At 64.1% G+C, this 55,459-nt stretch carries 57 protein-coding genes and 1 tRNA gene (2 of these 58 cut by a window edge); 35 read left to right on the forward strand and 23 right to left on the reverse strand.

The window, feature by feature from the left end; all coding sequences use genetic code 11:
• The 4 genes from ACXAF5_RS14665 to ACXAF5_RS14680 all read right to left on the reverse strand — a co-directional run.
• On the reverse strand, positions 1–333 hold the 5' portion of the coding sequence (locus tag ACXAF5_RS14665; protein WP_474947153.1) for a hypothetical protein. It extends 252 nt beyond the left edge of the window; 333 of the gene's 585 nt are visible here — the first part of the coding sequence; it begins with the start codon at positions 331–333; its stop codon lies beyond the left edge, outside the window.
• A gap of 171 nt (positions 334–504) precedes the next feature.
• Positions 505–1,152: a hypothetical protein gene (locus tag ACXAF5_RS14670; RefSeq protein WP_474947154.1), complete on the reverse strand. Its 648-nt coding sequence runs from the start codon at positions 1,150–1,152 to the stop codon at positions 505–507.
• The gene (locus tag ACXAF5_RS14675) at positions 1,152–1,415 is read right to left on the reverse strand and encodes a hypothetical protein (protein ID WP_474947155.1); all 264 of its coding nucleotides are present in this window, start codon (positions 1,413–1,415) and stop codon (positions 1,152–1,154) included. Before ACXAF5_RS14675 ends, ACXAF5_RS14670 begins: the two co-directional genes overlap by 1 nt.
• Positions 1,415–1,738 (reverse strand): hypothetical protein, encoded by a 324-nt coding sequence (locus ACXAF5_RS14680; RefSeq protein WP_474946823.1) that lies wholly within the window; start codon positions 1,736–1,738, stop codon positions 1,415–1,417. Before ACXAF5_RS14680 ends, ACXAF5_RS14675 begins: the two co-directional genes overlap by 1 nt.
• A 304-nt stretch (positions 1,739–2,042) precedes the next feature.
• On the opposite strand from ACXAF5_RS14680, the gene ACXAF5_RS14685 reads away from it, so the two are divergent.
• From ACXAF5_RS14685 to ACXAF5_RS14705, 5 genes are all read left to right on the forward strand, one after another.
• A complete protein-coding gene (locus ACXAF5_RS14685; RefSeq protein ID WP_065332141.1) occupies positions 2,043–2,306 on the forward strand; it encodes a helix-turn-helix domain-containing protein in 264 nt (87 codons plus the stop codon).
• A gap of 311 nt (positions 2,307–2,617) precedes the next feature.
• Complete coding sequence (locus tag ACXAF5_RS14690; protein WP_474947156.1) at positions 2,618–2,899, forward strand: hypothetical protein; 282 nt, start codon at positions 2,618–2,620, stop codon at positions 2,897–2,899.
• Between the two features lie 50 nt (positions 2,900–2,949).
• Positions 2,950–3,423, forward strand: coding sequence for a hypothetical protein (locus ACXAF5_RS14695; protein ID WP_474947157.1), 474 nt, complete (start codon positions 2,950–2,952; stop codon positions 3,421–3,423).
• A 383-nt stretch (positions 3,424–3,806) separates the two neighbouring features.
• Entirely contained in the window at positions 3,807–4,304 is a 498-nt protein-coding gene (locus tag ACXAF5_RS14700; protein ID WP_474947158.1) for a hypothetical protein, read from the forward strand.
• A gap of 88 nt (positions 4,305–4,392) precedes the next feature.
• Positions 4,393–4,806 carry a tyrosine-type recombinase/integrase gene (locus ACXAF5_RS14705; protein ID WP_474947159.1) on the forward strand — a complete coding sequence of 138 codons (414 nt, stop codon included), beginning with the start codon at positions 4,393–4,395 and terminating at the stop codon, positions 4,804–4,806.
• A gap of 80 nt (positions 4,807–4,886) precedes the next feature.
• Here ACXAF5_RS14705 and ACXAF5_RS14710 read toward each other — a convergent pair.
• Positions 4,887–4,976 (reverse strand) — tRNA-Ser (locus ACXAF5_RS14710).
• 297 nt (positions 4,977–5,273) lie between these two features.
• Here ACXAF5_RS14710 and ACXAF5_RS14715 point away from each other — a divergent pair.
• The 8 genes from ACXAF5_RS14715 to ACXAF5_RS14750 all read left to right on the forward strand — a co-directional run bounded on the left by ACXAF5_RS14715 (position 5,274) and on the right by ACXAF5_RS14750 (position 12,538).
• Entirely contained in the window at positions 5,274–6,182 is a 909-nt protein-coding gene (locus ACXAF5_RS14715) for an SPOR domain-containing protein (RefSeq protein ID WP_474947160.1), read from the forward strand.
• Positions 6,183–6,240: 58 nt separating this feature from the next.
• Complete coding sequence (locus ACXAF5_RS14720) at positions 6,241–7,422, forward strand: D-alanyl-D-alanine carboxypeptidase family protein (RefSeq protein ID WP_239322870.1); 1,182 nt, start codon at positions 6,241–6,243, stop codon at positions 7,420–7,422.
• The gene (gene tmk / locus ACXAF5_RS14725; protein ID WP_474947161.1) at positions 7,419–8,063 is read left to right on the forward strand and encodes a dTMP kinase; all 645 of its coding nucleotides are present in this window, start codon (positions 7,419–7,421) and stop codon (positions 8,061–8,063) included. The genes ACXAF5_RS14720 and tmk overlap by 4 nt, the downstream gene beginning before the upstream one ends.
• Complete coding sequence (locus ACXAF5_RS14730) at positions 8,060–9,181, forward strand: DNA polymerase III subunit delta' (protein ID WP_474947162.1); 1,122 nt, start codon at positions 8,060–8,062, stop codon at positions 9,179–9,181. The genes tmk and ACXAF5_RS14730 overlap by 4 nt, the downstream gene beginning before the upstream one ends.
• A gap of 65 nt (positions 9,182–9,246) precedes the next feature.
• Entirely contained in the window at positions 9,247–10,050 is an 804-nt protein-coding gene (locus tag ACXAF5_RS14735; RefSeq protein ID WP_474947163.1) for a TatD family hydrolase, read from the forward strand.
• A complete protein-coding gene (locus ACXAF5_RS14740) occupies positions 10,050–10,847 on the forward strand; it encodes an MBL fold metallo-hydrolase (protein WP_239367190.1) in 798 nt (265 codons plus the stop codon). The genes ACXAF5_RS14735 and ACXAF5_RS14740 overlap by 1 nt, the downstream gene beginning before the upstream one ends.
• A gap of 38 nt (positions 10,848–10,885) precedes the next feature.
• Complete coding sequence (locus tag ACXAF5_RS14745; RefSeq protein ID WP_474947164.1) at positions 10,886–11,818, forward strand: AEC family transporter; 933 nt, start codon at positions 10,886–10,888, stop codon at positions 11,816–11,818.
• 174 nt (positions 11,819–11,992) lie between these two features.
• Positions 11,993–12,538, forward strand: coding sequence for a peroxiredoxin (locus ACXAF5_RS14750; RefSeq protein WP_239322864.1), 546 nt, complete (start codon positions 11,993–11,995; stop codon positions 12,536–12,538).
• A gap of 116 nt (positions 12,539–12,654) precedes the next feature.
• Here ACXAF5_RS14750 and ACXAF5_RS14755 read toward each other — a convergent pair whose 3' ends face one another.
• Positions 12,655–13,263 carry a CDP-alcohol phosphatidyltransferase family protein gene (locus tag ACXAF5_RS14755; protein WP_474947838.1) on the reverse strand — a complete coding sequence of 203 codons (609 nt, stop codon included), beginning with the start codon at positions 13,261–13,263 and terminating at the stop codon, positions 12,655–12,657.
• 132 nt (positions 13,264–13,395) lie between these two features.
• Here ACXAF5_RS14755 and ACXAF5_RS14760 point away from each other — a divergent pair, with 132 nt between their 5' ends.
• The 4 genes from ACXAF5_RS14760 (at position 13,396) to ACXAF5_RS14775 (ending at position 16,644) form a co-directional block, all read left to right on the forward strand.
• Positions 13,396–14,343: an aldo/keto reductase gene (locus ACXAF5_RS14760; protein ID WP_474947165.1), complete on the forward strand. Its 948-nt coding sequence runs from the start codon at positions 13,396–13,398 to the stop codon at positions 14,341–14,343.
• Positions 14,340–15,425 carry an NAD(P)/FAD-dependent oxidoreductase gene (locus tag ACXAF5_RS14765; RefSeq protein WP_474947166.1) on the forward strand — a complete coding sequence of 362 codons (1,086 nt, stop codon included), beginning with the start codon at positions 14,340–14,342 and terminating at the stop codon, positions 15,423–15,425. The genes ACXAF5_RS14760 and ACXAF5_RS14765 overlap by 4 nt, the downstream gene beginning before the upstream one ends.
• Positions 15,425–16,078 (forward strand): DUF938 domain-containing protein, encoded by a 654-nt coding sequence (locus ACXAF5_RS14770; RefSeq protein WP_474947167.1) that lies wholly within the window; start codon positions 15,425–15,427, stop codon positions 16,076–16,078. Before ACXAF5_RS14765 ends, ACXAF5_RS14770 begins: the two co-directional genes overlap by 1 nt.
• A gap of 98 nt (positions 16,079–16,176) precedes the next feature.
• Positions 16,177–16,644, forward strand: a complete 468-nt coding sequence (locus ACXAF5_RS14775; protein WP_474947168.1) for an EF-hand domain-containing protein — start codon at positions 16,177–16,179, stop codon at positions 16,642–16,644.
• A 46-nt stretch (positions 16,645–16,690) separates the two neighbouring features.
• Here ACXAF5_RS14775 and ACXAF5_RS14780 read toward each other — a convergent pair whose 3' ends face one another.
• The 6 genes from ACXAF5_RS14780 to ACXAF5_RS14805 form a co-directional block, all read right to left on the reverse strand.
• Positions 16,691–17,653, reverse strand: a complete 963-nt coding sequence (locus tag ACXAF5_RS14780) for a GGDEF domain-containing protein (protein WP_474947169.1) — start codon at positions 17,651–17,653, stop codon at positions 16,691–16,693.
• A gap of 175 nt (positions 17,654–17,828) precedes the next feature.
• Positions 17,829–20,336 carry a GcvT family protein gene (locus ACXAF5_RS14785; RefSeq protein WP_239322858.1) on the reverse strand — a complete coding sequence of 836 codons (2,508 nt, stop codon included), beginning with the start codon at positions 20,334–20,336 and terminating at the stop codon, positions 17,829–17,831.
• Positions 20,337–20,521: 185 nt separating this feature from the next.
• Entirely contained in the window at positions 20,522–20,965 is a 444-nt protein-coding gene (locus ACXAF5_RS14790; protein ID WP_474947170.1) for a hypothetical protein, read from the reverse strand.
• 90 nt (positions 20,966–21,055) lie between these two features.
• Entirely contained in the window at positions 21,056–22,459 is a 1,404-nt protein-coding gene (locus ACXAF5_RS14795) for an FAD-binding oxidoreductase (protein ID WP_474947171.1), read from the reverse strand.
• A gap of 155 nt (positions 22,460–22,614) precedes the next feature.
• Positions 22,615–24,411, reverse strand: a complete 1,797-nt coding sequence (gene ggt, locus ACXAF5_RS14800) for a gamma-glutamyltransferase (protein WP_474947172.1) — start codon at positions 24,409–24,411, stop codon at positions 22,615–22,617.
• A gap of 46 nt (positions 24,412–24,457) precedes the next feature.
• A complete protein-coding gene (locus ACXAF5_RS14805; RefSeq protein ID WP_474947173.1) occupies positions 24,458–25,444 on the reverse strand; it encodes a 2-hydroxyacid dehydrogenase in 987 nt (328 codons plus the stop codon).
• Positions 25,445–25,724: 280 nt separating this feature from the next.
• On the opposite strand from ACXAF5_RS14805, the gene ACXAF5_RS14810 reads away from it, so the two are divergent.
• Positions 25,725–26,210, forward strand: coding sequence for an SH3 domain-containing protein (locus tag ACXAF5_RS14810; protein WP_474947839.1), 486 nt, complete (start codon positions 25,725–25,727; stop codon positions 26,208–26,210).
• A gap of 46 nt (positions 26,211–26,256) precedes the next feature.
• Here the strand turns inward: ACXAF5_RS14810 and ACXAF5_RS14815 are convergent, their stop codons facing one another.
• Entirely contained in the window at positions 26,257–27,516 is a 1,260-nt protein-coding gene (locus ACXAF5_RS14815) for a glycosyltransferase (RefSeq protein ID WP_474947174.1), read from the reverse strand.
• Between the two features lie 495 nt (positions 27,517–28,011).
• Between ACXAF5_RS14815 and ACXAF5_RS14820 the strand changes: the two genes are divergently transcribed.
• The 3 genes from ACXAF5_RS14820 to ACXAF5_RS14830 all read left to right on the forward strand — a co-directional run bounded on the left by ACXAF5_RS14820 (position 28,012) and on the right by ACXAF5_RS14830 (position 33,404).
• Positions 28,012–30,225 carry an NADP-dependent isocitrate dehydrogenase gene (locus tag ACXAF5_RS14820; RefSeq protein WP_474947175.1) on the forward strand — a complete coding sequence of 738 codons (2,214 nt, stop codon included), beginning with the start codon at positions 28,012–28,014 and terminating at the stop codon, positions 30,223–30,225.
• Positions 30,226–30,542: 317 nt separating this feature from the next.
• Complete coding sequence (locus ACXAF5_RS14825; protein ID WP_474947176.1) at positions 30,543–32,267, forward strand: methyl-accepting chemotaxis protein; 1,725 nt, start codon at positions 30,543–30,545, stop codon at positions 32,265–32,267.
• Between the two features lie 309 nt (positions 32,268–32,576).
• Complete coding sequence (locus tag ACXAF5_RS14830; protein WP_474947177.1) at positions 32,577–33,404, forward strand: DeoR/GlpR family DNA-binding transcription regulator; 828 nt, start codon at positions 32,577–32,579, stop codon at positions 33,402–33,404.
• Between the two features lie 13 nt (positions 33,405–33,417).
• Here ACXAF5_RS14830 and ACXAF5_RS14835 read toward each other — a convergent pair whose 3' ends face one another.
• Both ACXAF5_RS14835 and ACXAF5_RS14840 read right to left on the reverse strand, forming a co-directional pair.
• Positions 33,418–34,365, reverse strand: a complete 948-nt coding sequence (locus tag ACXAF5_RS14835; protein WP_474947178.1) for an aminotransferase class IV — start codon at positions 34,363–34,365, stop codon at positions 33,418–33,420.
• A gap of 73 nt (positions 34,366–34,438) precedes the next feature.
• A complete protein-coding gene (locus ACXAF5_RS14840; protein WP_474947179.1) occupies positions 34,439–35,368 on the reverse strand; it encodes a LysR family transcriptional regulator in 930 nt (309 codons plus the stop codon).
• A gap of 128 nt (positions 35,369–35,496) precedes the next feature.
• Here ACXAF5_RS14840 and ACXAF5_RS14845 point away from each other — a divergent pair, with 128 nt between their 5' ends.
• Together ACXAF5_RS14845 and ACXAF5_RS14850 are read left to right on the forward strand one after the other, a co-directional pair.
• The gene (locus ACXAF5_RS14845; RefSeq protein ID WP_474947180.1) at positions 35,497–37,035 is read left to right on the forward strand and encodes a trimethylamine methyltransferase family protein; all 1,539 of its coding nucleotides are present in this window, start codon (positions 35,497–35,499) and stop codon (positions 37,033–37,035) included.
• Positions 37,036–37,103: 68 nt separating this feature from the next.
• On the forward strand, positions 37,104–38,117 hold the full coding sequence (locus ACXAF5_RS14850; protein ID WP_474947181.1) for a GlxA family transcriptional regulator: 1,014 nt from the start codon (positions 37,104–37,106) through the stop codon (positions 38,115–38,117).
• Here the strand turns inward: ACXAF5_RS14850 and ACXAF5_RS14855 are convergent.
• Together ACXAF5_RS14855 and ACXAF5_RS14860 are read right to left on the reverse strand one after the other, a co-directional pair.
• On the reverse strand, positions 38,114–38,509 hold the full coding sequence (locus ACXAF5_RS14855) for a VOC family protein (protein ID WP_474947182.1): 396 nt from the start codon (positions 38,507–38,509) through the stop codon (positions 38,114–38,116). The two genes, ACXAF5_RS14850 and ACXAF5_RS14855, sit on opposite strands and share 4 nt — an antisense overlap.
• A 151-nt stretch (positions 38,510–38,660) precedes the next feature.
• Positions 38,661–40,103 (reverse strand): NCS1 family nucleobase:cation symporter-1, encoded by a 1,443-nt coding sequence (locus tag ACXAF5_RS14860; RefSeq protein WP_474947183.1) that lies wholly within the window; start codon positions 40,101–40,103, stop codon positions 38,661–38,663.
• 169 nt (positions 40,104–40,272) lie between these two features.
• Between ACXAF5_RS14860 and ACXAF5_RS14865 the strand changes: the two genes are divergently transcribed.
• The 6 genes from ACXAF5_RS14865 to ACXAF5_RS14890 all read left to right on the forward strand — a co-directional run bounded on the left by ACXAF5_RS14865 (position 40,273) and on the right by ACXAF5_RS14890 (position 43,449).
• Entirely contained in the window at positions 40,273–40,929 is a 657-nt protein-coding gene (locus ACXAF5_RS14865) for a GntR family transcriptional regulator (protein ID WP_474947184.1), read from the forward strand.
• A gap of 159 nt (positions 40,930–41,088) precedes the next feature.
• Positions 41,089–41,478 (forward strand): hypothetical protein, encoded by a 390-nt coding sequence (locus ACXAF5_RS14870; RefSeq protein ID WP_474947185.1) that lies wholly within the window; start codon positions 41,089–41,091, stop codon positions 41,476–41,478.
• A gap of 58 nt (positions 41,479–41,536) precedes the next feature.
• A complete protein-coding gene (locus ACXAF5_RS14875; protein ID WP_474947186.1) occupies positions 41,537–42,136 on the forward strand; it encodes a hypothetical protein in 600 nt (199 codons plus the stop codon).
• Between the two features lie 101 nt (positions 42,137–42,237).
• The gene (locus ACXAF5_RS14880) at positions 42,238–42,849 is read left to right on the forward strand and encodes a hypothetical protein (protein ID WP_474947187.1); all 612 of its coding nucleotides are present in this window, start codon (positions 42,238–42,240) and stop codon (positions 42,847–42,849) included.
• Positions 42,850–42,865: 16 nt separating this feature from the next.
• A complete protein-coding gene (locus ACXAF5_RS14885; RefSeq protein ID WP_474947188.1) occupies positions 42,866–43,018 on the forward strand; it encodes a hypothetical protein in 153 nt (50 codons plus the stop codon).
• Positions 43,019–43,155: 137 nt separating this feature from the next.
• Entirely contained in the window at positions 43,156–43,449 is a 294-nt protein-coding gene (locus ACXAF5_RS14890; RefSeq protein WP_474947189.1) for a hypothetical protein, read from the forward strand.
• 33 nt (positions 43,450–43,482) lie between these two features.
• On the opposite strand, the gene ACXAF5_RS14895 is transcribed toward ACXAF5_RS14890, so the two are convergent.
• Positions 43,483–43,812 (reverse strand): antibiotic biosynthesis monooxygenase family protein, encoded by a 330-nt coding sequence (locus ACXAF5_RS14895; RefSeq protein ID WP_239322838.1) that lies wholly within the window; start codon positions 43,810–43,812, stop codon positions 43,483–43,485.
• A 107-nt stretch (positions 43,813–43,919) separates the two neighbouring features.
• On the opposite strand from ACXAF5_RS14895, the gene ACXAF5_RS14900 reads away from it, so the two are divergent.
• Positions 43,920–44,588: a hypothetical protein gene (locus ACXAF5_RS14900; RefSeq protein WP_474947190.1), complete on the forward strand. Its 669-nt coding sequence runs from the start codon at positions 43,920–43,922 to the stop codon at positions 44,586–44,588.
• 55 nt (positions 44,589–44,643) lie between these two features.
• Entirely contained in the window at positions 44,644–45,144 is a 501-nt protein-coding gene (locus ACXAF5_RS14905) for a HugZ family pyridoxamine 5'-phosphate oxidase (RefSeq protein WP_474947191.1), read from the forward strand.
• Here the strand turns inward: ACXAF5_RS14905 and ACXAF5_RS14910 are convergent.
• The 5 genes from ACXAF5_RS14910 to ACXAF5_RS14930 form a co-directional block, all read right to left on the reverse strand.
• Entirely contained in the window at positions 45,141–47,426 is a 2,286-nt protein-coding gene (locus ACXAF5_RS14910; protein ID WP_474947192.1) for a right-handed parallel beta-helix repeat-containing protein, read from the reverse strand. The genes ACXAF5_RS14905 and ACXAF5_RS14910 overlap by 4 nt on opposite strands.
• 120 nt (positions 47,427–47,546) lie before the next feature.
• Positions 47,547–47,960, reverse strand: coding sequence for a DUF4864 domain-containing protein (locus ACXAF5_RS14915; protein ID WP_474947193.1), 414 nt, complete (start codon positions 47,958–47,960; stop codon positions 47,547–47,549).
• An 88-nt stretch (positions 47,961–48,048) separates the two neighbouring features.
• Positions 48,049–49,203, reverse strand: a complete 1,155-nt coding sequence (locus tag ACXAF5_RS14920; RefSeq protein ID WP_474947194.1) for a hypothetical protein — start codon at positions 49,201–49,203, stop codon at positions 48,049–48,051.
• A gap of 9 nt (positions 49,204–49,212) precedes the next feature.
• Positions 49,213–49,512 carry a PAAR domain-containing protein gene (locus ACXAF5_RS14925; protein WP_474947195.1) on the reverse strand — a complete coding sequence of 100 codons (300 nt, stop codon included), beginning with the start codon at positions 49,510–49,512 and terminating at the stop codon, positions 49,213–49,215.
• A 161-nt stretch (positions 49,513–49,673) separates the two neighbouring features.
• The gene (locus tag ACXAF5_RS14930) at positions 49,674–51,317 is read right to left on the reverse strand and encodes a lysine--tRNA ligase (RefSeq protein ID WP_474947196.1); all 1,644 of its coding nucleotides are present in this window, start codon (positions 51,315–51,317) and stop codon (positions 49,674–49,676) included.
• A 185-nt stretch (positions 51,318–51,502) separates the two neighbouring features.
• On the opposite strand from ACXAF5_RS14930, the gene ACXAF5_RS14935 reads away from it, so the two are divergent.
• The 4 genes from ACXAF5_RS14935 to ACXAF5_RS14950 form a co-directional block, all read left to right on the forward strand.
• Positions 51,503–52,105 carry a nicotinate-nucleotide adenylyltransferase gene (locus ACXAF5_RS14935; protein ID WP_239367270.1) on the forward strand — a complete coding sequence of 201 codons (603 nt, stop codon included), beginning with the start codon at positions 51,503–51,505 and terminating at the stop codon, positions 52,103–52,105.
• A gap of 112 nt (positions 52,106–52,217) precedes the next feature.
• Entirely contained in the window at positions 52,218–53,702 is a 1,485-nt protein-coding gene (gene dacB, locus ACXAF5_RS14940) for a D-alanyl-D-alanine carboxypeptidase/D-alanyl-D-alanine endopeptidase (protein WP_474947197.1), read from the forward strand.
• Between the two features lie 246 nt (positions 53,703–53,948).
• A complete protein-coding gene (locus ACXAF5_RS14945; RefSeq protein ID WP_474947198.1) occupies positions 53,949–54,941 on the forward strand; it encodes a taurine ABC transporter substrate-binding protein in 993 nt (330 codons plus the stop codon).
• Positions 54,942–55,029: 88 nt separating this feature from the next.
• Positions 55,030–55,459, forward strand: the 5' portion of a protein-coding gene (locus tag ACXAF5_RS14950; protein WP_239322827.1) for an ATP-binding cassette domain-containing protein. It continues 377 nt past the right edge of the window; the window shows 430 of its 807 coding nt (coding positions 1–430); the start codon lies at positions 55,030–55,032; its stop codon lies off the right edge, out of view.

Consider the following 55,459-nt stretch of genomic DNA (forward strand, 5'->3'; position numbering starts at 1 on the left):
CGCCTCCTGCCCCAGTGCATGCCCGAACACCTTGAGCATCAGCGGCGACGGTCCGCTCTCCGGCGGCTGGATTTCCCGCGCCTTGTTCAGGATCTTGAGCCCAATCGGAAACCGATCCTTGTCCTTGCCGCCAGGGTGCGCCTCAACCCAATCCCGCAGCACCGCGAGACTCGCCGGCGACATATACGCCAGCTTCTGGCGCAACTCGCCCAGCATCACCGCAAACTGCGCCTTGGTCAGCGTCGAGGGCCGCGCCAGCCCCAGCGCCTCCAGCGGCGTGATCAACAATTCCTGCACCCGCGCCTCACCGGCGGCCTGTTCCTTTGCATCCATCTCTGCACCTCTTTTCTCAGCAAATCCGAGTTATCCACAGCCGCCGACGCCAATGTGTCCGGCGACTGTCCTTCTGTTTTGTTATGTCTCTGTCTCTGTCCCTGTCGTGCAGGACAGTCCGAGACTGTCCGAGACTGTCTTGAACTGTCCGCCGGACAGTCTTGGACAGTGTCAGGACATTGTTCGGTGGGTTCCGGAGCGTGCCTGCCCGAGGTCAAACATATGCGTTGACCAGGACTGCATCGCGCGCTCGATCCAGGTGGCGTTGCGGTATTCGCAGCCCTCCTGGACAAGCCATTCATCCATCCAACGGATGGCGGCGTCATTCTTCGCCAGCTCCGCGTGATAACCTGCCACGGTGGAGCGCAGCCGCTGCAACCGCTTGGCGGCGTTGGCCGCCTCATGCTTGGCGCGGTTGTCCTCCTTGCGTGACAGCGCCTCCGTCAGCGTGCGCAGCACCATCGGGTGCATCAGCCGAACCTCGCCGCCCTCGCAGATACAGGGCGTCCATTTGTGCAGCGGGCCATAGTCCAGCTTGCACAACGCGCGAAAGTGCCCCGGATCCACCAGCAAGAGCTTTGCCAGAATTTCCAGATCCTGCGGCACCGTGCCGACCGGCGTCTGGTCGTAAGAGATATTGATCAGATCAAAAAAGAGCGCCCGGCACTCCGGCGTGCCCTTGAGCCGCATGTCGGAGTTGAGCCAGCGCCGCCGTTCCCAGGCCATGAAGTAATGGCTGTCGAGCCGGTCCTCTGAACCCAGCGGATACTCCGGCAGATCATCGGTCGGGACCGGCTGCAAGCCTGCTGCATTCAACATCAGGCGGCCTCCCCGAACAGAGCCGACAGCTCACCATCCAGCGCCTCGATCATCCGGGGATCGCTCTCCACCGCGGATCTCTGCGCCATCTTGCGATAGGCCCCGGCCCAGCCGCGATAGCGGCAGATCTGGGTGCAGGTGCGCATCGAAGCGCCGGTAAACTCCGCCATATCCCGCAGGGTGCATTCGCCGGCACTGTCCTGGATCAGCCACCAGATCTGATAGGCGATCCGCTCGATCCGGGGTGAGGAATTCTGCGCCATCATGCGGCCCTCGCCAATTGATCCTGAAAGAACGCCGCCGCGCCGGGATCGGTGAGGATCATCAGCAAGGCGGTATGGCTGGCGGGCGCTGTCACCGCGCCCCACCAGTTGAGCGCGGTCTGAAACGAGACATCGCAAAACAGCGCCACCTCGCGCGGGCTGTGAAACCGCGCGTGGAAATAGGCCGACCAAAGGTCAGGCGCGCTGACCTTCAGCGCATGAGGGTCCAATTGATTTGACCAAGACGCTTGGTCAGCTGACATGCCAGGCTGGTCGCATGGCAGATCATTGTTCACGATCAGGGTTAGACGCGGGCGGCTCATGCGGCTGCGTCCTTCTGCGAGGAAGGTCGCACCATCGCGAACCATGCGGTTTCGCATTTCACGCCCCGAGCCTCGCACAAGACCTTGATGCTCAGATACCAGGACGCCGGAAAGGCCCCCCGCGCTATCGCATTGCTCACGGCTGTAGGCCCAACGCTGACAGTATCTGCGATCTCTTTTCTGCCGATCATGTCGGCTATCTGGGAAACGTTCATCATAAGCGCAATATCCACGTTTTGTGGATTCACCCAAGTCCACATTTTGTGGTTTGCCCAAAATTCACAAAATGTGATCCAAAGAGCCTATGAACATAGCCAACAAATCTTACCCTGAGATCGCTGATCGCCTAGTCGCCATTCGCAAAGCGTTCGCTCCCGACGCGAACCAGAAGGAATGGGCTGCCAAGCACGGCTTCAACGCGACTCAAGTGAACAACTGGGAGAAAGGTCTCCGGCGAATCCCCGTAGAAAGCGCCGAGAGACTCTGTGAAACCTACGGTGTAACGTTGGATTTCATATACCGGGGCAGAAGGGATGGCCTCTCCGAGACTGCCTCAAAAGCCCTCTGATCGCTCCGGCCGATGTGCTTCACCACGTGATCCAGAGGCACGTCCAACTCGTCTGCAATCTCGATCATCCTGTCTAACCTCTTATCCACTACCTTCATACGCTCTTTTGCCTGTTGCGTGTTCCGTTTTTGTTCCATGAATAGAACTTCGTCCTAACACAGGTCAATCGATCTTCTGAGGTGTCGGGATCCCTCGCTTTGCAGAGCATTGAATCACTTGATGAAGCTCAAAAATCCACAATTTGTGTTTTTATTGCTGCAATATCCACTTTTTGTGAATTATCGTGCGATCATCAACCGATGGAGGATTGAATGCAAGACAGACTGGAAACTGTGCTGCGGGACGCGCAGCAGATCGCAGGCTCGCCCGAGGCCCACCTCGACAGCCCGCATCTTTTCACAACAGCCTGGGCAACTCTGAAGGCCGCACGCGGCCAGGGCTTTGACCCGGCGCGCCTGCGGGCCGCGCACTTGGTCGAGCGCCCGGCGCCGACGCCGGAACCGACCGAGCAGGTTCTCGACCGCGTCGGCCAGAAGGTCCGCCGTGTCATGGCAGATCGCCAGATCACCCCGCATGGCCCCCATGCGGCGTAAGGCGAGGCGCACCCGCAATGACAAACCCTATCTCTCACGCTTCCGCATCCATGGCGGACGCATCCCGAGGGCCCCGCCCCTCTGAGACCAATGAACACGCGCGGCGCGTTGGAGGATTGCGCGCCGCCGATTGTCCCGAGGTTTCGCACCGCTGCCGCGGTGCGGATCTGGCGCGGGCGGATCAATCCTCCAAGTTGCCCACCGTCCGCGCATCATCCACCGCGATCAATACCCTCGCGCTCTATGCCGCGACTGAGACGCTCAAGGCGACCCCAATGCATCAGAGGTCTGAACAATTCTCAGACCTCGGCGGTCGCGTTACTGCGCCGATGTCAGACGCATGGGTCTATGACGAGGCGCTCTGGCTGGTCGAGCTGATGGGCATTCAATGCACTGGTACATCCCGCCAAAGCGCCCTGAGCAGCTGGATCAAGACCGCCTCCGCGCGCGTGCCCCGCTGCGCCAGCGATAGCCGCCCGGATTGCCCTTACAGCGGGCAATTGCCCGCGCCAGCACCGCGCTGATCACCACTTACACCACCTGCCGCATTTCCGGCAGCGCTCGGGGCGATGCCGCCACTCACGCGAAGCTACACGCGTCCCGAGCGAATTACCGACAGGCTTTAAGATGCAAGCTATGCCCAAAATGAGGTCAAGGCGATCAGACCATCCACCTCGTATCAATACGCTCACAAGTGAGGCGGATTAATGGCAAATCTGTTTCCCATCGCTGTTGGGGAGAAATCAGCGGCAAAGATGTTTGACATGGAGGTCAGGCAATTTCGCGATCTCGTGCAACAGGGAATACTGCCAAGGCCGAGGCAGATCGGATCGCATGATCGCTGGGATGCGGAGGAGCTCCGCGCTGTTGTGCGCGGGCAGATGATCCATAGCTACGAAGATGTACAATGGTAAAAAAGAAATACACGACCACGAAAACGGTCAGTGGCAAGAAATATCAGTACTTCCGAAAGAATGGCGTTTACGTTCGACTACCGGACGACCCGGCAAGTGAAGAGTACGACAGAGAGTACTGGCGCTTGATGCGAGGGGAGGGGCGTTTGTCCAACCGCCTCACGTTTCACAAGCTGATTGCATCGTATAAGCTATCTCCAAGATGGGAACGCCTGGCATCGAGAACCCGGGCAGATTACTCCAAGGTGCTTGAGTATATCGCCGATACAATCGGGGACCGGGATCCGACGAAAATGCGCCGTTCGGTCGTGATCGAGGCGCAGATGGCGAACCGACACAGGGCGCGCTTTGCAAATTATATTCCCCATATGCTGTCGATCCTGTTTGAGCATGCTATCGCATCTGGACTGGCAGCGCGAGAACCCGGCAAAGGGCATCGCAAAGATCAAGACCGGGGAGGGGCACAAACCATGGCCAGCCTCTGCCATTGAGGCCTATCGCACGCAAGCAGATGGCCTTGCGCTCCTGATTTTTGAGCTCGCTCTGGGCACGGGGCAGCGCGCATCGGACCTCACAATAATGAAGTGGGAGGATATCGAAGATGGGGGCATTTGGGTCACTCAAGGTAAAACTAAGGTGCGGCTTTGGATCCCATTCACCAAGCGGCTCACTGGTGTTCTGGACGGGATTGAGTCCTCAGAGTCGCGCTTCATTCTGACGTGTGAAACGGGGCACCAGTTGAATTATGATCAGTTGCAAAAGCAGGTTATTCGCGTGCGTAGAGCCGCTGGTCTGATGGATTATTCCCTCCACGGGCTCAGGTACAGTGCTGCGGGCGAGCTAGCGGAGGCTGGCTGCACAGATCACCAGATCGCGGCAATTACAGGACACAAGAGCCTCTCCATGGTGCAGAAATATTCCAAAGGAGCGAACCAAAAACGCCTCGCAAAAGAGGCCCAAAACCTACGAGAACAAAAATGGGGTAAAACGTGAAAGTGGGAAATTTCGTGGGAAACCGCCAAGTTGTGGACGTTTCCGAGGTCTGCACGAAAGCTTGTAACCCATTGATTTAATGGCGGGGAGACAGGGATTCGAACCCTGGGAACGCTCTCACGTTCAACGGTTTTCAAGACCGCCGCATTCGACCACTCTGCCACCTCCCCGGTCACAGATCGAACTGCGGAGCGGTTTAGGATGCCGATGGCGCAGTGGCAAGGAGAAATCCGCAAGACGCGCCGCATTGCCGCCAACATCACAAACACGCAATCTGTCGCCCATTGCCCCGCTCAGGCGGAAAGGCAGGGTTTCCATACCAAATCACAGCGTTTATGGTTTGCTCAAAGGCGCGGAAGACCGGAAAACCGGCACAGCCCGAACAGATGCCGCGACAGCGGTGCTTTGGGCGCAAGCGCTGAGGCGAACACGGATACAGGCGGACCATGAGCAGGCAGGACAGGCGCATGAGCGATAGAAACTTGAAACGAGCGGCCCCGCGCAAGCCCGCCAGGGCGGGGTTGGCCCTGGCCTTGGTCAGCACATTGGCGTTGACCGCCTGCGAAGAGGGCGCGAACCTTTCGTTCCTCCAGCCCAAGGGCGAGGACACCCAGGGCCAGGCCAGCAATTCCACCAAACTCGTGGAACGGGATGTTGAAGCCCCGGATGTCTTTCAGGTCACCGAAGCGGGCCTCTGGGACGGGCGCCCCTCGATCGGTGGTGTCTGGGTCGCGCATCCGGATGTCAACGAACCCGAACGCGTCATCATTCGCAACAATGCCAACGGCAAATTCGTGATCGGGGCGCTGTTCCGCCGCGAACGCGCCCTGCCCGGGCCGCGCTTGCAGGTGTCCTCCGATGCGGCCTCGGCGCTGTCGATGCTGGCTGGCGCGCCGGTGGAACTGAATGTCACGGCCCTGCGGCGCGAGGCGGTTGAGGAAACCCCGCCGGAGACCGCGGTGCCGGAGATCGAAGGCCTCGAGGACGACGCGGCCCCGGTCGCGGCGAGCGCGGAGGTCGAAACCCAGGCGCTCGATCCCATCGCGGGCGGCGCCGCAGCGGCGATCGAGGCCACCGCGCCGGCGGCCACACCGGCCCCAGCCCCTGCCCCATCGCAGCCCGCGGCGCCGCAACGCTCCGCGCTGGCAAAACCCTATATCCAGATCGGCATCTTCAGCGTCGAGACCAATGCCAAACGCACCGCCGACCAGATGCGCAATGCCGGCATCATTCCCACGGTCTATGAGCAATCCTCCAACGGCAAACCCTTCTGGCGTGTTGTCGTCGGCCCGGCACAGTCCAAGGGCGAGCGGTCGCAATTGCTCAAGGCCGTGAAGGACGCGGGCTTTGGCGATGCCTATGCGGTGACCAACTGACCCGGGCCCGCGCCCGGATCAGCGATATGAGACAAGCGACGAAGGGAGACCCTTCCCCATGACCATCCGCTTTACCCCTGTTCTCCGCCTCGGCGCCCTGGCCGGCCTGTGGCTGGCAGCAGCCGCCCCCGCCGCGCTTGCCTTTGACACCAAGGCGCGGGCCGCCTTTGTGGTGGATCAGGGCACCAACACGGTCCTGCTGGACAAGAACGCCAACGCGCCGCTGCCGCCGGCCTCGATGTCGAAGCTGATGACGCTCTATGTCGCCTTTGAGGCGGTGCGCGACGGCCGCCTCACGATGGACGAGCGGCTGCCGGTCAGCGAACACGCCATGAGCTACAAGGGCTCCACCATGTTCCTGGACACCACCGACCGGGTGCGGGTCGAGGATCTGCTGCGCGGTATCATCGTGCTGTCGGGCAATGACGCCTGCGCGGTGATTGCCGAGGCGCTCAGCCCCGATGGCACAGAGGCCGGCTTTGCCCGCTACATGACCCGGCGCGCCCGCGAGATGGGCATGACCGACAGCACCTTCACCAACTCCAACGGCTGGCCCGACCCCAGCCACCGGATGTCGGTGCGCGATCTGGCGATCCTGGCCGAACACCTGATCGAGGATTTCCCCGAATTCTACCCGATGTTTGCCGAACAGGAATTCGAGTTCGACGGCCGTGCCCCGTCCAATACCCGCAACAGGAACCCGCTCTTGCAACTCGACATCGGTGCCGATGGTCTCAAGACCGGGCACACCGAAGAAGCCGGGTACGGGCTGGTCGGATCCGCCAAGCAGGGTGACCGGCGGGTGATCTTTGTCATCTCCGGCATGGACAGCACCCTCGACCGTGCCGAAGAGAGCGAGGCGATCGTCAACTGGTCCTTTCGCCAGTTCACCAAAAAGACCATAGCCCGCGAGGGCCTGGCCGTGGAACAGGCCGAGGTCTGGATGGGCGCCAGCCCCACCGTCGGACTGGTGCCGCCGGAGGATCTGCAAATCCTGCTGCCGGCGCTTTCCGATGATGCGGTCAAGGCGGAAGTGGTCTATACCGGCCCCGTCACCGCGCCGATCCAGGCCGGTCAGCAGCTTGCCGAGCTGGTTGTGCAGCCCGAGGACCTGCCCGAAATGCGCCTGCCGCTGGTGGCGCAGAGCGACGTGGGCACCGGTGGCTTTCCGGTCAAGGTAATGACGGCGGCCCGGGTCCTGGTGAAGCGCTTTCTGAACGGTCCCGAGGACGCATTGTGAACGACAGCCAAGGCCGCGGCCTGTTTCTGACCTTCGAGGGCATCGACGGGTCGGGCAAATCCACTCAATGCCGCCTGCTGGCGGACCATCTTCGCGGCCTTGGCCGGGAGGTGGTGCTGACACGCGAACCCGGCGGCTCTCCCGGGGCGGAGGAAATCCGTCGGCTGGTACTGGAGGGCGACCCGGATCGCTGGTCGGCGGAAACCGAGATCCTGCTGTTCACCGCCGCCCGCCGCGATCACCTGGAGCGCACCATCCGCCCGGCGCTGGCGGCGGGCAAGGTGGTGATCTGCGACCGGTTCGCCGACAGCACCCGCATGTATCAGGGGCTTTCGCGCGGCGACCTGCGCGCCACCGTCGACAGCCTGCATGCGCTGATGATCGGGCGCGAACCGGATCTGACCCTGTTGATCGACATGGATCCGGCGACAGGACTGGCCCGGGCCAAAGGACGTCAGGGGGCGGAGGAACGGTTCGAGGACTTTGGCCTCGATCTTCAGAAAAAGATGCGCGCGGGCTTTCTGTCGCTTGCCGAGGAATTCGCGGATCGCTTCCGCATCGTCGATGGCGCGCAGGATATGGACAGCGTCGCCGCCGATGTGGCGCGCATCGTGACCGAGGCGCTGGACGCAGCCAAATGAGCGATACCGACGACCTCCCGCGGGCCGATCAGGCCGAGGGTGCGCCGCATCCGCGTGAAACCGCCCGGCTGTTTGGCCATGGCCAGGCAGAAGCGGATTTCCTGCGCGCCTTTTCTTCGGAGCGGCTGCATCATGCCTGGCTCATCATGGGGCCGCGCGGGGTGGGCAAGGCGACGCTGGCCTGGCGCATCGCTCGGTTCTTGCTGGCGACGCCGGGACAAGAGGACGACGGGTTGTTCGGCGCGCCGCCGCCACCCACCAGCCTCGACATCGACCCGGATCACCCGGTCAGCCACCGCATCCAGGCCCTGGCGGAGCCGGGCATGGCCGCCATCACCCGCAGCTACAACGACAAGGGCCGCCTCAGGGACCAGATCGTGGTCGATGACATCCGGGTGCTGAACAAGTTCTTCGGGTTGTCCTCTGCCGAGGGCGGGCGCCGCGTGGTCATTGTCGACAGTGCCGACGAGATGAACGTCAATGCCGCCAACGCGCTGTTGAAAATGCTCGAAGAACCGCCAGCGCGCACCACGCTGCTGCTGATCTCGCATCAGCCCTCGCGCCTGCTGCCGACGATCCGCTCGCGCTGCCGGACCCTGCGGCTTGGGCCGCTCGCCGCCGAGGACATGCAGGCCGCGCTGGAACAGGCCGGGGCCGAGCTGCCCGCCGATTCGACCCATCTTGCCGCCCTTGCCGCGGGCTCCGTCGGAGCCGCGATGCGCCTGTTGTCGCTCGACGGGCTGAAACTCTATGCCGAGATCCTGAAGATCGCAGACAGCCTGCCCCGGCTTGACCGGCAGGGCGCGATGGCGCTGGCCGAACGCGCCGCCGCCCGCAACGCAGGCGAACGGTTCGAACTGATGCTGGGGCTGATCGACCTGCTGCTGGTGCGGCTGGCGCGCACCGGCGCCACCGGCCAGCCGCCCCTGCCCGAAGCGGCCCCGAACGAGGGGGCGATCCTGTCGCGCCTGTCGCCGGATCCCCAAAGGGCGCGGGCCTGGGCCGACCTGGCCGCCCGCGTGACCGACCGCACCCGCCACGGGCAAGCGGTGAACCTTGACCCTGCGGCGCTGGTCCTAGATACGGTGTTCAAGATGCAGGAAACCGCCGCGCGCTGACCGGCCCGACAGCCCGGCGCGCACAAGGGCGCAACCGCGACAGTTTGACCGCGACAGAGGCAACCATGACGACCCCGCAGATCACCGACAGCCACTGCCACCTCGATTTCCCGGATTTCGACGGCGAATTGCCCGAGGTCCTCGCCCGCGCGGCAGAGGCCGGCGTGACCCGGATGGTGACCATCTGCACCCGGCTGAAGAACGAACCCGCCGTGCGCGCTCTGGCCGAGGCGCATGCGCCGGTGTTCTATGCCGCGGGCACCCATCCGATGAGTGCCGCCGAAGAGCCACTGGCCACGGCGGAGGAACTGGTCGCTCTGGCGCAGCATCCCAAGTTCGTCGGCATCGGCGAGACCGGTCTGGATTATCACTACACCGGCGACAGCGCCGAGGTGCAAAAACAGAGCCTGCGCATTCACATCGAGGCCGCGCAGGAGACCGGCCTGCCGCTGATCATCCACGCCCGCGCCGCCGATGACGACATGGCGCGCATCCTGCGCGAAACCCATGCGCAGAAAGAGTTTTCCTGCGTGATGCATTGCTTCTCCTCCTCTGCCGAACTGGGCCGTGCGGCGCTGGATCTGGGGTTCTACCTGTCGATGTCCGGCATTGCCGCCTTCCCCAAGAGCCAGGAACTGCGCGACATCTTCGCCGCGGCCCCAGTCGACCGCATCCTGGTGGAAACCGACAGCCCCTACCTTGCGCCGCCGCCCTATCGCGGCAAGCGCAACGAGCCCGCCTATACCGCCCATACCGCCAAGGTCGGCGCCGAGGTCTTTGGCCTCGACTACGGTGACTTCGCCGCCCGCACGCAGGAGAATTTCGACCGCCTGTTCTGGAAAGCCGCTGCCTATGAGGCCGCCGCCTGATGCCGGAACTGCGCTTCACGATCCTCGGCTGCGGGTCTTCCGGTGGCGTGCCGCGTCTGGGCGGCCACTGGGGCGACTGCGACCCCGACAACCCCAAGAACACCCGCCGCCGCTGTTCCATGCTGGTGGAGCGTGACGGGCCGGACGGCACCACCACGGTGCTGATCGACACCAGCCCGGACATGCGCGGCCAGCTCCTCGATGCGGGCGTCGGGCGTCTGGATGCGGTGGTCTATACCCATGCCCATGCGGATCATGTGCATGGGCTCGATGATCTGCGCATGATCGTTTTCAACATGCGCGAGCGCATCCCGGTCTATGCCGATGCCCCCACCCGGGCGGATCTGATGGACCGGTTCGGCTATGCCTTCATCCAGCCCGACGGGTCGAGCTACCCGCCGATCCTGGAGATGCGCGATATCGATGGCGCGTTTGAAATCTCCGGTGCCGGGGGGCCGATCCCGTTCCTGCCGTTTCTGGTCAATCACGGCGGCATCGACGCGCTTGGGTTCCGCATCGGCGATCTGGCCTATCTGCCGGATGTCGCCCGTATCCCCGAGTCCGTGGTGCCGCTGCTCGAAGGGCTCGATTGCTGGGTTCTGGATGCGCTGCGCCGCAGCCCGCATCCAACGCATTTCTCCTATCAGGACGCGCTGGCCTGGATCGACCGCATGCAGCCCGCCCGCGCGGTGCTGACCAATATGCATATCGACATGGACTACGACACCGTCGAGGCCGAAACGCCGGACCATATCACCCCCGCTTTCGACGGCATGGTCATTCATTCGGATTATTGATCTAAACGCCTTCAGACCCCGCGCCAGGACGACCTACAATGATTTTCAACCTCATCAATGTCGTCCTGCCGGTCTTTGTTGTTGTCGGGGTCGGCTACGGGCTCACCCTGCGCGACGTGTTCCAGCAATCCCAGATCGACGGGCTGATGAAATTTGCCCAAGGGGTCGCCATTCCCTTTCTGCTGTTTCGCGCCATGGCGGGCATCGATCTCGGGTCCGGCTTTGATCCGCGCCTGCTGGTGTCGTTCTACACCGGGGCGGGCACCTGTTTCTTTGCCGGTTTCCTGGGCGCGCGCGTCCTCTTCAAACGTGAATGGGAGGACTGCGTCGCCATCGGCTTCTGCTGCCTGTTCTCCAACTCGGTTCTGCTGGGGCTGCCGATCACCGAACGCGCCTTTGGTCCGGATGCGCTGGTCGGCAATTACGCCATCATCGCCTTCCACTCGCCGTTCTGCTACGCGCTGGGGATCACCGCGATGGAGATCATCCGCAATCGCGGCCAGGGCGGTGTGCGCACCGTCACCTCGGTGCTCAATGCGATCTTCCACAACAACCTGATCCTCGCGATCCTCGCCGGGTTTGCGTTCAACCTGGCCGGCATCAGCCTGTGGGAACCCGTGGACGATGCGCTGGCATTGGTGGCCTCTGCCGGCCTGCCCACGGCGCTGTTTGCGCTTGGTGGCATCATGGTGCAGTACCGCCCCGAAGGCGATCTGCGCACCATTGCCATGGTCTGCGGCATTTCACTGCTGCTGCATCCGGCGATCGTCTTTGGCCTCGGCTCGGCGCTGGATGTGCGCCAGGACCTGTTCCGCTCCGGCGTGTTGAACGCGGCCATGGCGCCGGGGGTCAACGGCTACATCTTTGCCAATATGTACGGTCGTGCCAAACGAGTCGCAGCGTCCTCGGTGCTGATCGCCACCGCCTCCTGCGTGGTGACGGTGCTGCTGTGGCTGACCCTGCTCAGCTGATCGCTGCGGCAAATCGACAGCACAGCGACCGTAAAACGGTCACAAAAGCAGCAAATGCGGCGTCGCGGCATTGGGGATTGAATCACTTCCGTGAACTTCTGCCCTGCCCCCTTGAACCCTCGCCCAGATCGGGTAAGACACGGGCCGCAATCCACACAGTTTCAAGGATCTCCCATGTTTGCTGGACAAAAACTTCCCCAGGTGACCTTCCGCACCCGTGTACGCGACGACAGCATCGAGGGCCCGAACCCGTTCCGCTGGCAGGACATGACCACTGCGGATTACTTCGCGGGCAAGCGCGTGATCCTGTTCTCGCTGCCGGGGGCCTTCACCCCCACCTGCTCCACCTACCAGCTGCCCGGTTTCGAAGACGGTTTTGCCGATTTCCAGGCCGAGGGCATCGATGACATCTACTGCATGTCCGTCAACGACAGCTTCGTGATGAACAAATGGGCCGAAGCCCAGGGCATCAAGAACGTCAAGGTGATCCCCGATGGGTCCGGCGAGTTCACCCGCAAGGTCGGCATGCTGGTGGCAAAGGACAACCTCGGCTTTGGCATGCGCTCCTGGCGCTATGCGGCGATCGTCAACGACGGCGTGGTCGAAGCCTACTTCGAAGAACCGGGCCGTGACGACAACCACGCCGAGGACCCCTATGGCGAGTCCTCCCCCGAGAACCTGCTGAAGTACCTGAAAACCAAGGTCACCGAAGCCGCCTGATCCCATCCCCCCTCGGGGGATCGTCAGCATTATCACGCCCCGCAGGATGTCTTGCGGGGCGTTCCATTTGCCGGACCCTCTCGGGAAACGCCCGGTTGCGTCGCCGGTGCGGCGTTTCAGTCCCGGAACACCCGGGCGGCCAGGGCAACCCGCGACACCGCGGTGACAAAGCACAGCACCGCAAAGACATAGGCCAGCGGGACAAACGACCCCGGCAGGCAGCACAGAAGCACAAAGAACCCGATCGTTTCAGCGCCTTCAAGCAACCCGCCGGTGAAATACAGCGTCTTTATCCCGCGCGCCTCGGTGTGCATCTCGCGTTTCTCCGCCAGCACCGCATAGCCGAGGAAACTCGCGCCGTTGACATAGAAACTGCAGATGAGCACGGCCCCCGCTAGACCGTTGACGTCAGGTGCCAGGGCGACAAAGGCAAGCGGCACCGCACCGTAGAAGGTGAAATCACAGACGATATCGAGATAGCCGCCGAAATCGCTGGGCTTCCCGGCCCTCGCGACCGCGCCATCCAGACCGTCGGCCAGCCGCGAAGCCAGCAGCGGCAGCAGCGCCCAGCCGGTTGCGCCGCAGGCGATCAGCAGCGCCGACAGCAGCCCCAGCGCCAGCCCCAGCAGGGTGATCTGGTTGGCGGTCACACCACGCGCTGCCAGGCGCGCACCCTGGGCGTTCAGCATCGGATCAATGAGCGGGCGTATCTTGGCATCAAACATGGGTTTCATGTAGCCGCATTGCCCTGAAACATCCATTCACGTTGCTGCTGACATATCGTGACCGCGCGCCGGGGCCCTGCCCCATTTATCTCGCCGTTGCCCTTGCCGTCCGCGCGTGTCAGTCTTTGCCACATGACACAGATCAGCCGCCCCCCGCTCACCACCATTTCAGGTCAGGACATTGGCCGTTTTTCCTTTGGTTGCATGCAGTTCGGAGGACGTGCCGACGCGCGGGCCTCGACTGAGATGTTCACCGCCTGCCGGGCCGCCGGGCTGCGCCATTTCGATACCGCCTGGGTCTATACCGAGGGCGCCAGCGAAGAGCTGCTCGGCACGCTGATCGCGCCCGAGCGCGAACATCTCTATATCGCAACCAAGGTCGGCTACACCGGCGGGGCCAGCGCGGCCAATATGCAGGCGCAATTCGACACCTGCCGCCAGCGGCTCGGTCTTGATAGCGTGGACCTGCTGTATCTGCACCGCTTTGACCCGGAGACGCCGCTGGAGGACACGCTGACCTGTTTTGCCGAGCTGCAACAGCGCGGGTTGATCCGGCACGTGGGCCTGTCCAACTTTGCCGCCTGGCAGGTGATGAAGGCCGTGGCGCTGGCGGCGCGCCTTGGTCTGCAAATCGACGTGCTGCAACCGATGTATTCGCTGGTCAAACGCCAGGCGGAGGTGGAACTCTTGCCGATGTGCATGGATCAGAGCATTCTGCCCGTGCCCTACTCGCCGCTGGGTGGCGGGCTGCTGACCGGGAAATACGCCCGGGGTGGCTCCGGCCGGCTGAGCGAGGACGCCCGCTATGCCGCGCGCTACGGGCAGGACTGGATGCATCAGACCGCGCGCGAGTTGCTGGACATCGCCGCAGAGCTGGGCACCGATCCCGCAACCCTGGCCGTGGCATGGGCCGCCGCGCATCCCGCGCACCCGGCGCCGATCCTGTCGGCGCGCTCTGCCGAACAGCTCGCCCCGTCGCTGGCGGCAACCCAATTCGACATGTCGCCGGAACTCTATGATCGCCTCTCGGCCCTCAGCCCGCGCCCCGCACCCGCAACAGACCGGTTGGAGGAAGCATGATCGACTTTCTTGTCATCGGCGGCGGCGTGGCCGGGATTGCTGCGGCGGCGCATCTGGCGGAACTGGGTAGCACCCTCTTGCTGGAGCGCGAGGATGTGCTGGGGTTTCATGCCTCGGGCCGCTCCGCCGCGATGTTCGAAGAGGACTACGGCCCCGCCCCGATCAAGGCGCTGTCGCAGGCCAGCCGCGCGTTTTTCGAAACCCCGGGCGACGGGCGCGACAGCTACCTCAGCCCGCGCGGATTGATGCTGGTGGCCCGCCAAGATCAGCGCGCGGGATTTGAGGCGGATCTGGCCGAGCTGGATCTGGCCGAAATACCGGCGGCGGAGGCCCTGGCCCGTGTTCCGATCCTGAACCCGGACAAGGTGGCCTTTGCGGCCGCCCATGACACCGCCACCGACATCGACACCGACCGGCTGATGGGAGACTGGACCAAGCTCTTGCGCCAACGCGGCGGCGACACCCGCCCCCGGCAGGAGGTCACCGCAATCACCCGGCACGGCGCGGGCTGGCTGGTGGAAACCCGCAGCGACAGCTTTGAGGCGCGGCAGATCGTCAATGCCGCCGGGGCCTGGGCCGATGTGATTGCCGAGATGGCCGGGGTCCGGCCCGTGGGCATCCAGCCTAGGCGCCGCTCGATGGCGCAGCTGCCCGCGCCCGGCGGGCATGATGTCAGCGGTTGGCCGATGCTGATGGGCGTGCACGAAGCCTGGTATGCCAAGCCCCAGGCCGGCAAGCTGCTGGTCTCGCCCGCCGACGCCGATCCGGTGCCGCCACAGGATGCCTGGGCGGATGACATGGTGCTGGCCGAGGGGCTGGCCCGCTACGAGGAGATGGTCACCACCCCGGTCACCCGGCTCGAGGCCAGCTGGGCCGGGCTACGCAGCTTCGCCCCCGACGGGGTGCCGGTCTTTGGCCAAGATCCCCGGCAGCCCGGCTTCTGGTGGTATGCAGGCCAGGGCGGCTACGGGTTCCAGAGCGCCCCGGCCTCGGCCCGCCTGCTGCGCGATTTGGTGGCGGGCCGTGACCCGGAAATAGACCGCGACCTGATTGCCGCGCTCGCCCCGGAAAGGTTCGCCTGATGCCATTTCGATCCGTGCCCGGGCAGGCCTCGGTGGCCGAGGCAACCGACGGCGGCAAGCTCTTTGCCCCCGCTGCCGCCCGCAACCTTGCTCCGCTGCTGGAGGTGGTGGAGGCACAGGCCCCCGCCCGGGGCCGCGCCTTGGAAATTGCCAGCGGCACCGGCCAGCATGTGGTGGGCTATGCCCGCGCCCTGCCCGGCCTCGACTGGCAGCCCAGCGATATCGACCCCGGCCGGCGCGCCAGCATCGATGCCCATGTGGCAGAGGCCAGGCTGACGAATGTTGCAACCGCCGCCGCACTGGATGCCACCTCACCCGGCTGGGGGGCCTTGATCGGCCCCTTCGATCTGATCGTGCTGGCCAACCTCCTGCACCTGATCAGCGCCGATGAGGTCCGCACGGTGCTGACCGAGGCGGCGACCGCACTGTCGCGCACCGGACGCATGGTGATCTACGGCCCCTTCGCCCGCGACGGGCAGCTGGTCAGCGAGGGAGACCGCAGTTTTCACGCCGCACTCACCGCCCATGACCCCGACATCGGCTACAAAGACGTCGCACAGGTAGCGAAATGGGCCGCAGAGGCGGGCCTGACCCTCGCCGCACCGGTGGAAATGCCCGCCAACAACCTCTGCTTGATCCTGTCCCGCACATAAGATGTGCAGAAACTTGACAGTTTTGTAACAGCCGCCCCTCAAAACCCGGCATCGGCGCGCCTATTTCTGCTGTACAAAAAGAAGCAGAGTCATTGTCCATGGTGCAGTTTTCCCGCTCCGGCGCCGCCGTTCTTCCCCGCAACAAGACTGTCCATGGCTTGGTGCCGATGCTGACAGCCCTCCTGCTGACCAGTGCCCCCGCTCTGGCGCAGTCCAGTTTCCTGCACAGTCTTGATTTTGATGGCGACGGGGTGGTCACGGTGGAGGAAGCCATCGCCTCGCGCAATCTGCAATTCCCCAACGTCGATCTGGACGGGGATGGCCAGCTCAGCGCGGTGGAGTTTGACCGTCTGCTGCTGGAGGCCCGCGACCGCTATGCCAGCCTTGGTCAGGCCTATATCGCCGAGAACGCCAGCCCGGGACGGATTGATGCCTTCACCTTTTCCGACAGCGATGCGGATGGCTACATCTCGCGAAACGAATACTATCGCAGCTCTGCCCGCTTTGCCCGCAGTCTTGACCGCGATGGCGACGGCATCATCAGTCGCGAGGACCTGACGCGCTGACAGCCGACCGAACCGGGGCCCGCACGGACAACCGGCGTGGCCACTGTCAGTGCGCCGGGGCCGGAGACGGCGGTGCACCGCGGGCGGAGGCCTCTTCGACCTGCGCGCGGGCGATCTCCAGCGCCGCCTCCAGCGCTGCGGGGTCGTAGACTTCGGACACACCGCAGCGCAGGACAACCCCCTTGGGCAACAGCGGTTGCAGGCTCTTGCAGAGTTGCTGCCCCAGTTCGTAGCTTTCAAACGACCGCCAGCCCGCCAGTGCCACCAGGAAATCGCCGCCGCCAAGCCGATACAGGCGTTCGCGCGTGTTGAGCATCGGTTCGACCTCCCGGACAACGCGGGCCAGCACCTGGTCCACTCGGTCTCCCTGCTCGCGCGCGCGCAGCGCCAGAACCCCGTCCAGGCGCAGCAGCACCAGCCCCACCGGCGCGATCGCCGGGATCAAGGCCCGGTCTCGCTCCAGTCGCGCGCGCCCATAGGCCCGGGTGAGCGGATCGCGCCCCTCGTCCAGGTCCAGTTTGGCCCGCAACGACAGGATTTCGCCCTCGGCCAACCACAGGTAGGCCGAGGCAATCAGGGCGGCTGCAAACAACCGCGCCGCATTGGGCGCATCCCCTTGCAGGAAGATGAGGACGGGCACCAGCACGATCAATGCCAGTCGCGCCGGCAGATGTTGCGACGACCGCCCCGCAAACCGCAGGCCGATCAGGGTCGGAAACATCCAGATCGCACCGGCGATGCCGACGTAATGCGTGGTCATCAGGATCGTCGCCGTCAGCACCACAACCAGGACCGACAATGGCACCGGTGGCCTGCGCCCCAGCTGCAGGGCGGTCAGATTGACGAGGATAATGCCTGCCAGGCACACCAGGATCACGGCCAGCGGCAGATGGTTCATCAGCACGCTTTTGACCGCCAGACCGAGAAACAGCGCGATGCAGAACACGCGGGTGAAAAGGTCCAGCCTCTGCGGCGGGATCGCCCCAAACACGGAAAGTAGGTTACTCACTATCACTGTCCCGGCTACCTCTGACGCCGCGATTCCGCAGCGGTGTACAGGTGCGCACAATATCCCGGACCAAACCGGTGTGGCCAAGAAAAAACGCGCCCCGGCGGTGCCGGGGCGCGCGTGTGTTGCATGCGCCTGACAGCCCTGTCCGGCAGGGCTGTCAGGCGATGTCGGATCAGCCGTCCTTGCGGATGGTTTCGTTTTTCGGGTCATAGGGGCTGTCGCAGGTGACAACCGCATCCCAGAGCTTGTCCTGCATCTTGACCTGAAGCTTGGTGCCTTCGACCGCATACTCGGGCTTCACATAGCCCATGCCGATGGATTTCTCGAAGGCCACCGAGTAGCCGCCGGAGGTCAGACGGCCAACGCGGGTGCCATCCTCGGCATAAACCGCCTCGTGTCCCCACGGATCGGCATCGCTTGGCCCGTCGATCAGCAGGGTGCAGCATTTGACGCGCACGCCGGTCTCTTCCAGCTTGTCCTTGCCGAAGAAGTCCTTGGACAGATCGACAAAGCGCGGCAGGTCGGCTTCGAGCGGGGTCGCGTCGCGGCCCAGTTCGTTACCAAAGGCACGGTAGGATTTCTCCTGACGCAGCCAGTTCTGCGCCCGTGCGCCGACCAGCTTCATGCCGTGCTTTTCGCCTGCCTTTTCCAAGAGGTCGAACAGGTAGTTCTGCATCTCCATCGGGTGATGGAGTTCCCAGCCCAGCTCACCGGTATAGGCCACACGGATCGCGTTGACCGGGCACATGCCCAGTTCGATCTGACGCGCCGACAGCCAGGGGAAGCGCTTGTTGGACAGCGCGGTCTCCGGGTCGGCATCCACGATCACCTCTTTCAGGACATCGCGGGATTTCGGACCGGCAATGGCAAAGACGCCCCACTGGGTGGTCACATCCTGCAGCTCGATGCGGCCGAACTCGGCTTCCTTGTCCTCGATCGCCTTCTTCAGATAGTCGGCGTCGTACTCGGTCCAGGCACCGGCGGAGACCAGATAGTACTCGTCATCCTTGAGCCGGACGATGGTGTACTCGGTGCGGGTGGTGCCCGCCACGGTCAGCGCATAGGTCAGGTTGATGCGGCCCACCTTGGGCAGCTTGTTACAGGTGAACCAGTCGAGGAAAGCCGTCGCGCCGGGTCCCTTGACGATATGCTTGGTAAAGGCGGTGGCGTCGATCAGGCCCACGCCCTCGCGGATCGCCTTGGCCTCGTCCACCGCATGTTGCCACCAGCCGCCGCGACGGAAGGACCGGGCGTCGTGGTCAAAGTTTTCCGGCGCATCCACGGGGCCGAAATAGTTCGGACGTTCCCAGCCGTTGACCCAGCCGAACTGGGCGCCACGGGCTTTCTGACGGTCGAACGCGGGCGCGGTGCGCAGCGGGCGCGCGGCGGGGCGCTCTTCGTCCGGGTGGTGCAGGATGTAAACGTGCTCGTAGCACTCTTCGTTCTTGCGGGCTGCGAATTCGGTGGTCAGCCAGTTGGAGGAGTAGCGTTTGGGGTCGAGCGACGCCATGTCGATCTCGGCCTCGCCGTCCACCATCATCTGCGCCAGATAGTAGCCGGTGCCACCCGCCGCGGTGATGCCGAAGGAGAAGCCCTCAGCCAGCCACATGTTGCGCAGACCCGGCGCCGGACCCACCAGCGGGTTGCCGTCGGGGGTGTAGCAGATCGGGCCGTTGAAATCATCCTTCAGGCCGGATTCGGCACAGGAGGGCACACGCTCCGCCATCGCCATATACTGATCCGCGATCCGGTCCAGATCGAGCGGGAACAGGTCCGCGCGGAAACTGTCCGGCACGCCATGTTCAAATCGCGCCGGTGCGCCGTGCTCATAGATGCCGAGGATCCAGCCGCCACGCTCTTCACGCGCGTAGGATTCATTGTCCGCGTCACGGATGACGGGGTGCTCCGGGTTGCCGGCCTCGCGCCATTTGACCAGCTCGGGGTCCTTGTCCATGACGATGAAGGTGTGCTCCACCGGGATCGCGGGCATCTTGATGCCCAGCATCTTGGCGGTGCGCTGCGCGTGGTTGCCGGAGGCGGTCACAACATGCTCGGCGGTGATGACGACCTGCTCGTCGCTCTCCACGAGGTTGCCGCCCTTTTCGACCATCTTGGTGCAGGTGACTTCCCAATGGGTGCCGGTCCAGTGGAAGGCATCGGCTTGCAGTTTGCGCACGATCTCGACGCCGCGCTGACGGGCGCCCTTGGCCATCGCCTGGGTCACGTCTGCGGGGTTAATATAGCCATCCTCGGTGTGATAGATCGCGCCTTTGAGGTCGCCGGTCTCAATCAGCGGCCAGCGCTCCTTGATCTGCTCCGGGGTCAGCCACTCATAGGCCACATCACAGGTTTCCGCGGTGGAGGCATAGAGCATGTATTCGTCCATGCGTTCCTGGGTCTGCGCCATGCGCAGGTTGCCCACCACGGCGAAACCCGCGTTGAGGCCGGTTTCTTCCTCAAGGGTCTTGTAGAAATCCACCGAGTATTTGTGGATGTGGGTGGTCGCATAGGACATGTTGAACAACGGCAGCAGGCCAGCCGCGTGCCATGTGGAGCCGGAGGTCAGCTCGTCACGCTCGATCAGCATGACGTCGTCCCAGCCAGCTTTGGCCAGATGATATGCGATCGAGGTGCCGACGGCACCACCACCGACAACAAGTGCTTTGACTTGGGTTTTCATGAGCCCGCTCTCCGAGTTCTCTGATTCACGATTGAATCGGTTATGGAGGAGAGTTTAGCGAGGGTGCGAAATCAGTCCGACGCAAAAAATGACAAAACCGACTTCGCGCAGCGGTTTCCTCAAATAGATACGGCGGAGAGGCCGGTTTCGCCGGGATATATTGTTGCGCGCCGCGCGGATGCGGGTCAGCAGTCCAGCACATTGCCGCGCCGCACGCAGGGGCGCTGGGCGTCCTCTGCCGCGCCGGATGTCGCATCCCCCGGCAGAGTTTGACCATATGCGGCATCAAATTGCCCGGTGTGCGCCGCCTGCCCCGTCCCCTGGGCAGAGGTCGGCAAGAGCGCCACATCCTCGCGCGGGGCCTCAAGGCCGAGGATCGCCAGACGGGCCTGCAACACACCGCGATAGGCCATCATCGACACATCAAGCGGCGTCGCAGGCCCGCGCAGCGTCTCGCCGCGCAACCGCCGCTGCACCGTCTCGATATAGGCCATGCGGTCATAAGAGGTGATCGTCTGCCCCGCCGCCTTGGCCTGCAAGTCGACATCCACGGCGATGATCATCACCCCGACGAGCAGAACATTCGTGTAAAGGCGCAGCAGCCAGATGGCGCGTCTGACAAGAAACATGCAAAGATCCCCGCCCCGATTTAAACCCGATTTCCCGGTGCCAGACCTAGCGGGGAGATGAGGCAGAAATTTGACGGGGATCTGTTTGCCTCAGTCAGAGAGGATCTTGCCGGGGTTGAGGATATTGTCGGGATCAAGCGCCGCCTTCACCGCCGCCATAAAGCGGGTTGTCTCGCCCATCTCGCGGCGCAGATAGGGCCGCTTGCCCTGCCCGATGCCATGCTCGCCGGTGCAGGTGCCCTCCATCGAGATCGCCAGATCGTTGAGCCACCCGACATAGTCGTCCGCCTTGGCGCGCTCCTCGGCGCTCTCCATGTCGATCAGCAGGAGCGCGTGGAAGTTGCCGTCGCCCACATGGCCAACCATCGGCGCCATCAGCCCCATTTCCTCGGCCTTGGCGCGCGCGGTGGAGACACATTCCGCCAGCCGCGAGATCGGCACGCAGACATCGGTCGAAATCCCCTTGGCGCCGGGGCGCAACCCGAGGCAGGCCCAATACATGTCGTGACGCGCCTGCCAGAGCTTGTTGCGCTCTTCGGCGGTCGATGTGGCGGCGATGTCGAAGCCGCCAAATTCCTCGGCGATCTGGGCAAAGGTATCGGCCTGCTCCACCACACCCGTGTCAGAACCGTGAAACTCCAGCAGCAGCAACGGCACTTCGGGCAGGCTCAGGCCAGAATGCTGATTGGCGGCGCGCACGCTCATCTCGTCCAGCAGTTCGATGCGGGCCACGGGGATCCCGTACTGGATGGTCATCATCACCGCACGGCAGGCCTCATCCACCGATCGGAACGAACAGCGCGCCGAGCGGATCGCTTCGGGGATGCCCTGAAGGCGCAGGGTGATTTCCGTGATCAGTCCCAGTGTGCCCTCGGAGCCGACCAGAAGGCGGGTCATGTCATAGCCCGCAGAGGATTTTTTCGCCCGCGAAGCGGTGCGGATGATGGTGCCATCCGCCATCACCGCCTCCAGGCTCAGAACATTGTCCTTCATGGTGCCATAGCGCACTGCATTGGTACCGGAGGCGCGTGTCGCCACCATGCCACCAAGCGAAGCGTTGGCGCCGGGATCGATGGGAAAGAACAGCCCCTGATCACGCAGATAGGTATTGAGCTGCTCGCGCGTCACGCCGGGCTGCACCACCACATCCAGATCCTCCGGGTGGACGGCAAGGATCTTGTCCATCCGCATCATGTCGATGCAGATGCCACCGGCAGGCGCATTGACGTGCCCCTCCAGCGACGTGCCGGTGCCAAAGGGAATGACCGGAACACCAAACTCCGCGCAGACCTTCACGATGTCGGAAACCTCCTCGCGCGAGGTGGGGAAGACAACCGCGTCCGGCGCCTGGTTCTCGATCCAGGTGGTGGTGTGCCCGTGCTGCTCGCGCAGGGTCTGCCCGGTCTGAAGCCGGTCGCCGAATTGCGCAGACAGCGCCTCGACCGCGGCTGTGATCCCGCCTTCGTTGCGGGGCAAGGTGGTGGCCTGAACCATGGTGGTGTCCTTTCACAATCTCGGGACGGTCAACACGGCAGATGCTTCATTTGCCTTGTTAACGATCATGTCGGCGCACTCTAGGCCGCCGGTCGTCACAGCTCAAGCCCATGACGCATTGCCCCGGTTCGGGAGGGGCCAAGGCCCCTGCCCGCCTACCGGCCGAGCGCGATACCTTCGCGGCGCGGATCTGCACCGCCCTTGAGGCCCTCGCCGATCTCGATCGCATGCAGACCGGAGTTGAGATCGCGGATGTTGACCTCAAACCCCATATCCGTCAGCGCGGCCTCGAATGTCTCGGCCTCTGTGCCAGCCTCCAGATCATAGGTGCCAAAGCGGTTCACCGCATGCGGCAGCGACAGCGCTTCCTGCACGTTGAGACCCCAATCGGCCCAGCCCACAATCGCGGTGGCCACATAGCCGATGATGCGGCTGCCGCCCGGAGAGCCGATCGCTAGAACCGGTTTTCCGTCCTGCATCACGATAGTCGGCGCCATCGAGGAACGAGGACGTTTGCCCGGTTCCAATCGGTTCGCAATCGGCACCCCATCGCGGTGGCTGCGGAAGGAGAAATCGGTCAGTTCGTTGTTCAACAGGAACCCGTTGGTCATCAGACGCGAGCCAAACCCGTTCTCGATCGTCGTCGTCATCGACAGCACGTTGCCGTATTGGTCGACGATGGAGATATGCGAGGTCGAGGGGAACTCGATGCTTTCGTCATCGGCCCAGATCAGCGCGTGGTCAAACGTGGGCGTACCGGGGGCAACGCTGTCCAGTGCCGTGTCGCCTTGCAGCAGCTTTGCGCGCTCTGCGAGGTACTCGGCATCCACCAGACCCTTGGTGGGCATCGGCACAAAGTCACTGTCGGCCATGTAGCGGCCCCGGTCGGCAAAAGCGAGGCGCGAGGCATCGCCGATCAAGCGCCAGCTGACCGGATTGTCCGCCCCAAGTGCCGCCAGATCATAGGATTCAAGCATGCCAAGGATCTGCCCCACGGTGAGCGCCCCAGAGGACGGCGGACCCATGCCGCAGGCTTCATAAGCGCGGTAGCTGGCGCAGACCGCCGGGCGTTCCTTCACCTGATAGAGCGCCAGATCAAGCTCCGACAGAACGCCCGGATTGCCAGCGGCGCTTTGCACCGTGCGGACGATATCCGCCGCGACCGGGCCGGTATAGAACGCATCCGTGCCCTCCATCGCGATGCGGCGCAGCACATCGGCATAAGGCTGGTTGGTGATGACCTGACCAGCCTCTAGCGGGGCACCCTCGGGCAAGAAGTAGGCCGCAGTCTCGGGGAACCGGCTTAGGCGCTCCGCATCGTTTGCAATCGACTCCGCCATCCTTGGCGACACGGCAAAGCCCAACTCTGCCAGCCGGATCGCATCGGTAAACAACCCGCCCCAGTTGGATTTACCCCATTTGCGATGTGCGGTCTCCATCAGCGCCGGTGTGCCCGGCGTGCCAACGGAACGACCACCCACAACCGCGTCGAAAAATTTCAACGGCTCGCCATTATGATCCTGAAACAAGGTCGGGGTCGCCGCAAGCGGCGCGGTTTCGCGCCCGTCCAGCGTGCTGAGCGCGCCGGTCTTGGCATCATAATAGACAAGGAACGCGCCGCCACCGAGGCCGGAGGACTGCGGCTCCACCAGCCCCAGCACCGTTTGCACCGCAACCATCGCATCTGCCGCCGTGCCGCCGTCGCGCAGCACCCGTGCGCCCGCCTCGACCGCGAGCGGGTTGGCAGCGGCGACCATCCAGTCATCCGCCAGCACCGGCTCGCCCGCGTTGCGGGCCGCCATCGCGGCAGATGCTGCATCAGAGAGCACCAGACCCGCCGCGCCGGGGCCGATGGTTGCGGTTTCAGGCGCGACAGCATCCGCAGCCTGCTGGGCGATCAAAGGCGTTGCAAGGGACGCCAACAGCGCCCCGGTCAAAAATGTCTTTTTCATATCGTCCTCCCAAAACGCGCCGCCCGCAAAAGGCCGGGCACGGCGCCTACAACATGGAGGGCACCACCTGATCCGGTGGCCGGTGCCCGTCTTCAAATGTCTTGATGTTCAATAGAACTTTTTCGCCCATCTCGATCCGCCCTTCCAGCGTCGCCGACCCCATATGCGGCAGCAGCACCACATTGGGCAGCTCGCGCAGGCGCGGGTTGATGGTGGTGCCGTGTTCATAGACATCCAGACCACAGCCGGCGATTTCACCGCCGCGCAGGCCGCGTGTCAGGGCGTTCTCATCGATCACCTCACCGCGGGAGGTGTTCACGATCACCGCATCCGGCTTCAACAGCTTCAGGCGGCGGGCGTTCATCAGATGAAAAGTCGAAGGCGTCGAGGGGCAATGGATCGAGATCACATCCATCCGCGCCACCATCTGATCGAGGCTCTCCCACCAGGTGGCGTCCAGCTCTTCTTCGACCTCGGGGCGCAGGCGGCGGCGATTGTTGTAATGGACCTGCATGCCAAAGGCGCGGGCCCGGCGGGCGACCGCCTGACCAATGCGCCCCATGCCAAGGATCCCAAGGCGCCGGCCCGCCAGACGCCCCCCCAGCATGGCCGTCGGCGACCAGCCCTCCCAGCCGCCGCGCTGCATGATGGCGAGACCTTCGGGAATGCGGCGCACCACGGCCATGATCAGCGCCATGGTCATGTCGGCGGTGTCATCCGTCAGCACGCCCGGCGTATTGGACACCAGAATGCCACGCTGACGGGCCGTGGCGACGTCGATATTGTCGACCCCGGCGCCATAGTTGGCAATCAGCCGCAGCCGCTCTCCGGCCTGCCCCAGCAGGCTTGCATCAATGGTGTCGGTGACTGTGGGCACCAGCACATCGGCCTCTTTCATGGCGGCCGCCAGCTCTTCGCGGCGCATCGGGGTGTCATCGGTGCGCAACCGCACGTCGAACAGCTCACTCAGGCGGGTTTCCACCGGCTCTGGCAACCGTCGCGTAACAACAACACTCAGGCGTTCTCTGGGCACGTGCCTTCTCCCTCGGGCTATGCAAGTCGATCCGTTCCATGGCATCGTGTCGCAAGATAATTGCGGGCACAAGCACCCTTCCGCCCAAGCCTGCGTTGCGTTATGCACGCGGTCAGGATCAGCGGGTGTCAGGATCATAAAAAACAAGGCGCCCGGGACAAGAATGGGCATCGAGGCCGTGCAGAACATCTTTGGATCACAAGGTCGCAGGCCACGCCCGCGCAGCAGAACGGCCGCGCAGAGGCTGCTTGGCGCGGTCGTGGCGGCCTGTCTGGTGGTGATGCTCTCACTGGGGACGTCCGAACAGGTCGCCGCGCAGGCCGCCGCAACCGCGCAGAAACGCGGTCCGGTGACCAATCTGCCGCTGCCGCGGTTCGTCTCCATGAAGGCGGCCGAGGGCAACGTGCGGCGCGGCCCATCCCTGACCCACCGGATCGACTGGGTGTTCAAACGCCGTGGCATGCCGCTGGAGATCATCGCCGAATATGGCCACTGGCGCCGGGTGCGCGACCGCGACGGCGCCGGCGGCTGGGTGCATTATGCGCTGCTGTCCGGCATTCGCACCGTGCTGGTGGAGGAAGACATGCTCCGGGTGCGCGCCCAGCCCGCGCCGGATGCGCCTGTCATGGCGGCCTTCGAACTGGGCGTGGTCGCCCAGCTTGGCGCCTGCGAGATCGACTGGTGTGAAATCACCGCCGGCGGGCATTCCGGCTGGGCCCCGAAGAGCAAGCTTTGGGGCGTGGCCCCTGACGAAGTGCGCGAATAGGCACGCGGGTCGTGCACCGCTGTCCGCGCGCCGCCTGCCGTGGCTGTCAGTGACCCGCCACGGGCCGTAGCTTGGCCCGCCGCGGCCCTGCGCCCGGCGTGCGCGGCGCAAGATAGGTGCGGATCAACTCGCTGCGATGGGCAAAGACCTTTTCATCGGTGAAGGGCGCCGCATCCGCATGCGCGCGTGTCATCAGATGGCCCAGCGCGCTGCGATCCGCATTCAGCGCCGCCACGCTGTGCGCCAGCGCCTGCGACTCGCCCCGGGGCACCAGGACCCCGCCCCCATGCGCCGAGATCAGATCCCGGGCATAAGCGCCGTCATAGCCCATGATGGGTGTCCCCGCCGTCAGCGCCTCAATCAGGCAGCGTGGCGATTCCGCGGTCTTGTGACAGAACAGGAACAGATCCGCATGCTGCAAGCGCGCCCGCACCTCGGCGTGATCTTCGACAAATCCGGCCAGCCGCACCCGATCCTGAAGCCCGGCGCGCTGAACCCGCGACCGCATCGCCGCAAGGCAGCTGCCATCGCCGAGCCACTCGGCCTCGAAGGGCACATTCAGCACCGCCAGCCGTTCCAGCACGGAGATCCAGTCCATCGGCCCTTTCATGCCCTCGGCGCGACCGGCATAGACGATACGTAGAGGGCGGCGCGCCACGGCGGCGCGTTTGTACCGCAAGCGGGGCGTGGTGATATGGTCCGCATCGGAGATATGAATGTCATGCACCAGTTGCGGGTTCCGACTGAACCGCGCATAGGCGTCAAAGGTCTCGCGGCCGTGAAACAGGCCGAGGTCCGCACGTGAAATCAGGGCGCGCTCCAGCCAGGCCATCGGCCGCCGGTAAAGCCGGGACTTCAGCTGCTGCTTCCAGTTTCCCCACTCGCGGGATTGGCGCAGCACATCGGATTCGACCCGGTCGGTCCAGATCGCAAACCGTTTGCCCAGTCGCAGCGCCTCCATCGCGCAGACCGCGCCCCAGTCGCCGAACAGGCCGCCGATGGCAAAACTGAGGTAATCCCCCTGCGCAATCAGGGCCCGCAAACGCCGGTGGTGATGAGGCCAGCAACGCAGAAACTCCAGCGGGCTATAGGCCGAGGGCACCGTTTCCAGCCGAACGCCCGTCAGCGGTGCCATGGCCTCGGCCAGCGGCATCCAGCCCTCGGGGTGCGGCCCGGGCTTTTCCGGCATCACCACGGTGACCTGATCAAAATGCCGCGCCCACAGCCGCAAACCGTTAACGGCCTGACGCTCGATATAGAGGTCCGGCCCCTGCCGGAACACCGGTACGGGCGCATATAGAACCAAATGCCCTCCTGAACTGGCCCGCATTGTCAGATCCCCCACATTCAGATGTAAGAATATTATCGCAAAACCGCTCTTTGCGCAATTCTGCTTCTCATTTATCGGGCGGCGCGGCTCCGGGAGCGCAGCCCGGGTCCCCCCCGCCCGGGCCACGCCCGCACCGGGGCCAAGGCGTTTACCATAACGCCGCAGGTCTGATTAACCACGTCGCCGCTGTGCTCTGCACGCACGCGACCGCATAGTCCCGCTGCGCAAAAGGCGAGGCAAACCCGCGCATGGATAGTCAAAACCGGAAAACTTGCGCCAACAAAGCGGCCTTTGCGCAACCAGCCAATTGCGTTGCGCGATGCACTGGTCTAGGAGAGGCGTGTAGACATGATGCATGTCCGGACCCAGGCGCAGACCGTCTGTTGCTCCGGACCAGCCACCAGGTGACGCGGCAGCCACGCCGCAGAGACGACAAAAACAACTTCCGTATTCGTAGAAAGGTTGTGGAACATGGCAGAAAACTCAACGCCGGACATTTTGTATACCATCGTAGACGAAGCGCCGGAGCTGGCCTCGGCCTCCTTCCTGCCGATCATCCGCAAGTTCGCGGATGCCGCTGGTGTCAGCGTTGGCACCAAGGATATTTCGCTGGCCGCGCGCATTATCGCGACCTTCCCGGAGAACCTGACCGAAGAGCAGCGCCAGAGCGATGACCTCGCCGCGCTGGGCGAGCTGGTGAAGACCCCCGACGCCAATGTCATCAAACTGCCCAACATATCCGCCTCCGTGCCGCAACTGGTGGCCGCGGTCGAGGAACTGCAGGCGCAGGGCTACAAGCTGCCCGACTACCCCTACGAGCCGTCCACCGACGCGGAAAAGGAAATCCGGGCGCGGTATGACAGCATCAAGGGCTCTGCCGTGAACCCGGTCCTGCGCGAAGGCAACTCTGACCGCCGCGCCGCCAAGGCGGTGAAGAACTACGCCCAGAACAACCCGCATTCGATGGGCGCATGGGTTTCCGACAGCAAAACCAAAGTCTCGTCGATGCCGGGCAATGATTTCTATGCAAACGAGAAATCCGCCACCATCACCGCCGACCAGGCGGGCGACGCAAAGATCGAATTTGTTGCCAAGGATGGCGCGGTTACCGTTCTGAAGGACGCATGGCCGCTGGCCGAAGGCACCGTGGCCGATGCGACCTTCATGTCCGTCAAGGCGCTGTCGCGCTTCCTCGAAGGCGCGATCGAGGACACCAAATCCGATGGCACCATGTTCTCGCTGCACATGAAGGCCACCATGATGAAGGTCTCCGACCCGATCATCTTTGGCTACGCGGTGAAGGCCTGGCTGAAGCCGGTGTTCGACAAATACGGCGATGAGCTGAAGGCGCTGGGCGTCAACGCAAACTCCGGCATGGGCGACCTGCTGGAGCGCGTGAAGGACAAGCCCGAGATCCTCGCAGCCGTCGAAGCGGTGCGCGCCGAGCGTCCTGAAATGTACATGGTCGACAGCGACAAGGGCATCACCAACCTGCATGTGCCCTCCGACGTGATCATCGACGCCTCCATGCCGGCGGTGATCCGCGCAGGCGGCAAGGGCTGGGATTCCCAGGGCAACAAGGGCGACGTGAACTGCGTCATTCCCGACAACTGCTATGCCACCGTCTATGACGAGACCATCAACTACTTCAAAGCCAATGGCGCGCTGGACGTGACCAAGGCAGGCTCCGTCGCCAACGTCGGCCTGATGGCACAAAAGGCCGAGGAATACGGCTCCCACCCGACCACGTTTGAGGCACCCGCAGACGGTGTGATCCGTGTGGTTCTGGCCAATGGCGAGACCCTGCATTCCCATGACGTCGAGGCCGGCGACATCTGGCGCGCCTGCACCGTGAAGAAAGCCCCGATCAAGAACTGGATTCAGCTGGCGCTGGACCGTCAGCGTCTGACCGGGTCGGAGGCGATCTTCTGGCTTGATGCCAACCGCGCCCATGACGCCGAGCTGATCAAATACGTGCAGCCCGCGCTGGAGGCCGCAGGTGTCGCGGATAAGTTCCAGATCCTGGCGCCGCGCGAGGCGACCCGTCAGTCGCTGGACACCATCACCGCAGGCAAGGACAGCATCGCCATCACCGGCAACGTGCTGCGCGACTACCTGACCGACCTGTTCCCGATCCTGGAGCTGGGCACCTCGGCCAAGATGCTGTCGATCGTGAAGCTGATGAACGGTGGCGGCCTGTTTGAAACCGGCGCCGGTGGCTCTGCCCCGAAACACGTGCAGCAGCTGGTTGAGGAAAACCACCTGCGCTGGGACTCGATGGGCGAGTTCTGTGCCCTGGGTGAAAGCCTCAAGTTCCTGGCGGACGTCAAGGGCAACGACAAGGCCGGCGTGCTGGGCGCCGCAGCAGAGGTCGCGACCCAAGGCATCCTCGACAACAACAAGTCGCCGGACCGCAAGGTCGGTCAGCCCGACAACCGCGACAGCCACTACTGGTTCGCCCGCTACTGGGCCGAAGCGCTCGCGGCGCAGACCGAAGACGCGGAGCTGGCCGAACACTTCAAGCCGATCGCCGATCAGCTGGTCGCCAGCGAGGCCGCGATCCTGTCCGAACTGGCCGCGGCGCAGGGCAAACCGGCCGATATCGGCGGCTACTACCACCCCTCGGTGGAGAAGAAGGCCGCAGTGATGCGCCCCTCGGCAACGCTGAACGGCATCATCGGCTAAGCCAGTCACCATCGACGTGATGACAAACGCCCGGGCCCTGTCCCGGGCGTTTTTTTCTGATCGCTGGGCATCCCATGGGACTGTTTCGCCCGCCCTGCCCCATGCGCACCGCGCGCGCCCTCTGACCGGGCGCGTATCATTTTAGCCAAATTGATCCCGCATCTGTGGCCGCATCGCTGCGCCGCCGGGCAAAGTCTGCGGGTCTGTAAAGCCCGCATTAGTCATTTTGCCGCAAACAGGGTGTAAACGACAACTTGCAAGGCTTTCCCATCATGCCCGCCGCTTTCTACGGATTGTCCACTCGGATTTATGCCCTCGTGGCTCTCGCGCTCATCACAGCAGCCAGCCTGACCTTCTTCATTCTCGATCGCGCCTCAAAGGAGGCCTACTCCCTGCGCATGGGCGAATTGCGTCATGTCACCGACATCGGTCGCAGCCACATCGAGGCCTATGACGCCCGCGTCAAGGCCGGGGAGCTCTCCCTCCAGGAGGCGCAGGCTGCCGTTGCCGAAATTCTCAATGACCTTCGGTTCGGGGAAAACGGCTATATCTACGCCTTTGACAGTGACATCATGTACAAGGTGCACCCCTTCCGCCCGCAATGGGTCGGCGGCGAGAGCCAGCGTGACCTGACGGACGTGCACGGCAACCGGATCTTTGACACCATCCTTGGTGCGCTGGATGAGAACGGACGGTCCGAATCCACCATCTTCTTTGAAAACCCCGCCACCGAACAGGTCGAACCCAAGCTGACCTACGCCCAGTATTACGAACCCTGGGACTGGTATCTCGGAACCGGCGCCTATGTGAACGACATCGAGGCCGACATTGCGCAGATGCGCATGGAGGCCTTGGGCGGTCTCGCGGCCGTACTGGCGGTGATGATCGGCGTGTCGCTGCTGATCCTGCGCCACACGCTGCCGCCGCTGAACGCGCTGAAAGATCGCATGACCACGATGTCGGACGGGGACCTCGACAGCGATGTGCCCGGTCTCAAGGACCGCAGCGAGATCGGCCAGATGGCGCAGGCGGTGGCCAATTTCCGCGACGGTTTGCAGATGCAGGCGGCGCTGGAACGCGAGGCCCAGATCAAGGATGAGGACCGCCAGCGCGTGGTGGCCATTCTCGGTCAGCGACTGGCGCGCTTTGCCGAAGGTGACCTGACAGTGCGCGTCGATGACGACATGCCGGAGGAATTCCGCCAGGTGGCCGAGGATTTCAACACCACCGTGACCCGGATTTCCGACCTGATGCGCCAGATCTTTGCCGGGGTGATGCATATCGAACAGGAAAGCGAATCGCTGGACTCCTCTTCCCGCGAACTCGGCATGCGCACGGAAACCCAGGCCGCCTCGCTGGAGGAAACCTCGGCCGCGCTGACCGAACTCTCCGCCTCGGTCAAGAACTCCGCCGAAGAGAGCCGCTCGGCCTCCGAACGGGTGCAACAGGCCAGCGAACGCACGGCCCGGGGCGCGCAGGTGGTGCGCCAGACCATCGATGCGATGCGCGGTATCGAGGAAAGCTCGCAGAAGATCTCCTCCATCACATCGCTGATCGACGATATTGCCTTCCAGACCAGCCTTCTGGCCCTGAACGCCGGGGTCGAGGCGGCGCGCGCAGGCGAAGCCGGCCGTGGCTTTGCGGTGGTTGCCGGCGAAGTGCGCGCCCTGGCGGGCAAATCCTCGGATGCGGCGCGTGAAATCGCGGAGCTGATCGCAAATGCCAGCCGCGAGGTGGAAACCGGCGTGACGCTGGCCCGGGATTCGGGCACCGCGCTCGATGAAATCAACGAGCACATCACCGCCATCAACGAAACCGTTTCGGCTCTTGCCGAGGCCGCCCGCGAACAGTCCACCGGGCTGTCGGAAATCACCTCGGCCGCCGATCAGCTGGATCAGGTGACCCAGCAGAACGCAGCGATGTTCGAAGAGACCTCGGCCGCGACCCAACGCCTGCGGGACGAGGCCGGTTCACTGGCCCAGAACGCGCGCAAGTTCCAGCTGGACGCCGACGACGCCACTGCGCTGCGCCGGGCGTCCTGACCCCGGGCCGCCCCCCCCCAGCTTGGGCAAATACGGGCCGGGCGCGCGCGACCAACCGCGGGCGCCCGGCCCTCTTGGTGTTTCGTACAGAGGCACCCGAGCCGGGCCGGGCCAGAAGCCCGGCACACAGGCCAACGCGCCGGTGCGGAGGCCGGACCGTCCGACGCAGGCCAAGGACAGCGCCCCACCCGGAGGATCGCGCAGGCGCCCCAGCCACCTCGATGAAGCGTCGGGATTTCCGCCGACACATGGCCGTCATCTGGATATGGTTACTTCGGTGCACTGCCACGTGTTCAAAGGCGCTGCCCCATGGTGGACTCCCAAAAGATCCCGCACCGCGGTCATGAGGTTCTGGAGGTCCTGGCCCGATTCGGCGGCTCCGCCCGCAACGCGCAGATCGCCCATGCGCTGGGGGTCTCCGAAGAGACCATCCGCCGACTGGTGCGCAGCCTCGCCCGGGCGGGCAAGGTCGACCGGGTGCACGGCGGCACCGTCCTGCGGCCCGCGCATGGCGCGCCGGTGTTTTCCACCCCGCTGGCCACCAATACCGCCGCAAAATCCGCCATTGCCCGCACCGCCGCCGCGCTCCTCAGCGACCGCATGACGGTCTTTGTCAATGTCGGATCCACCACCACCTATGTGGCCGAACACCTGCGCCAGCACAGGGATCTCACCGTGGTGACCAATTCGCTGCCCGCGATGGCCGCCCTTGTCGGCCACAATGGCAACCGGGTCTATCTGACCGGCGGTCAGGTCCTGTCCGGCGAACGTGGCAGCTTTGGCCGCATGGCGGAAACGCAGGCGCAGCAGTTTTCCTATGACGCGGTGATCGTGGGGGCGGACGGTATCTCGCCGCGGCACGGCTTTGTCACCAGCAATCCGCAGGAGGCAGACCTCACCCATGCCGTCGCCGCCCGGGCGGATCGGGTCATTGTGGTCGCCGATCACTCCAAACGCGATACGCGCGCGCCCTTCGTGACCTGCCCCCTCGACCGGGTGAGCGATTTTGTCACCGATCAGGACCCCGATCCGGAGCTTGCCACCGCGCTCGGCGAATGGGGCATCACCGCCCATACCGCGCCGCCCGCCGACGAGGGCGCAGCGGCGCAGGCGGGCGCGCACACACCCCGGAGCTAAGGCCAGCCCGCCGTCAGCGGCGCGCTTCTTTCTGCGCTGCCACGGTCCGGGCCACCAGATCCTTGTACAGCGCCCGGATACGTGTGGTCACCGGACGCACGCCAGTGCCGATCTCCTTGCCGTCGATCGAGGCCACCGGCGTCTGCGCGCCGAAGGTGCCGGTCAGAAAGGCCTCATCGGCGCCATAGGCCTCATAGAGCGAAAAGTTCTTCTCAAACACCGGGATGTCGTTGGCGCGGCACAGGTCGATCACATTCTGCCGGGTGACCCCGTTCATGCAGTAATCCCCGGTCGAGGTCCAAACCTCGCCGCGGCGCACGATAAAGAAATTGCAGGCATTGGTGGTGTTCACAAACCCATGCGGGTCCAGCATCAGCCCCTCATCCGCGCCCGCCTGTTCCGCTTGCAGGCAGGCGATCACGCAGTTCAGCTTGGAGTGGCTGTTGTATTTTGCATCCTGGCTCATCGGCAGGCCACGCACCTGCGGCACAGTTGCAAGGCGGATGCCATGGGTCGAGAGGCTCTCGGCCGGTTTCGAATGCTCGACGATGGCGACCACGGTTGGTCCCCATTTCGACAGGGCCGGATGCTGGAACGGTTTGGCCTTGGGGCCGCGTGTGATCATCAACCGGCAATGGGCGTCGCCGGTCATCCCATTGGCCGCTGCGGTCCGGTCAAGGATGTCGCGGATGTCCTCCGGCCCCATGCCGATCTCCAGCGACACCGATTTCAGCGAGTTGAACAGCCGGTCCATATGCGCGTCGAAAAACGCCCACTCGCCGTCATAGAGCCGCATCCCCTCCCACATGCCATCGCCCAGCATGAAGCCGGAATCATAGACCGAGACCTTGGCCTCCGCCTTGGGCACGATCTCGCCGTTCACATAGATCTTGATGTGATCGTTGCGGTCATCTGCCTCGGCGTCATGGGTGGAATGGGTGGGGCTCTGGTCCAGTGTCATGCGGGATCTCGTCTGTTGTCTCTTTGCAGGCAGACAGACCATGCGCCCGCCCGGCTTGGCAAGGGGCGGCGACCTATATGTCCAGAACAGGTGGCGCCGAGGTGGCCTCCGCCTGGATGAACCGGTGCAACGCCCGCGCCGCATCCGAGGTCAGCAGGCTGCTGTCGGACAGGGTGCAGACCCAGGGGCACGGGCCCACCTGCCCGAGCGGCGCCATCAGCCGCCCCGCCGCCAGCCCGGCGCGGGCAAACACCCCGGGCACCACCGCGACGCCCTGTCCGGCCTCCGCCAGGGCGATCACCGACCCGAAGGTATTGGCCTGACTGGCCCCCTCCGCGCCCGGATCGGCGGCAGCGACGGGCAGCCCGAAGGAGCGGAACACCTGCGGCCAGACCTCCGTCCGGCCGAGACTGTGGATCAGCCGGGCGTGCGGCAGATCCTGCGGACCGCTCAGCCCCCCCGCCTGCGCCTGATAGGAGGGCGCGCAGACCGCCACCAGCTGGTCGCGCCACAGCGGCAGGCTGGCGCGGTCCAGGGTTTCCTCATGCACGTTGGTGAGGATGATGTCGGCAATCTCCGGCGGCTCGTCCACCCAGACGCGGCCATGGATGGTCACCGCCGCGCCGGGATGCTGCACGCCGAACCGGGCCACCAGATCCGCCAGCCAGTGATCCACCAGGCTCACCGGGCAGGAAATCACCACCCGTTCCGCGCCGCGCCGCCGCAGGATCGCATGGGTCGCCTGTTGCACCTGTTGCAGGGCCTGCTGCACCCCCGGCAGATAGGCATTGCCCAGCGAGGTCAGCGTCAGGGAGCGCGGATGGCGCACGAACAGCGGCCCGCCGATATATTGCTCCAGCGCGCGGATGTGGCCGCTGACGGCGGCCTGCGTCAGGTTCAGCTCCCGCGCCGCCTCGGTAAAGCTGAGCATCCGGGCCGCGGCCTCGAAGGAGCGCAGATAGTTCAGCGGCGGCAGATCCTGCATCATCGTCTTCTCCCGCATGCAAGCCACCTCATCAGCGGCCCATGACCCCGGTTTCATGTGGTCTTAGGGGCCGGATTGTCCATGTGTCAAGCGCCACGCCGCGCGTTAGGCTTGCACAAAACAGCAGATGAAGGACCTTGGACCAGATGGCCAGATCAGGACGACGGGGCGGCCGCGGCGGCATGTCCGCCCGTGCGGAGAACAAGATCGAACAGCTCCCCTGGAGTCAGACCCACCTGCCCTACCAGCCGCTGGAGGTGGTCACCGAAGAGCAGCTGGAGCAGATCCACCGCACCTCCATGCGGGTGCTGTCGGAGGCCGGCATCCGGGTGATGAGCGAGACGGTGATGGATCTGTTCGAACGTGCGGGCGCCATCGTGGACCGGGACGAGATGACCATCCGCATCGACGAAAGCATCGTCGCACAGGCGCTGGAAACCGTGCCGCAAAGCTTTGACATGGTGGCGCGCAATCCCGAAAAGCGCATCACCATGGGTGGCCGCGCGATGAACTTCGGCCTCGTCGCGGGGCCGCCCAACACCCACGACATGATCAACGGCAGACGTCCCGGCAACCACGAGGATTACTGCAATTTCATCCGTCTGGCGCATCACTTCAACGCGGTGAACATCATCGGCAACCAGGTGGTAGCCCCGATGGAACTGCCCGCCAACACCCGCCACCTGGACACCTATCTGGCCAATCTCACCCTGTCGGACCTGACCTTCCACTGTACCGCCATCGGGCGCGGGCGGGCCTTGGACGGCATCAACATGATGGCGATCAGCCGCGGCATCTCGGTCGAGGAGATGCGCGAGGTGCCCGGCGTGGTCACGGTGATCTCGGTGAACTCGCCACGACTGCTGGACGAGGCGATGACCGACGGGCTGATGGCGATGGCCGAACATGGCCAGCCGGTCAGCATCACGCCCTTCACCCTGATGGGGGCGATGACGCCGGTGACCCTGCCCGCCGCCATGGCGCAACAGAATGCCGAGGCGCTGTTTGGCGTGGTGCTGACGCAGCTGGTGAACCCGGGCACGCCGGTGCTCTATGGGGCGTTCACGTCGAATGTGGACATGCGCTCCGGCGCGCCGGCCTTTGGCACGCCAGAGAACACCAAGGCCAATATCATCGCCGGTCAGCTGGCGCGGCGCTACCGGGTGCCCTACCGGACCTCGAACGCCAATGCCTCCAACTGCGTCGACCTGCAGGCCGCCTATGAAACGATGATGTCCACCTGGGGCGCCACCATGGGCGGGGCCAACCTGATCTACCACGCGGCGGGCTGGCTCGAAGGGGGGCTGACCGCGTCGATGGAGAAGTTCATCCTCGATGTCGAAATCATCCAGAACATGAAGGAATTCATGAAGCCGATCAGCTTCAGCGAGGATGAGCTGGGGCTGGAGGCGATCAAATCGGTGCCCACCGGCGGCCATTTCTTTGGCGCCGCGCATACGATGGAGCGTTACGAGACCGCGTTCTATCGCCCGTTGCTGTCGGATTGGACCAACTACGAAAATTGGGAGGCCGCCGGTGCCAAGGATGCGCTGACCCGCGCAACCGCGCTGTGGCAGCAGGCCCTGCGCGAATACGAGGAACCGGCGCTCGACCCGGGCGTGGCCGAGGCGCTTGATGCCTATGTGATCCGCCGCCGCGAAGAGATCGGCGCAGGGGAACCCTGAACCCGCAAGCCCCAGACCGGAACCCGCTGACCGGAGAGTGACCGATGTTGCAGGACAGACCGCAGCACATGTCTGAGGAAGAGACCGCCGCCCCCGCGGCGCCTGTCCCGGACCCCGCGATCAGCGCGCCTGTGCAGCGTTTTGTTCTGATGCTGCTGCCGGGGCATTCGCTGCTGTCGGTGAGTGGTTTTCTGGACACGCTGTCACTGGCCAACCGGCTCTGCCGCGCGCAGCCCCTGACAAGCCTCTGCGTCACGCTGGACGGGGCGCCGGTGACCTCGTCCTGCGGCCTCGCCCTGCCTGCTTCCGGCAGCCTCCGGGATTTGCGGCGCGGCGATCTGCTGTTGCTCTGCGGCACGCCTGACATCCCGCGCGCCACCCTGGATGCGGTCACGCGCGGCCTGCGCAGCGCCATGCGCCACGGGGTGCGTTGCGGCGGGCTGGAGCGCGGCGCCGAGGTGCTGGCCATGGCCGGCCTGTTGACCGGCAAGACCGCCACCACCCATTGGCGCCACCAGAGCAGCTTTTCCGAAGGTTATCCGCAGGTGATGCTGGCGCGCTCTGCCTTTGTCTTTGAGCATGACAGTTTTTCCTGCGCGGCGGGCACCGCGGCGATCGACCTTGCGCTGTGTTTCATTCGCAGCCTGCTCGGGGGCGAACTGGCCGATCAGGTGGCGGATGAGCTGAGCTATACCCAGCAGCACCGTTTGCAGGCGCTGACCTCCGACATCTCGCCCCATTTCGCCCATGTCACCCATCCGCGCCTGCGCCGGATAATCCGGGCGATGGACGACAATGTCGAATACCCGCTGCCGATGCAGAGCTTTTCCGAATTGGTGGGCATCTCGCAACGGCAGGTGGAACGGCTGTTCCTGCGCTACGTGGGCCTGCCGCCCAAGCGGTTCTACGACGATCTGCGGCTGGACCGGGCGCGCAACCTGCTGTTGCAGAGCGAGATGCCGATCACCGAGGTGGCCATGGCCACCGGCTTTGCCTCGCCGAGCCATTTCTCCAAGAAGTTCCGCCTGCGCTTTGGTCAGACGCCGTTCGAGATCCGCTCCGGGCGCGTCACCCGCGTCTAGCGGAAGCGGCCACCCTGCTCGATCACCTCGATCTGATAGCCATCCGGGTCGGCGACAAAGAAGAACCGTGCCACCCGTTCGCCGCCGGGGCGGAAATCGACGATGTCGCGCGGCGCCGCACCGGCGGCCTCGACCCGGGCGCGGGCCGCTTCCAGATCCGCAACCACAAGCGCGATATGGCCATAGCCATCGCCCAGATCGTAAGGCTCCGTGCGAGATTTGTTGACGGTCAGTTCCAGCTCGAAGGTGCCTTCGGGGGCGGTCATGTAGATCAGCGTGAAGTCGTCGAAATCAAGCCGGTCCGCGATCTCCATCGCAAAGGCGGCCTTGTAGAAGGCCACGGAGGCCTCCTCGTTCAGAACGCGGATCATGCTGTGGGCAAGTTTGGTCATCGGCTGCGCCTCGTGTTGACTGCGGGTCCGGGACTGCTCAAACCGCAGCGGCAAACCGATTGCAACCCCCGGCCTGCCCAGAACCGTCCAATGCAAAAACGCCCGACACTCGGCCGGGCGTTATTGATGATGTCAGAGGCAGGGACCGTGCTCAGCGCGCGCCGTTGCCCTTTGCCAGTGCGTGATAGAGCACACCACCCAACAACGCGCCGATCACCCAGTTGTAGCCGGAAAGGAAGCCGAACCAGGGCACCCAGACGGTGGCCACCGAGAAGATCCCCGCCAGGGCAAAGGCCTTGACCGCCGCGCCGTTCCAGCCGTTGTTGTAGTGGTAGGCGCCGCCTTGCGTGTCATAAAGATCCGCGAGGTTCAGCTGCTCCTTGCGGTGCAGGTAGTAGTCCACAATCATGATGCCGAAGATCGGCGCCAGCGTCGCCCCCAGCGTGTTGACAAAACCGCTGATGCCGAACTGGCTGATGAAGCTGGTCCAGAAACCGCCGATCACCAGCGCAAACACCGAGGTGATGAGCCCCGCCTTGCGAAAGCTGATGGTCTCGGGCGACAGGTTGGCGATGCCATTCACCGCCGGGATGAAATTGGCCACCAGGTTGATGCCCACCGTCGCCGCAAAGAAGGTGATCGCGGCAATGATGCCCAGCAGCACGCTGTCGGTGCGCTCGACGATCTCGGTCGGGTTGATGATCTCCTCGCCAAAGACCACGGCGGCCCCACCGGTGGTCAGCAGCGCCAGCGCCGAGAACAGGATCATGTTGAACGGCAGACCGGCCAGGTTCCCCTTCACCATCGTCGGCTTGTCCTTGGCATAGCGCGAGAAATCGGAGAAGTTGATCATCACCGCCGAGAAATAGGCCACCATGGTGCCGATGATGGCGATGAAGCCGTTGAATTCGGTCCAGAAGGTGCCTTCGGGATTGGCAAAGATGGTTGCGGTGGCCGACAGCAGCTCCCCGTCGGAGCGTTGCCACAGCACCACCACGAGACCGATCATCACCACATAGACAAAGGGTCCGGCGATATTGAGGAAGGTCTCCACCCAGTTCATGCCGCGCCAGAAGATCACGATGTGAAAGCCCCAGACCAGCACGAAGGACAGCCAGTCGATGCCGGTGAGGCCAAAGATCTCCGCCCCGCCGCTCAGCCCGGTGAGCGACCGGATCAGCAGCGCCAGCGCGGTGGAGGCGAAATAGACCTGCACCCCGTACCAGAACACCGCCACCGTGGCGCGCAGCACCGCCGGCAGCTTGGCGCCTTCGGTGCCGAGGCTGGCGCGGGCCAGCACCGGATAGGGGATGCCGTATTTCTCGCCCGCGGCGCCGGAGAGATTCACCATCCACATCACGAACAGGCCCGACACCACCAGCGCCGCAAAGGCAGTCCAGCCGCCGACGCCATAGGAGATGAACAGAGACGCCACCAACGAGTAGCCAAACAGCGACTGCACGTCATTGGCCCAGATGTTGAAGATGGCGAACCACCCCCAGGTTTTTTCCTCTGGCGTCACCGGGCTCAGGGTGTTGCCGGTGGGGTCCAGCGTGCCGCTGTCCGCCAGATGCGTGTGTTCCGTGGATGCCATGTCAATCTCCCTGTGACGGCCCGCGCGACGCTCTTTTGAAAAGTTTTTACATTGCCGCGTTATTAAGCTTGCACATAACATGTTAGAAAGTATTCTAGATGGGACGCTATAAGAAAATTCAGATAAGACTTTAAGGCCTGCATTGTTAATGCAGGTCGGGGGGAGAGATATGAACCAGGCACAGGGCGCTCAGCTTCAGACCGATCTGGCCCAGGCCGCGCTCTGTGATGCGCTGCGCCGGGGGATCCTGCGCGACGGGCAGTTCGTGTCCATGCCGCAGCTGGTCGACCTGATCGGCTATCCGCTTGCCGCGGTGCGCGAGGCGGTGAAATACGCCAGTGCGCAGGGACTGCTGACCACGGTGCCCAAGCGCGGCGTGCAGGTGATGGAGGCGCGCCCGGAAACCATCCGCGCCTGTCTCGATTTCCGCATGGTTCTGGATCAGGAAGGCGCCCGCCGCCGCATTGCCAAAGGTGCCTTGAGCGGACTTGATGACCTGCGTCAGCAGCATCAGGACATGCTGGCCTCCGCCCGTGCCTCCGACAGCGACGCCCAGCCGCCCCGGGCCATCGCGGTCGACCTGTCGTTGCACGACTACCTGTCAGAGGGGCTAGAGAACGAACAACTGGCCCGGGTTTATGGCGCCAACCGGATGCGCATTGCCATTATCCAGAATGCCCGGCCCTTCCTTCAGGTGCGCATCGTCTCGGCGATGGAGGAGCATCTGGCCATCATCGATGCCTTGGAACTGGGCGATGCCGAGGCCGCCGTGCAGGCCATTTCAACCCATTGCGCGCAAACGCTGCGCTGGTGGGGTGTTGCCTGACGCCAGCGGCCACACCACCGCCCCCCATCACGTCACGGTGAGACGCCCGCGATACCGGATGTCGAGGCGTCCTTGCGCTGCTATCGAATAACAGGCAGCTTTGCGGTGTTATATGTGCATCCGGATTGTCAGATCGCCCCATTCAAAGGACGCCCCGCCATGTCCCGCTTCTTTTTCGCCCTGCCCGCCCTTGCCCTGATTGCGGCCTGCGCCACGCCGCAGGAACGCTGTATCCGCCAGGGTGCGGCCGAACAGACCCGGCTCCTGAACGAGATCAAGGAGACCGAGAACAATATCTCCCGTGGCTATGCGATCCACCGCCAGACGGTGCCGGAAACCGTGTTCTACACCTGTCGGCGGGTGCGGGATGGCAAGGTGGTGGGTTACTACCCCTGCCCGGAAACCTATTACCGGACCATCGAAACACCGGTCGCCATCGATGTTGCCGAAGAACGCAAGAAGCTGCGCGGTCTCAAGGACGCGCTGCCGGGGGCCAGCACCCGCGCCGCCGAAGCCGCCGCGCAATGTCGCATCCTGCACCCCGAATAGCCGCGGCTCCGACCACGCGCGCCACCGCCCTCCGCTGCCCTTCCGCAAAGGACCGCCCATGCTCCGCCTCCTGACTGCTGTCACCCTGTTCTTCCTGATGCTGCCCGCGCTGTCGACGACTGCGCGTGGCAGCGATGGGTTCAGTGGCCGCCCCGGCTGGGGTCTGCGCCTGAACGACGACAGCACCGAGGCGATCGTGACCCAGCTCAGGACTGATTTTCGCCGCTGCCAGGGTGCGCCCAAGGTCTATCGCTACGACTGCTACCGTCGCAGTTACCGCACCGGAGTCCACGCCCTGCGCGGCAGCCGCGAATACGCCACGATTGCCCAGGCGCTCGCGTTGGTGGAACAGCGCATCGGTGCCGCGGTGGAGGCCAACCTCGATCCCAGCCAGCCCAACCTGCGCGAGAACATCTTTGTGCAGCATCGTGCCGTCAAACCCGACGCCGTGCCCGCGATCAAACAGGCCACATTGGCAGCCATGGAAGAGGCCACCACGATCCTGCTGCGCACACCGGACAACGAACAGAAAAAGCATTTCCAGCGCGTTGCCGCCGTGATCCAGTCCAACAAGGTGCTGCTGCGCTCTGCCCTGATGCGGCTGCCCGAGCCCTTGCGCAGGCTGGCAACCCTGCCCGCCTTCGCCCCGCTCGGCTAGGCGCGCACGGCTTTTGCCCGGGGGCCGGAACCTGCCGCTAGGGAAACCGGGATCACCCGTGCTACGCTGCCTGTACCGAGCAACGACGGAGCAGGTCGATCATGCGATTTCTCATTCTTCTTCTGACCCTTGCCACCCTTGTCCCGGGACCGGGCGCCCATGCCGGAAACCGGGGCGACGGCGGTGGTGGCGGCGGCCGCGATTCGAGCAATACGGTCAACAACCGCACCACCCGCGAGGTGGTCAGGCTTCTGGAGAGCGGCGTCGGCGAGTGCCTGCAACTGTTCGAGGCCTACCGTTTTGACTGCATCCGCAAGACCTATGGATTTGCCGCCCGCAAGATCAAGGGCGGGATCGACTACCAGCCCGCCTACGAGGCGCTACGCAGCGTGGAAAAACGGGTCGAAGCCGCGGTAAACGCCAATGCCGATCCCACCGCCAAGCGCATCCGCAAGGGGCTGGTGCGCTACAGCGCCGTCAAACCCGCGGCCATTGCGGCGGTCAAACGCGAAACCATCCGCGCCATGGAGGACGCCAGCACCGTTCTGCTGCGCTCCCCCGCGCCGCATCAGAAACCGCATTTCCAGAAAATCGCCGCGGTGATCGATTCCAACAAGGTGCTGCTGCGCTCCGCCCTGTTGCGCGGGCCGGTGCAACTCTACCGACTGGCGCTTGGGCTCTGGCCGGTCGCGCCCCTGTCGCATCGCGGTTAGAACAAGGAGACCCCTCATGCGCGTCCTGCTGACCTGCGCCCTTCTTGCCCTGGCTGCGCCGCTGACCTCTGCCCTGCTGCTGCCGGTCGAGGCGGCACGGGCACAGGACACGACGGGGCCAGCCGCGATGCCCCGCGCGGCCTGTCCACCCGCACCACCGACGGGCTGATCCGGCAAATCGACCGGGATCTCTACACATGCTACAAGCTGGGCGATCTCTACTACTACGATTGCTACCGCAAGACCTTTCGCCGTGCCGCATCGACCCTGCGTGGCAACCGGGATTACGAGGCGGCCTATACGGCGATGAAACTCTGCGAAACCCGCGTCGGGCGCGCGGTTGATGCCAACCTGGCGCCCGATTTGCCGCGCAAGCGGGCCGGTTTTGTCAGCTATGTCGCCATCCGTCCAGACGCCTCCGCCCGCCTGCGCCAGACCACGCTGGATGTGGTGGAAGAGGCCAAAACCGTGCTGCTGCGCGCGCCCTCTGCGGGGCAGAAACCGCATTTCCAGAAGATCGCCCAGGCGCTCGATTCCACCAAGGTGCTGCTGCGCGCCGCGGCCCGGTCGTGGATCACCTGGTGGCAGCAGCTGGCGTGATGCCCCGGGCCCTGCGCCCGAAGCCGGGCGCGGTTACTCAGGCTGACGGAACGTCGCCACCACATCATACATCACCGGCTCGAAGCTGCGGCATAGCGTGTTCAGCACCCGGTTGCGCTTGCGCATCTCTTCGCTGCGCAGCATCTCCATGAAATCCTCCCGGTGGCGCCACTGGGAATAATTCGCCACCCGTGTCTGGGCATCATTCACATGCAACCCCGCCGCGACAAAGCCGGGCTGGTGGGAAATAAAGGACGCATAGGCATCTTCCAATGCGTCAATCAGGTCCTGGCACGTGCCCGGCGTCACTTCGAAGGTGGTGATAACCGTCTGCACGTCGTTGGATTTTGCTATCGTCGGCATGAGATCCTCCCTGGCATCCTCTCTTTCAGACTATGGCACCTGACTTGAAAGTCGACAGAATTTCGCTCTACCTTGGGTGGAGTTAGCCGCTCTGGGAGGATCCGCCTGTGCGTCACGCCATCGCGATTGCCCTGTGTTTGCGGCTGTTGATCTGCGCGCCGGTCGCGCAGGCCGGGGCCTGGCTGGAACCCGACGGCGGCGGGTTCCTGTCCAGCAGCCTGCGGGCCCGCCCGACGGGGGGCGAGATCGGGACATATGCGGCCTATGGGGTGACGCCGAACCTGACCTTCGGGATCGACATCAACCGCAGCGAGGACGCCGGGTTTCCCGCCGCCCATGCGCTGGTCTTTGCCCGCCTGCCCCTGCGCCAGCGCGACGAGGGCTGGCAACTGGCGCTGGAACTGGGCGCGGGCTTGGGGCGCACGGGCGCGGAGTGGACCGGCATGCAACGGGTCACCCTGTCCGCCGGGCGCGGGCTGGACTGGTCCGCCGGTGGCGGCTGGGTCTCGGTGGATCTGTCGCGGGAATGGCGGCAGGGCGGCGCCCAACGCGCCTGGAAGCTAGACGGCACGCTCGGGGTCCATCGCGCGCAGGGGCCCGCACCGATGATCCAGCTGGAACTCTACCAGCCGGACGATGGCGAGATGATCCAGAAGCTGTTGCCGGCCCTGCGCTGGCAACTGTCGGAGAACCGCGACCTGGTCGCCGGGCTGGAATGGCGCTCCTTCGGTGATGCCCGACTTGGCCTCAAGCTGGAACTGTGGCACAGGTTCTGAGCCCCGCCAGCACCGCCCTGCCCGCCCGGCCAGTCCCCACGCACCGGAGCCAGACATGACAGACCGCCCCCCCGCCTCGCCGATCCGCCCTACCGATGCCGAAGCGCGCAGCCTCGCATCAGATCTGATGCAGAGCGCGACATTTGCCGCCTTGGCCACGCTCAGCGCGGCAGGCCACCCGGTGCAGAGCCGCGTGGCCTTTGCGCTGGATGCTGGGGGGCGGCCGATCTCTCTGGTGTCCACACTGGCGCAGCACACGCAGGCGATCGCCGCGCGCCCGCAGGTGTCGCTTCTGATCGGGGAGCCCGGCGACAAGGGCGATCCGCTGACGCATCCGCGCCTGACGCTCAATGGCCGCGCCGAGATCCTGCCCAACGCCTGCCCCGCGCATGAGGAGATGGCCGCGCAGTATCTGCGCCGCCACCCCAAGGCCAAGCTCTACATCGGCTTTGCCGATTTCCACTTCGTGCGGTTCCAGATTGATGAGGCTTTTTTGAACGGCGGTTTTGGCAAGGCTTATGTGCTCACCCCCGCCGATCTGGGCCTGAGCGCCTAGCGGTCGATCCGGATCAGCGCTCGCACGGTGCCGCGCACGGCCTGTTCCCAGACGATGTCGATCTCGTCATTGTTGCTGCCCTCCTGCGTACGCACATAGTGGCCGGGATACACCACCGCGCCGCTGCTGCCGCGCAATGATCCCTCAACGATCACCGCATCCACCGCGCGGCTGTAGCCCTGAAACGGCAGCGTGCCGCCGGTGGGTATGGTCCAGGTGCTTGCGGCTGAGTTCTGGTCGAACTCAACCCGCAGCGGATTGCGGCAATGGGTGCTGACATTGTGAAAGCTGTTGGCGTCAAAGAACACGTCCTTTGAACGGGAGAAATCGAGAGTGGCAAAGCTGGTATCGACCCGCTCGGCCCGGTCGATGGTGCCGTTGATCGACCGGAACTTGTTGCCGGTCACCGATACCCCATTCAGGAAATGCCCGGAGCCATAAGGCTTTATCACGATATAGCTGAACCAGCTCGCCACATCACCGCTGAGGAACACATTGTCGGTGATCGACATGGCCGCAAAGGAGAACCCGCCAGTAAAATCTGGGTTTGCGTCATATTCATTGGTCCACTCGATAAAGCAGTTGTCGATGTAGTTTTCCGAAATCGTGTGCGAGGCATAGGTATCCGTCACCACGATCCCTGCAGTGCGGATGCCGCCCGCAACACTGTCACCCTGAAAGAAGTGGTTGCCGGTCACCGTGTGGTTCGATCCGGCCATCACCGCCCAATGCAGGAACCGTGTGGCGCGGTTGTGGCGCAGCTTCACATCGTTGGAGTTCACGTTGAGCGCAATACTCTCGCGATCCGCCACATCCATGGCGTCCTCGTCCGACAGGAACTGGCAATTGTCCACCAGCATGCCCTGACAGCCGCTGCCGATCGAGGTGATCCCGCGCGCCTTGGGGCGGGTGAAGAAACAGTCATGCAAGGCAAAGACGGTGCCCGCCGGCGCCAGACGCAACGCGCTGGCGACGCCGTTGCACTGGAATTCCACCCCGGAGATGCCGAACTTCTTCAGCGCCGAGAAGCCGGAGAAATCCAGCATGTATTTAAACGCGGTGAAGGTGAAATTCTGCGTCCCTTCGGCGTCATACAAGGGCTGGCTCAGGGTCAGTTCAGTCGCGCCGACGTTCTTTGCGGTGATATAGACCTCGCGCCCAACCCCCGCACCCTCGACCAGCGCGCCCACCGGAATGGCCGAGATATTGGCCACATTGGTGAGTTTCTTCTTGTCTGAGCTGTCATAGGTCGCCTGTGCGGTGACCACGTCATGATCCCAACTCGCGCCCGCCTGCGCCGTGAACTGGCCGTTGCGGATATAGCGGCGGGTGGCGTAGCTGGTGCGGTTGGGCACCGCCGCCTGCATGTCGATGGGGCCGCTGACGGCGATGCTGCGCCCGCCGAGATCGAGGCTTTCGTGATCGACACTGTTCAACAGCGCCTGAAACGCCTTCTTGAAGGCCAGTTCCTCATCCCCAAACGCCGCCGCATAGGTCGGGTAGTCATAGCTCTTGGTCAGCAGGAGCATGGCGCTGTCGGGCATCGACAACGTGCCCTCAAAGATCACATCGTGATTGAGCGACAGCGTGTTGCTGATCCGGAATTCACCCTCGGGCACCAGGATGCGACGGCCATTGGCGGCGTCATCCGCCGCCTCGAACGCGGCGTGGCAATTGGTGGTGCCATCGCCCACGGCGCCAAAATCGGTCACATCCACCACGCTCAGCATATCGCGCAAAAAGACGCCGGTGATATCCTCGATCACGATGTCGTCGATGCGGATCACACCACCATTGGCCCCGGTCAGATTCAGCCCGAGGTGCCCGTAGGCGGCGTCCAGCCCCCAAGGCATATCGACACCCGACCGGCTGCCGGTGCCGACGATGGCCTGCACCTCGACCACCTCACCATAGGCGCTGAGGGTGGTGCCGGGGCCGCTCTCGATCACGCCGGAGACATGGGAGTTGTTGGCCGCCCCGGCCCAGCCCGCGATGCGCACGGTGGGAAAAGCGCCGCTCATGGCTTTGACGCGCGCGGTCACCCGCAGGTAGCAGCCCGGCAGGATCGGCGTTTCGCCCATGTAGCGCAGCCGCTGGGTGCTGTCGGTCTTTTGCAGCTCCAGACAGCCGCCAAAATCGGCGTCCCCCGCAACCACGGCGGCATTTGCCGCCCCGTCATAGGTGTCGGAGCCGGGTGTGCCATTGCCGCTCGACCAGACGTCCAGACCGTCGGTAAACGCGGGCGGCATCAGTTGCAGACCGTCGGTGATTGCCTTGTTCATGAAAAAACCTTTCCTGTTCCACCACGCCGGGATTGGGAAAGGGTTCTATCAGGTCGGGTTTAAATCCCGCTCAGGACGGCGTGCGCCGGACCGGCAACACCGGCGGCCGCGCACGCCGGTTCAGACGTTCGCACCGGGCGCCTTCAGCAGCTGCACCGCGTTGATTTTCCAACCTGTTTCGGTCTCGACCATCTGGTAATCTAGCATATGGATACTGCCATCGGCATCGGTCACCATGACCCGTTGCCACAGGTTGCCGGCGACCTCGCGCAGCTCCAGATAGCGTACCTCGGCGGGACGCCAGACCATCGGATAACCCTGCTCCACCATGGTGGCAAAGCGCTCCGGCGTGCCAAAGAGCTGGCGAATGCTAGGAGATGCAAACCCAAAGGCAGCCTGCGCGTCATCGGACAGGAAAGCCGCGATCTGCGCGTCAATCACGCTGGTGATCGGCTCTTTCTGTGCCTGCGCCACCGCGCCCCAGCTTGCCCATGTGATCCCCGCCGCCAGTGCTATCGCCACGCCCATACGCATTGTGTTCCCTCCCGAACAGATCCTGTCCTAAGGGGACCTAGCGTGGCAGCCCGCACAGTCAAAACGCGCCCCGCGCAGCACAGTGCGGTCAGGCGGCGAAATCGCAGGCAGAACAGGCGCCAAAGGGCTTTTGCCGCATCAGCTTGGTCATGACCGAGCCAAGCGCCGCGATCACCTCCAATACCGGGGTCACGGGCGGCGGCGGCATCTGGGTGCTCATCGACGCCATCAGGCCCGGACCGGAGGATTTGGTGACACGCCCGCCCTCCAGCACGTCCTGGACCTCCGGCAGCATCTCGAACTGGCTTTGCAATTCGGCGGCCGGCAGCGGCAAGGCAATGCGTTTCTTGGCCCAATGGGTGTACATCGCATTGATCCGCGACTGGCCCGCCGGGGTCAGCGCATCCTCGCCAAAGGCCTCGTGGATGACATCCAGATCGGCCATCTCTGCCGCCAGCGCCATCAGGATCGGCAGCGGTGTCTTGGTGCGCGGCACCGGAAAGCTCTGAAGCGCCTTGTACTGGCTCTTGAGCTGTTCGATGAAGGCGGGCGTCAGCGGCGGCTTGTTCAACGCCGCGGTGCTGCTGGCCAACCCCGCCAGCTGGGTCGCCAGTTTCAACTGCGCCGGGGGCAGGCCAAAAGCGGGCAGCCGCATCTTTGGCAGACGGGAGGCAAATTGCAGCGTCGCGTTCTGCTTGGCGAGGCTGGTTCCGCCATCGCCCAGCGCGGCGCTTTCGTTCAGCTCCATCTCCATCACCTCGAAGGGGCAAAGCCCCTGCGCCCGCAGCGCCAGCGTCATATGCGCGCCAAGGGCAAGGTGCTGATAGCTCGGCTGGGGCATCTGCGGCGGCAGCGAGCGGGTCTGCGCCATCACGTTTTCCTCAAGGCTGAGGATCGCCTGCGTCAGTTCCTCCTTGAGCGCCTCGAGGTCGTCCAACGGGAACAGTGCCGCGGGCACCGCCAGCCGCGCCGCCAGCGCCAGCACCGGCCCGCCACCGGACGGCAGATCGCTGGGCAGCGTGCCATTCGGCGCCTGCGCCACGATATTGGCCGCCATCCAGTTCTGGTCCTGCGGCAGCATTTCGGCCAGGTTCAGATCGGTGCGCGCGCTGAGGTTGGCGTTCAGCTTCATCAGCTTGAGCATATTGGACAGCTGCGGCGGCGGCGCATCCACCCGCAGGCTGTCCCGCGTGGTCGATGGCAGCGCCATCGGCAGTTCCAGATCCTTGCAGAAACAGATCATGCTGAAGGCTCAGCCGCCGATGATGACGGTCGGCGCCCCGACGCTGACCATGCCGCCATGGGCACAGGTGTCGATGACGATACGCACCGCGGGCTTGCCGCCGACCAGCACGGTCGAGGAGCCTTTGGCCAGCGTGTCGGGCGGGCCGACGCAGACCGCCATATCGCCCATCACCGCCTGCGGCAATCCGCAGGTCAGCACCGTCGGCACACAGGGACCGGAAACCGGCCCGCCCACATGCGGAACGGGCGGCACGCTGGGCGTCACCATGGGGCAGACATGCATATCCGAGAGTCGCGCCGCTGGCATCATAATGAAGTCCTCCGAAATAACCTTGGTTAGAAGATAAACACCTCAACGGCCAAAAAGAAGTGATCCGTCGCAGAAGTTTTTTGAAAAACCTGCCCACAGAGACAAAACAGGCGCCCGTCGGGGCGCCTGCTGCAAGGTCACATGGACAAAATCGGCTGTCAGACCAACTCGCCCGCCAGGGCGCTCTCGATCAGCGCGATGCTGTCCTCAACGCCATAAAGCGCGATGAAGCCGCCAAACCGCGGGCCCTGGCTCGCGCCCAAAAGCACCTCGTAGATCGCCGAGAACCACGCACGAAGGGGTTCAAACCCGTGGATCTTGCCAATGGCAAAGACCACCGATTGCAGGAACTCGTCGTCGGCAAAATTGGCTTCGGGCAGCGGATCATCGTTGCCGACCAGCTCGTTTTTCTTGGCGATGGCCGCCAGTGCCGCCTCTGGCGAACGCAGGGCATCGGCCAGATCCGTGAGCGCAGCACGCTCCTGATCGGTGGGCAGGCGGTATGTTTTTGCGGGTTTCACGAAGTCATTGAAATAACGCACCGCATGGCCTGCGGCCTGATCCATGCCGGGATGGGTCTCGGCAGTCGCGTCGGGCGCGTATTTGTTGATGAAGCCCCAGAGGGTTTCCTTGTCCTCGGCGTTGGAGACGCTGGCGATGTTCAACAGCATCGAGAACGGCACCACCATATCCGACTGCGGGACATTGCCGCCGTGGATGTGCCAGACCGGGTTGTTGAGCTGCGCCTTCAGGTCCTGACCGTGATAGGCCCGCAATTGCTGGTGATATTCATCCACCGCCTTGGGGATCACGTCAAAATGCATCCGCTTGGCGGTCTTGGGCTTTTGATACATGAAATAGGCAAGGCTCTCGGTCGAGGCGTAGGTCAGCCACTCGTCGATGGAGACGCCGTTGCCGGAGGTCTTGGAGATCTTCTGGCCGTTTTCATCGAGGAACAATTCATAGGTGAAATGCTCCGGCGCGCGCTGGCCCAGCACCCGGCAGATGCCGTCATAGATCGGCGTATTGGTGGAGTGGTCCTTGCCGTACATCTCGAAGTCAACGCCCAGCGCGGCCCAGCGGGCGCCGAAATCAGGCTTCCACTGCAGTTTCACATTGCCGCCGGTCACCGGCAGGGTCCATTCCTTACCGTCCTCATCATCAAAGGTGATGGTGTAGGTCTCGGCGCAGACCTTCTTCATCGGCACGTAGAGCACGCGGCCGGTGTCCGGGTGGATCGGCAGGAAGATGGAATAGGTCTGGCGGCGTTCCTCGCGCAGCGACTTCAGCATGATCGCCATGATGTCGTCGTATTTTTCAACCGCGCGCTTCAGAACCTCGTCGAACTGGCCGGAGCCGTAGAACTCGGTCGCGGAATAGAACTCATACTCAAAGCCGAAGGTATCGAGGAAGCGGCGCAGCATGGCGTTGTTGTGGTGGCCAAAGCTCTCATGCGTCCCAAACGGGTCCGGCACCGAAGTAAGCGGCTTTTGCAGATGCTCGGTCAGGCTTTCGGAATTGGGCACATTGCCCGGCACCTTGCGCATGCCGTCGAGGTCATCGGAAAAGCAGATCAGCTTGGTCGGAATGTCGGAGATCACCTCGAAGGCGGTCTTGATCATGGTGGTGCGGGCCACCTCGCCAAAGGTGCCGATATGGGGCAGACCGGAGGGGCCGTAGCCGGTCTCGAACAGGACGAAGCCCTTCTCCGGCGCGCCCTTGGCGTAACGTTTGAGAACACGGCGTGCTTCTTCAAACGGCCAGGCTTTGCTCTTCAGAGCTTCTTCGCGCAGATCAGACATTGAGGGACTCCATCGGTGTCTGTGAGGTCAGCCCGCCACCCCATGTGGCAGGACGCACCCCCTTATGAGAGAGGCAGCGCCAGAGTCAACAAGCCCTGCCCGTCACGCGGCGGTTTTGCCGCCTGCACTGGCCATATGTCATCCGCCGTTGCCATCCCCCGACAAATCTGTACACCACTCCCCTGATGAGAAACGCGTTTCCCTTCTTGCGCCCGGGCATGACGGTGGGCCTGTTGGGTGGATCCTTTGATCCGCCCCATCACGGGCATGTGCAGATCTCGCTTGCGGCGCTCAAGCGGTTCAACCTCGATCAGCTCTGGTGGCTGGTCACCCCCGGCAATCCGCTCAAGGAAAACCCGCCCGCCTCGATGGCGCGGCGGATGGGCGCGGCGCGCGAGATCATGCACCACCCGCGCGTGCGGATTTCCGACATCGAAGCCCGGCTGGGCACGCGCTACACCGCCGAAACCCTGCGCCACCTGCGCAAGACCTACCCGCATGTGCGTTTTGTCTGGTTGATGGGCGCCGACAATCTGGCCCATTTTCACCGCTGGAAGGACTGGCGCAATATCCTCGACACGGTGCCGGTGGGGGTGCTGGCGCGCCCCGGCGAACGGATCTCCGCACGTCTGTCGCCTGCCGCACGCAGCTATCGGGCAGATCGCATTCCCGCATCGCAGAGCCAGCGGCTGGCCCGGGCCGACGCCCCGGCCTGGTGTTTTGTCAATGTGCCCATGGTGGATGCCTCCTCGACCGAGATCCGCCGCCGGGGAGACTGGTCCGATTGACGCGCCCCACGGCCCCGCAAGCCATGGCACGCAGGCGTCACAAAAACTTCTTTGACATATTACCCTCAAAGCATTTGCCGAATGGCAGGGAATTTGATTCAAAATACGCAACATGATCTCACGTCGCCGTTTCATAACCACCGCCCTTGCCGCGCTTGGCTCCAGCTCCGCGCTTGCCAATGCCCCCAGCTACACCCCGCGCCCCCGGATGCGCGGCCTCAACCCGCTGAGCCCCGGGCGCGACGGGCTGGAGGCGATCCTCAAGAACGCCGGGCTTTCGGGCGAGGTGGTCTGCGCCGTCGCTGATGCCCGGAACGGTCAGGTGCTGGAGAGCGCCGACGGTGACCGCGGGCTGCCGCCGGCAAGCGTCGCCAAGGTGGTCACGGCGCTCTATGCCCTCGATACGCTGGGCGCCGGCCACAGGTTCCGCACCCGGCTGATCGCAACCGGCCCGGTGCAAAACGGCGTCTTGCAGGGCGATCTGGTGCTGGTGGGCGGCGGTGATCCGACCCTCAGCACCGACGGGCTGGCCGACCTCGCCGCCGGCATGAAGGCCGCGGGCCTGCGTCAGGTCTCAGGGCGGTTTCTGGTCTGGGACGGCATGCTGCCCTTCGTCAAATCCATCGACCCCGGTCAACCGGATCATGTGGGCTACAGCCCCGCCGTCAGCGGCATTGCCCTCAACTTCAACCGCGTTCATTTCGAATGGAAACGCGCCGGCGGCAGCTGGGCCGTCAGCATGGACGCCCGCACCCAGAAATACCGCCCGGAGGTGTTCACCTCCAAGATGGCCGTGGTGCGGCGGGATCTGCCGGTCTACACCTATCAGGACAAATCCGGCGTCGATCACTGGACGGTGGCCAGCGGCGCGCTTGGCAATGGCGGGGCGCGCTGGCTGCCGGTGCGCAATCCCGCGCTCTATGCCGGCGACGTGTTCCAGACCCTCGCCCGCGCCCATGGCATCGCCCTGCCCAACCCCAGACAGGTGGCACGGATGCCCTCCGGCAGCCTCATCGCCCAGCATCAGAGCGACCCGCTGCCGGTGCTGCTGAAGGGCATGCTGAAGTATTCCAACAACCTGATGGCCGAGATGATCGGCATGAGCGCAAGCCTGCAACGGGACGGGCGACCGGGCTCGCTTGCGGCCTCGGGGCGCAGCATGAGCAGCTGGGCCACCGCGAACCTCGGCATGCAGTCCTGTCGTCTGGTGGATCATTCCGGCCTCGGCGATCAGTCACGGCTCAGCGCCAATGACATGCTGCGCGCACTGGTCCTGGCCCATCGCGACGGGGCGCTGAAACCGCTGCTGAAACGGATCTACCTCCAGGACGCCAAAGGGCGTCCGATGAAGACCCATCCGGTGCAGATCGCCGCCAAGACCGGCACCCTGAATTTTGTCTCCGGGCTGGGTGGGTTTGTCACCGCCGAGGACGGGCGCGAGCTGGCGTTTGCGATTTTCTCCGCCGATCTGTCGGCGCGCTCCCGCATCAGCCGTGCGGAACGCGAACGTCCGGCGGGCGGGCGCAGCTGGAACCGGCGCGCCAAACGGTTGCAGCAGGCATTGCTGGCGCGCTGGGGGCAGGTTTACGGCAGTTGACCGCCCCCAGCGGCCCCAATCTCGGCGCCCGTACCCCCGGATAAGACCAGTTTGCCGGTTTCCGGGGCAGACCACCCTTCCGGATAAGCCCAGAATCCAGTTTTGGTGGGGCCAGTGCACTCGTGACAGTTGTCAGCGAGGACATGGATCGTAACCATTTGCGAAGGTCCGCATAAAAATTCGCAAAGAAAGCGACCTCCCACACACGCGACACACTCGCGAACCGGTTCAACACGGAGGAACCCCATGTCTCTTAAGACCAAACTCAGCGCCACATCCGCCGCGCTCGCCCTTATGCTGGGCTCGGCTGCTGCCGCAGAGGACATCACCGTCGCCTATTTCCTCGAATGGCCGATGCCGTTCCAATACGCCAAATCCATGGGCACCTATGAAGAGGAGCTGGGCGTCGGCATCAACTGGGTGTCCTTTGACACCGGCACCGCAATGTCGGCCGCGATGGCCTCCGGCGACGTCCAGATCGCCGTCAGCCAGGGCCTGCCCCCGTTTGTGGTTGCGGCCTCCGCCGGTCAGGATCTGGTGATCACCGACGTTGCCGTCAGCTATTCCGAGAATGACAACTGCGTGGTCGCCGACACGCTGGAGATCGATGCCTCCACCGCCAAGGAACTGGAAGGCAAACGCGTTGGCGTTCCGATCGGCACCGCGGCGCATTTCGGCTTCCTGAAACAGATGGAGCATTTCGACGTCGACCTCTCGACGATGGAAATCGTCGACATGGCGCCGCCGGAAGGGGCAGCCGCCTTTGCCCAGGGCTCGCTCGACATGGTCTGTGGCTGGGGCGGTGCCCTGCGCCGCATGAAGGAACACGGCAACGTGCTGATGACGGGCGCAGAAAAAGAGGCCGCGGGCATTCTGGTGTTTGACGTGATTTCCGCCCCGTCGGATTTCGCCGCCGAAGAGTCCGAGCTGATGTCCGCCTTCCTGAAGGTGACAGCAGAGGCCAACGCCATGTGGAACGCCGGCACCAACAAGGACAAGATGCTCGAAGTGATCGCCAAGGACGCGGGCATGGATCTGGCGGATACCGAAGCCACCATCGCCACCTTTACCTTCCCGTCGACGGACGAAGCCCTGAGCGACAAATGGCTTGGTGGCGGCGTGCAGGAGTTCATGATCGGCGTCGCTGGCGTCTTTGCCGAGGCGGGATCGATTCCGCAGGCCCTCGACACCTACGATTCTGCGGTCGACGCCAGCTTCCTTTCGGCGGTTGCCGAATAGACCGGGCGCGCATCGCCTTCGGGGCCGGCGTGCATCTGCGCATGCCACACCGGCCCACCCCATCCACACCTAACAGCAGGAGCAGCCCATGGACGGCCTCCATATCGACCGCCTGTCGATGCGATTTGACTTGCCCAACGGTTCGCACATCCAGGCGTTGAAAGATGTTTCCATCGAAATCGGCAAGGGCGAGATCATGTCCGTCCTTGGCCCCTCGGGCTGTGGCAAGACCACGCTTTTGAACATTGTCGCGGGCTTCCTTGCCCCCACCGAGGGCGCGGTGCGCATGAATGACCACGAGGTCAAGGGCCCTGCCCCGGAACGCGGCATGGTGTTCCAGCAAGGCGCCCTGTTCGAGTGGATGAGCGTGCGTGAAAATGTCGAATTCGGCCCGCGCATGAAAGGCATGCCGCCGGCGGGTCGCACCGAGATCTGCGATCAGTTGCTGGACACCGTCGGATTGCAGGATTTCGGCGAAAAGGCGGTGTATGAACTGTCGGGCGGCATGCAGCAACGGG

Source organism: Epibacterium sp. ABV4_022 (assembly GCF_056159345.1).

Coding starts and splice junctions, on each gene's coding strand:
- ACXAF5_RS14670 (WP_474947154.1), bottom strand. CDS start 1,152: ATGTTGAATGCAGCAGGCTTGCAGCCGGTCCCGACCGATGATCTGCCG.
- ACXAF5_RS14675 (WP_474947155.1), bottom strand. CDS start 1,415: ATGGCGCAGAATTCCTCACCCCGGATCGAGCGGATCGCCTATCAGATC.
- ACXAF5_RS14680 (WP_474946823.1), bottom strand. CDS start 1,738: ATGAGCCGCCCGCGTCTAACCCTGATCGTGAACAATGATCTGCCATGC.
- ACXAF5_RS14685 (WP_065332141.1), top strand. CDS start 2,043: ATGAACATAGCCAACAAATCTTACCCTGAGATCGCTGATCGCCTAGTC.
- ACXAF5_RS14690 (WP_474947156.1), top strand. CDS start 2,618: ATGCAAGACAGACTGGAAACTGTGCTGCGGGACGCGCAGCAGATCGCA.
- ACXAF5_RS14695 (WP_474947157.1), top strand. CDS start 2,950: ATGGCGGACGCATCCCGAGGGCCCCGCCCCTCTGAGACCAATGAACAC.
- ACXAF5_RS14700 (WP_474947158.1), top strand. CDS start 3,807: ATGGTAAAAAAGAAATACACGACCACGAAAACGGTCAGTGGCAAGAAA.
- ACXAF5_RS14705 (WP_474947159.1), top strand. CDS start 4,393: ATGAAGTGGGAGGATATCGAAGATGGGGGCATTTGGGTCACTCAAGGT.
- ACXAF5_RS14715 (WP_474947160.1), top strand. CDS start 5,274: ATGAGCGATAGAAACTTGAAACGAGCGGCCCCGCGCAAGCCCGCCAGG.
- ACXAF5_RS14720 (WP_239322870.1), top strand. CDS start 6,241: ATGACCATCCGCTTTACCCCTGTTCTCCGCCTCGGCGCCCTGGCCGGC.
- ACXAF5_RS14730 (WP_474947162.1), top strand. CDS start 8,060: ATGAGCGATACCGACGACCTCCCGCGGGCCGATCAGGCCGAGGGTGCG.
- ACXAF5_RS14735 (WP_474947163.1), top strand. CDS start 9,247: ATGACGACCCCGCAGATCACCGACAGCCACTGCCACCTCGATTTCCCG.
- ACXAF5_RS14740 (WP_239367190.1), top strand. CDS start 10,050: ATGCCGGAACTGCGCTTCACGATCCTCGGCTGCGGGTCTTCCGGTGGC.
- ACXAF5_RS14745 (WP_474947164.1), top strand. CDS start 10,886: ATGATTTTCAACCTCATCAATGTCGTCCTGCCGGTCTTTGTTGTTGTC.
- ACXAF5_RS14750 (WP_239322864.1), top strand. CDS start 11,993: ATGTTTGCTGGACAAAAACTTCCCCAGGTGACCTTCCGCACCCGTGTA.
- ACXAF5_RS14755 (WP_474947838.1), bottom strand. CDS start 13,263: ATGTTTGATGCCAAGATACGCCCGCTCATTGATCCGATGCTGAACGCC.
- ACXAF5_RS14760 (WP_474947165.1), top strand. CDS start 13,396: ATGACACAGATCAGCCGCCCCCCGCTCACCACCATTTCAGGTCAGGAC.
- ACXAF5_RS14765 (WP_474947166.1), top strand. CDS start 14,340: ATGATCGACTTTCTTGTCATCGGCGGCGGCGTGGCCGGGATTGCTGCG.
- ACXAF5_RS14770 (WP_474947167.1), top strand. CDS start 15,425: ATGCCATTTCGATCCGTGCCCGGGCAGGCCTCGGTGGCCGAGGCAACC.
- ACXAF5_RS14775 (WP_474947168.1), top strand. CDS start 16,177: ATGGTGCAGTTTTCCCGCTCCGGCGCCGCCGTTCTTCCCCGCAACAAG.
- ACXAF5_RS14785 (WP_239322858.1), bottom strand. CDS start 20,336: ATGAAAACCCAAGTCAAAGCACTTGTTGTCGGTGGTGGTGCCGTCGGC.
- ACXAF5_RS14790 (WP_474947170.1), bottom strand. CDS start 20,965: ATGTTTCTTGTCAGACGCGCCATCTGGCTGCTGCGCCTTTACACGAAT.
- ACXAF5_RS14795 (WP_474947171.1), bottom strand. CDS start 22,459: ATGGTTCAGGCCACCACCTTGCCCCGCAACGAAGGCGGGATCACAGCC.
- ggt (WP_474947172.1), bottom strand. CDS start 24,411: ATGAAAAAGACATTTTTGACCGGGGCGCTGTTGGCGTCCCTTGCAACG.
- ACXAF5_RS14810 (WP_474947839.1), top strand. CDS start 25,725: ATGCTCTCACTGGGGACGTCCGAACAGGTCGCCGCGCAGGCCGCCGCA.
- ACXAF5_RS14820 (WP_474947175.1), top strand. CDS start 28,012: ATGGCAGAAAACTCAACGCCGGACATTTTGTATACCATCGTAGACGAA.
- ACXAF5_RS14830 (WP_474947177.1), top strand. CDS start 32,577: ATGGTGGACTCCCAAAAGATCCCGCACCGCGGTCATGAGGTTCTGGAG.
- ACXAF5_RS14835 (WP_474947178.1), bottom strand. CDS start 34,365: ATGACACTGGACCAGAGCCCCACCCATTCCACCCATGACGCCGAGGCA.
- ACXAF5_RS14840 (WP_474947179.1), bottom strand. CDS start 35,368: ATGCGGGAGAAGACGATGATGCAGGATCTGCCGCCGCTGAACTATCTG.
- ACXAF5_RS14845 (WP_474947180.1), top strand. CDS start 35,497: ATGGCCAGATCAGGACGACGGGGCGGCCGCGGCGGCATGTCCGCCCGT.
- ACXAF5_RS14850 (WP_474947181.1), top strand. CDS start 37,104: ATGTCTGAGGAAGAGACCGCCGCCCCCGCGGCGCCTGTCCCGGACCCC.
- ACXAF5_RS14855 (WP_474947182.1), bottom strand. CDS start 38,509: ATGACCAAACTTGCCCACAGCATGATCCGCGTTCTGAACGAGGAGGCC.
- ACXAF5_RS14860 (WP_474947183.1), bottom strand. CDS start 40,103: ATGGCATCCACGGAACACACGCATCTGGCGGACAGCGGCACGCTGGAC.
- ACXAF5_RS14865 (WP_474947184.1), top strand. CDS start 40,273: ATGAACCAGGCACAGGGCGCTCAGCTTCAGACCGATCTGGCCCAGGCC.
- ACXAF5_RS14870 (WP_474947185.1), top strand. CDS start 41,089: ATGTCCCGCTTCTTTTTCGCCCTGCCCGCCCTTGCCCTGATTGCGGCC.
- ACXAF5_RS14875 (WP_474947186.1), top strand. CDS start 41,537: ATGCTCCGCCTCCTGACTGCTGTCACCCTGTTCTTCCTGATGCTGCCC.
- ACXAF5_RS14880 (WP_474947187.1), top strand. CDS start 42,238: ATGCGATTTCTCATTCTTCTTCTGACCCTTGCCACCCTTGTCCCGGGA.
- ACXAF5_RS14885 (WP_474947188.1), top strand. CDS start 42,866: ATGCGCGTCCTGCTGACCTGCGCCCTTCTTGCCCTGGCTGCGCCGCTG.
- ACXAF5_RS14890 (WP_474947189.1), top strand. CDS start 43,156: ATGAAACTCTGCGAAACCCGCGTCGGGCGCGCGGTTGATGCCAACCTG.
- ACXAF5_RS14895 (WP_239322838.1), bottom strand. CDS start 43,812: ATGCCGACGATAGCAAAATCCAACGACGTGCAGACGGTTATCACCACC.
- ACXAF5_RS14905 (WP_474947191.1), top strand. CDS start 44,644: ATGACAGACCGCCCCCCCGCCTCGCCGATCCGCCCTACCGATGCCGAA.
- ACXAF5_RS14910 (WP_474947192.1), bottom strand. CDS start 47,426: ATGAACAAGGCAATCACCGACGGTCTGCAACTGATGCCGCCCGCGTTT.
- ACXAF5_RS14915 (WP_474947193.1), bottom strand. CDS start 47,960: ATGCGTATGGGCGTGGCGATAGCACTGGCGGCGGGGATCACATGGGCA.
- ACXAF5_RS14920 (WP_474947194.1), bottom strand. CDS start 49,203: ATGATCTGTTTCTGCAAGGATCTGGAACTGCCGATGGCGCTGCCATCG.
- ACXAF5_RS14925 (WP_474947195.1), bottom strand. CDS start 49,512: ATGCCAGCGGCGCGACTCTCGGATATGCATGTCTGCCCCATGGTGACG.
- ACXAF5_RS14930 (WP_474947196.1), bottom strand. CDS start 51,317: ATGTCTGATCTGCGCGAAGAAGCTCTGAAGAGCAAAGCCTGGCCGTTT.
- ACXAF5_RS14935 (WP_239367270.1), top strand. CDS start 51,503: ATGAGAAACGCGTTTCCCTTCTTGCGCCCGGGCATGACGGTGGGCCTG.
- dacB (WP_474947197.1), top strand. CDS start 52,218: ATGATCTCACGTCGCCGTTTCATAACCACCGCCCTTGCCGCGCTTGGC.
- ACXAF5_RS14945 (WP_474947198.1), top strand. CDS start 53,949: ATGTCTCTTAAGACCAAACTCAGCGCCACATCCGCCGCGCTCGCCCTT.